This window comes from Stenotrophomonas sp. TD3 (genome assembly GCF_001939825.1).
Lineage (GTDB): Bacteria > Pseudomonadota > Gammaproteobacteria > Xanthomonadales > Xanthomonadaceae > Stenotrophomonas.
In genome coordinates, this window is record NZ_MOYM01000001.1 from 1 (window position 1) to 57,671 (window position 57,671).

A 57,671-nucleotide genomic window follows, 5' to 3' on the forward strand; every position below is an offset into this window, starting at 1 on the left:
AATGGTGCCACAGCTCCCTGGGGAGGGCCGACCCTGGAAGGGCGGCCGAGGGTAGAATTCACCAATCCATCAATCGGTTAGCGAAAATCTGGCCGTGTTCGTAACGATTCCCTGCCAACCCTCTGATCAGGCGATCACCGAGGAAAGAAAAACCGGCCCAAGGGCCGGTCAAGTCGATACGGTGGTGGGGGTCGAACTCAATCATGCCGCGATCTCATCCTTGGCCGGGGTGCCAGGTTGCAGGCAAGAGCCAAGCCAGAGGCCCAGCCATTGCCACGCGGAGCCAACAAAGCCAACCACCGACCGATACAGCATTTCGCATAATGTATATTATGTTCAATAGGATCCGGACTGGCTCGCACGGCTCTTGCCGCTGCCCCGGCACCTACTCTGGCATGGAGCCTGATCGTGCGTGATCGGAAACTGACCGGCCCTTGGGCCGGTTTTTCGTTTAAGTGTCCCACGGCAATCGGAAGCCTTGCGGCACAAGGGCTTCCAAATCGCAATTGGAATACGGCCGCGCTGAAGTTGTCACCATCAGCACCCTGATGGCCAACCGTAAAAGGCGGTCTCCAGTGGTGATCGCCGGCCGTGACGCCGAGCCACCTGCAGGTGTCCTGCCGGTACCGGGGCCGAAACGCCGCCAGCGCGTGTGAGGCGCATCCGTAGGGGCGCTGCCCCTACACCCCGGATCATTGCTCCCGGCAGCGCTGCCAGCCGCCGGCAGGCGAAGACACCTGCGCCCAGCCATTGGGAAGCTTACGGAAAGCTTGACCACCAATGCAGGCGAACCCAGAGCGTTTGGACGCTTCGGAGCCGAGCGACGGAAGTGCGACCACGCTGTCGGACGGACCGGGGCGACCGGCACGATGCGCCTCATCTGAGAGCGTGCGAGCCTCAAGGCGCTCGCAATACGCCTTCATTCCTGGGTGTGGGTGATTCGGCCACGCCAACTCTTGACAGTTAAACGGCGTCGTTGTCTTGGACATCGAGTTATGAGCAGCCTTGGGGGCAGCCGCCAGTGGCTTAGGTCTCGGTCCGGTAGCCGACTGAAGCTGCGCGGTGGCAGCTGGCGAAAGCGCGAGCAATACGACAAGAAAGACGACTCGGATATCCATACCCTACCCCAATAAGGCTGTACTACCTCCCGCGAAGGCTACCACACCAGCCAACACCGCCAGATGGGCGATGTAGTAGCCATAGAAGACCTTACCGGAACGCGGGACAGCAACGTTGAGGTGGCCCAGCCGCAGCACCGGAATGGCGAGCAACGCCCACGCGTTGCCGTTGTAAGCGCACAACAGGCCCATGCATCCCCACACCAGCCATGGTTGACCACCCTGCCCCTTGTACCAGCACCAGCCAGCCATTACGAGCCACACGCCCGGCCACGCGTAGTCCAGCCACGCTTGGGCGCTATCGAGTGATTCACCCCAACTACTTGAGCTTCGTAGATGAGCTCTTGGGCAAATTCAGCCATTCCAGCCCGCAACTGGTGAGCAACGCGGATTTGGAACTACGAGTGAGACTGGCGGTGCTCGCCCAGGGCTTTGCACACGAGCCATCCGCCTGAGTTGAGCGTGGCGTTCGGATAGCACAGCCCTAAGCAAAAGCATCGACCACCACCCCACCCTAAGCTTCTGAGGTGCCGCGGGCCGGCGCAATGCCGGCTCGATCTCAGGTGGCACCCTCCACCACTCCGAACCCGCCTCTTCCACGAAGCTGGGCCAACCTAAAGGAAGAGGTTCGCCTCCTCCTGATCGTCACCTCGACTCTTGCGAAATCTGCTTGATCACCGGCAATCCGTGCCGTACTCAGCCGGGCCGCGTGGGCGGCGATACCGACTCGACCTCTGCCAGGGCAGTAATGGCTCAAGGAAAGACATGCTACGCAACTACGCCCCCTCACCTGGATCATAGCGCCACGCGCCCGACGTCTGGCCGTCATACCGGCTTTCGATGCCCTTCAGCCAAATCTCCAGGTCGCCAATAAAACGAGCCTTATCAAAATCTTTGAACTTCACTTTGTTGAGCTGCTCCGAAAGCTGCTCAAGTAGCTCCCGGGAAACGTATCGCATCTTTTCCTTCATCGAAAGCGGAACTATTGTCGGCAAATCCAGCATGACATCCGTGTAAAACTCCGCCTTCTTCCTGCGGAACTGCACCCTGCGACTGAAGCCAAGCTCAGGGTCTCGACACATGAACAGCAAGGCCACACTTACCACTTCTTCGCCATACTTTTTGTCGGCAAATTCCGCAGCATGCTCAACGTAATGGCTTTTAATTCGACCCACCTTGGCTTCCCAATTGCAGTCTGCAGTAAAGCTCAACTTCATCGCAATCCCTACCTTCTGATCTTATTTCCTGGCGGAAGCTGACCTGTCTGATGACGGAAGTTATCAATCTTCATTTGCTCAAGCATGAGTGACTCCGCCTTTGTCCCTCCAAACTCAGGGTGATAGTCCACGCCGCCGGTCCCAATTCCGTCCAAATAATTCTGCGAATACCGTGTTCTAGGGTTCTGGGTGGTGCCAAACTTCCACACGTCGCCCTCTGACAGCCAAACCTGGGCAGTGGGAGCTTTGCTGCCTCTGGTCATCACAGGATACCAGCCGTCGGCCCTGGCCCGGAGGGCGTACTGATAGACCTTCTTTGATCCCGCGCCGTATCCACCACCAGGAGCGACGAGCCCGATACCGAATCCTACGGCGGCGATCACCTTGGCTTCGGTGGTCTCGCAGGGGTCGAGCAGAGTCCTTCCGGTGTCATAGGCGTCGTACACGGATAGGGCAATCTCTATCCCCGCCCATATCAGCGGCAGCACAACAAACCAAGCGATGTGTCCTGAAGGATCGTTGTAGCTGATCGGATTGCCTAGAGCGTACGCGTAGAAGTTCACATCGCCTGACGCGAAGCCATAGGAATCTTCACTGATGAACCGGCCCATGTCCGGGCTGTAGTAGCGCGCCCGATAGTAGTAGAGCCCGCTTTCGTCCTGTTCCCGCCCTGTGTAGCGGTAGGGGTTGGTGGCGCTCCCTGCAGAAGCCTGCAACTGCCCATAGGGCGTGTAGTCGTAGCGTTGCAGCAGCTCGCCGGCCCCATTGGTCAGGCCACGCGTACTGCCCAAGTGGTCGGTTAGATAGTAGGCCCGCCCGCCCGAGTCATTGCGTGCGAAGCGCTGATCAACGCCGAGGCCGGTCAGTATCGGGTTGACTGTGCTTCCGACTGTCTCCTGTACGGCATTCTGACCGTCATACAGGTATTGAGTGGTGGTACTTCCTTCGGTACGAACGACGCGTCGGCCCAGCGGGTCATAGCCGAATGTGGCCAGGATGCTGGCCCCTTCCCGTATCTCCACCAGTTGGTTGCGCACGTTCCACACGTAGCTGCGGACGCCATCGCTTGTGAGATTGCCGTTGTCGTCGTAGCTCAGCGTGCGGCCATTGTGCGTCAGCTGGCGGTTGGCATCATCGAAGCTGCTCGCGCCCGTAGTCGCGGCAGGCAGGTTCTGACTGGCAAAACTACCGCTTTGGTTGATGATCTGGCCGTTGCTGTCATATCCGAAGCCCAAGGTGCCGATCGCCTGTTGACCAGGTTTCTGCCACGCCAGGCCTGTGAGCTGGTTCCCGGCGTCATAGCTATGCGCGACTTCGATGCCGTTGGGCAGCGTCAGGCTGCTCAGGCGGTCAGCACCGTCATAGGTGAACTGGACCGATTCCATGCCCTGATCAAGCTGACGAAGGCGGTCAGCCGCGTCATAGGCGTAGCTGACTTTGGCCTGTGCCGCCGCACGCATTTCCGTGCGGCGCCCCACGGCGTCATGGGCATATCCCACTGATCCCTGCGCGCTGGACTCGGCGATCAGCGCGTCAGATTCATCGTAGTCCCAGCTCAGTGCACCGACTGCACCAGTATCGGTGAGCGTGCGGATTCGATTTCCGGCATCGTAGGAATAAGTAGCTGTGGACCCGTCAGGGAAGGTGGTTGTCTTCGGTCGTCCCAGCACGTCATACGTGTTGGTGACGCTGCGCTGCATCCGATCGGTGTAGCTGGTGACGCGATCGGACAGGTCATAGGTCCACTGCTCCACCTTGCCCGAGGCATCCGTTCGCGTCAGCGGGCGATCGCGACCGTCATAGGTGTAGGTGATGCCGTTGCCGTTGGGCAGCAGCACAGCATCAACATTTCCGTTGGCGTCGTAGCCGTACTCAACCCCCGCTCCGTGCGCATCCAGCAGCTTCCTGACACGCCCCATGATGTCGTACTCGCGGCGCACGACACTGCCCTGCGGATCTTCGGTCGCTATCAAACGGCCCAGGGAATCAAAGCGATAGCTGGTACGTCGGCCTAGAGGATCGGTGACGCCGACAAGATCGTACCCGTCGTAATGGAGCTGCAGAGTCCTTTGCAGCGGATCGGTGGCGCTTACCATCTGACCTGCTGCATTGCAGCGGTAAGTCGCAGTACGGTTGAGTGGATCGGTTACCGAACTGAGGCAACGGTTCTGGTAGCCCAGCTTAGTCACGCGGTTCAATGGATCAGTGATGGTCGTCAAATCACCATCGGCGTTGTACGCCATGCTGACCGTGCGCGCTTTGCTGGTGCCGGCCAGTGCGGTGATCTGCGTGGTTTGGCCATCGTTGTTGTAGGTGTACTCCGTCTTCCGCCCCAACGGATCTGTGCTACGAATCAGCTGACCATTGCTGTTGCGCTCGTAGGTGAAGGTCTGCGCATCGGCGGTCCCATAGGCAAACGTTTCCGATGCCGGGTACGGCGTCCCCTGGGCGAATACGATCCTGCGCTTGCTGCCGTCAACCTCGGTAACCAGGGTGCCGGTCACACCATTGTCGACATGAGCGTAGTTCACGCTGATCTCGCCGCCATCGGCCTGAATCTGCTTGATCACCCGACTAGTCGAAACACCGTTGACCACCTCGAACTGATTCAGTAGCAGGCGATGCCCGCGCTGGTTGGTGATCGATTCAATACGGTGCTGTACGACACTCCCGTTCTGTATGCGGGTCTGGAAGGTGTATTGACGGGAGGTGGCATCTGGATAGGTTGCCCTTGAGAGCAGCCCATTGCTGTCGTAGGTATAGGACCATTCCCTACCGGTGTGGTCCCGCAGTGATTTGATGCGATTGCTGCCGTCGTAGGCAATGGTCACGGAACGCCCGCTGGGCGAGATGATTTCCGACACCAGGCCTGCGTTGTAGAGAAGAGACGTCCGATTACCGTGGCGGTCCTCAATCCAGCGCACACGGATGTCGTTCCAGCTTGAGAACTGCATGCGTGAGCCATCACGAAGCGTAAGCAGGAACGCGCGTCCCCAGGGCTGTGTAGGGTCTGAATCGTAGACCGTCTTTATCAGTGCGCCGGCGAAGCGTGTATTGGAACCGGCTTGGCGCCACTCCCCCTGATTGCCAGTGCCGGAGATTCTGTCGAACCGAAGTGCCGAGCCATTGGGCTGCACCAACTCCAGCACGTCGTAATTGGCAGTATTGGGACGATTGAGGGTGTAGCCCCAGTTCCACGACATGCCGATGCCAAAGACGCCCCGCTTGAGGTCGTTTGGTCGGTAATTGCGCCCCACAGTGATGGGCACGACATCATCGATGGCTATATCGGTTTCCGCGTGCGTGAACTCACCGGTCTTCAGATCAATCGGGTCGCCCGCCACCGCCGCGTCACCGCTGCACCCACATTGACCGGAGTTGTCAGGGGCCAATCCAAGCTCACTGGCTCCGTTGTCACCCGGGACGCTGTACATTCCCCCCATCGTCTCGTGCAGGGCCACGCCCTGCTCGGGCACAAAGTGGCGCCCATCATTGGAGACCGTACCGCGCCCATACACCCGCCAACCATCTGTCGGATCGTAGATCCAGAAGTCGGCTTCGGTGCCCTTCTTGTAGCTGTCGTAGTTCGGGTAGTAGACGCGGATACCATTGCGGGCATTGGGATCCAGGCCTCGCACCTGGGCAGCGCCGGGCTCCACCGTAAACGCCATGGGGTGGTTTTCCATCACCGGGAACGGCGCCCTGTTGACCGGCGTCGGAACGATGGCAATCTCATTTACCAGCCGCCCCTTGCGATCATGGATGACCGTGCCTTTGGGGATGTGCAGTTCCAGCCCAGGGATGTCTGGATGGCTGACAATCAGGTCCTGCTTCAGCGGTGAGGCAATTCGCACCTTGTCGCGTGCACTGATCTTGGGCAGATGCATCAGGTACGGCAGCTCGTTCAGCTGCCCAGCCTTGACCTCTACGCCAACTACGAACTGCCCATACTGATCATCACCGACATTTGCGCTGCTTCCGTCGACGTACAATTCCTGATGGCCCTTGGGCAGGTCAAACAACGCGAACCAGCCGTCAGCATTGGTCCGGGTCGAGATACTGCCGACGCTGACCTCCACGTTTGCAACCGGCATCTGGTCCACTCGAACCACCCGGCCGCGCAGGGCAGTCACCTTATAGCGTGCTGCCATCGCGGCTGAGTACGCGGCAGGCTCAACACGCTTGTCCCCACCATAGATCCGCCAGCGGTTATCGGTGTTGTCGCGCCCCGGATACCAGACACCGCTCTCGACCAAGCCACGTGCGCGGCAAGGAAGGTAGCCGTTGGCGGCCTGCTCGCAGTTGGCTTGGTCCCCCGCCTGACCGGTAGTGACCCGCTCACCTGCTGGCTCCACATCGGCACCGCCCCGATCAATCGTACCGCCCGAGGCATCGAGGGCAGCGGTTCCAAAATCGAGCGCCACCAACGGCTGCGCCTTGCCCTCCGTGGTACGCACACCATCGATCATCAAGGTGTAGTGTGAAGCGGGGAACAGCGACCGCTTCGGTGACACAAACAGGAGCCGACCACCTTCGACCGGCATCACCTCGATGGGGGTAGATCCGCCAGGGCCAATCAGAGTGACCGACGTCGCGGAGAAGTCAGCCATGTTGATGGGCTGGGTGAAGCGCACTGACAATCGCTGTGAGGGCAATACGTCCCTACTGCCTTGAGCGGGAATCGATCCCCCCAACCCCGCCTGCTGATGGTCCTGATGTGCAAGCGCATTGGAGAATCGCCCATCCTGCTGGCTGTAGATCAATTCAGCATTCTGCTGAGTGCCACGTCGATCAACGCCACCGGCGAGGCGCACCCGACCATCACTTAGCAGCAGCGCGGCATGCCCGCGGCGCGCGATGTTGGTTTCATCGCTGAGAGCGAGCGTACGGTTGCTGCGCTCGTTCCACAATTCGGCAGGCATCCCCTCAACACCGGTATCTCCGCCGGCGAACAGCACGCTGCCGTCTGTAAGCACCGTCGCCGTGTGACCTGCGCGTGGCGACAGCGTCAGCTCATCAGCTGGCGCGAGCTCATCCTTTGCGGGGTCATACCAGAGCCCATCACGGTACAGGGTTCCATTTTTGTCGGCCCCTCCCCAGACAAGAACCCGACCGCTGGGAAGCAGCGTCAGGCTCGGATTGAGCCGCACTGCCGGCAGGACAGTGACTTTGGCCGCTCCCGTCGGACCGCCCTCCCCTTTCTGAAGCCGGGTTCCAGCAGCGTTCAACGTCAACCAACGTCCATCATTGAGCTGTGTTCGCTGCTCCCGTCCCGGCAACGGCTGCCATACATCACTGGCACTTGTGTCCGCCGCACGGGCCTGCGCGGGGGGAAGGAGACCTGCATCAAGATGCCAGAGCGAACTAGCCATTGACAGTGCACCCAGCAGCAACCCAGTGACGAACACCTTGGGTCGACCAGTCTTGACTGCCCAGAACGTGGAGATTCCATTCTTCATAGTCGTTGATCTCTTCGCTGCTACGCTCAGGGCAAGTTCGAGACGGAAACGGTCGCGTTGGCCGACCTTCCAAGATCGGGATCCACCAGGATCCAGTACGTTCCCGTCTCCGGCAACGTAAGGTTCAGGCTTGAGGCCGTCGTCGGCCCCGTCGTTCCTATCGCATATCCGCGGCGCCGATCACTGGGCTTGAAGACCTGATAGACAACGCGACCTCCGGCGGGTTGCGTGACCTGCCCTGCCACCTGCAACGTGACCTTTTCGCCCTGCGCACCCGCAAAGGTCAGCAGGCCATCTTGACCTCGACGCGACAACGCAAGTGGAGCACCAACGCCGCGTTGCAGGGCGATCCCAACGTTGGACGACAACGTTGCACTGAACTGCATCGTCTGTCCTGGCGCCACTGTCTGGACCAGGATGCTGTAGTCCCCGGCCACGGTGTTGTAGAAGTCGATATCGCAGCCCCCGTCGCTGACATAGCAGTACGACGTGTCAGCAATGCTGGCGCCACTGGGTGAGTACGCGTACACCCGGACGTGATTCCCTTCGTTGAGGGTCAGGCCACTGATGGCGAACCCGAGGTGCCCCCCCGCCGTTGCCTGGAATCTGAAATGCGCCGACTGGCCCTGTTGGCTCGAGGCAAACTGGGTGTCCGGGCCATCCACAACCAGCGGGTTCGATCCACCAGTGGACAAGGTAACCTGCCCATTGGTAGTGACACCGTTGTCTGGATCTGCCCAGACCCAGTACGTTCCAGACTCTGGCAGAACCAGATTGATCGACCCTCCCGATGTCGGCGTGATTACGCCGACATCGTAGGTGCGACGCCGATCACTGGGCTTGTAGATCCGGTATCGAACCGTCTTCGCCGATGGCGTGGTGGATTGCCCGGCAACAAGCAGGGCTACCGACTCCCCTGCACTGCCGGTGAAGGTCATTACTGAATCCTTTCCACGACGATCCAATTGCAGATTCAGTGGCACGTCCCGAGCGAGTGCAGGGCTGATGCTGCTGCTCAACCCTGCCTTGAACTGCATGGTCTGTCCTGGCTCCGTCGCCGAGACGATGACGCTATATGCTCCGGCGGTGGGGTTGTAGATATCAATGTCGCAGCCGCCATCAGCGACGTAGCAGTAAGAGATATCGCCCGCACTGTCGCCATTGGGGGCGTATGCGTAGATGCGCACATGGTTGTTGCTACTGACCGCCAAGTCGCTGATCCCGAAGCCCAGGTGCTGACCAGCCGCCACATTGAAGCGGAAATGGGCTGACTGTCCGGGATAAGCCGAAATGAACTGAGCCACTGCTCCATCGCGCTCCATACCACTGACCGTTCCTGTGGAGAGCGTCACGTGCGAACGGGATGTTGCACCCTTGACTGGATCAGCCCAGATCCAATACGTACCCGTCTCTGGCAGTACCATGTTGATCGAACCGCCGGTCTGCGGACTGACCGAATGGATGTAGTAGCCGCTTCGTCGATCGCTCGGCTTGTAGACCCGATAGATCACCTGACGATCTCCGGGTAACGTCGTCTGACCGGCCACCTGGAAGGCCAGGCTCTCCCCCTGTGTACCGCTGAATGTGATCAGCCCATCCTGACCGCGACGCGCCAGATCGAGTACGGCAGGAACATCGCGCTCCAATGCAACACCCCTGCTGGACGAAAGCGTTGCGTTGAACTGCATTGCTTGGTCGCCGTGCTCCGGAACGATCATGACACTGTAAGTACCTGTGGTCGGGTTGTAGATGTCGATGTCACACCCTCCATCGGCAACATAGCAGTACGAGTCATCCTGGATGCTGTTGCCATTGGGTGCGTAGGCGTAGATCCGAACTTGCGTCCCACTGCTTACAACGAGATCGCTCAGGCCGAAGCCAAGATGTTGGCCAGCAACGGCATTGAATCTGAAGTAGACCGTCTGGCCGGGAAGGATGGTTTCCACAGGTACTGATCCGCCGCTCTGGGACAGACCACTAGTGGTCCCCGAGGAAAGCGTGACCTGTGCGCTGGCGGTTGCGCCATTGTCAGGATCGGCCCATACCCAGTACGTGCCGGTCTCTGGCAGCGACATGTTCAACGAACCGCCGGCAAGTGGCGTGATCGAGCCGAAGAAGTATCCGGACCTTCGATCACTCGGCTTGTAGATGCGGTAACGCACGCTGTTGCCAACGGGTGCGGTTGCTTGGCCTGCCACCTGCAGTGCCACGGTCTCACCCTGAGTGCCATTGAAGGTGAGCACCCCGTCCTGGCCGCGACGTGAAAGCGTCATCTGGCTTGGGCTGTCACGAATCAGTTCACCCGGTGCACTACTGGACAGCGTCGCCGTAAATTGCATGCGCTGCCCTGGCACGGATGGCACCAGCACCACGCTATAGGTCCCCGGAACCGGATTGAAGATGTCGATGTCACAACCGCCCCGCTCGACATAGCAATACGAATCGTCCTGGAAGCTGTCCCCGTTGGGTGCATAGGCGTATATCCGGACATGCGTGCCATCAGAAACCGCCAGGTCACTGACGGCAAAGCCAAGGTGCTGGCCTGCCGCCGCAGTGAAGCTGTAATGTGCGGATTGCGCGGGCTGATCTGCGGCAAAGGCCGCCGCCGCACCATCCAGTACCATGCCACTGGTGGTGCCGGTGGACAGTGTGACCCTGGCACTCGCGGCTGCTCCAAATTGAGGATCAGCGTATACCCAGTACTCGCCACTCTCAGGCAGGCGAATATTCACTGCCCCGCCGGTTTCCGGAAGAATGCTGGCGATGTGATAGCCCGCCCTACGGTCGCTGGGCTTATAGACCCGATAAGCAACCGTCCTGGCTGCAGGTACGGTGGATTGACCCGAGATCTGGAAGGCCACGGTCTCACCAGCCATGCCGCTGAACGCCAGCAAGGCATCCTGGCCACGCCGATCCAGGCTCAGATTGAATGGTACATCCCGCGAAAGAGTGGAGCGCAGCGCTGACGAAAGCGTAGCCCGGAACTTCATCGTCTGAGTCGTACCCACCGGGCGCATGACGATGCTGTAGGCTCCACTCACAGGGTTGTAAAGTTGTACGTCGCAACCGCCATTGTTCACATAGCAATATGTTTCGTTGTCCACACTGGCGCCGCTTGGCGTGTAGGCATATATCCGGACGTGCGTGCCATTGTTGACGCTCAGATGACTGACGCCAAAGCCAAGGTGCTTTCCTGCCACCGCATTGATGGTGAAGGACACGTCCTTGCCTGCAGCGCTTTGATATTCCCCTATGCTGCCGTCCTGCTCCATTTCACCCAGAATGCCCGCTTCCAGGGTCAGCGTAGACGTCGTAGTTGCACCGTGTTCCGGGTCAACAAAGACCTGGTACGTGCCGGCGACATTGGTGTCTATCAACAGGGTTTTCTCGCCCGCAGCGTAGCCGGAAGCGATGGTCGTGCCATCCGGACGAAGCGCCCGGAAGTACACGCCTGCCCCCATTGGTTCTGTGGTTTGCGCTGTGATCTTGAGAGCGATCACTTCGCTGGCAGATGCTGGAAAGACCAGGCGTGCATTCTGGCCGTGGCGTGGCAAGACCAGAGCAGTTGGTGCGCCACGTGTCATGTTCACCACAAGATCGCGGGACACGGTTGCGTTGAAGGTCATGGTCTGGGTTGAATCCAGGGGCACGACTTCCACGCCATGAACGCCCGCTTCCAGCGACGACAGGTTGAGATCGCAACCGGAGTTCGTCAGGTGACAGGTTGTGTTGGCCAACAGGACGCCATTGGGACGATACACATTCACAACCACGCCGCTTCCGTTCGCGATGATCAGGTTGCTGATACCAAGGCCCAGAGAATCCCCTTGGGATGCGTTGATCTGGAAATATGCAGCCTCCCCTGCCCGCGAAAGTGCGTGAGTTGAAGTGGCGCCATCAATGACGGGACTTCCCTCGCCGGCGCTCAACAGTACCTCCGTTGCAACTGTTTCCCCGTATCCAGCATCGATCACGACGTCATAGGTGCCGGTGGCTGGAAGGGCCAGGTTCATTACCATTCCACTTGCTACGGCGAGGGACTTCCAGAGGGTTCCATCTGGATGGTGAACCCGGTAGTAGACATTGCGACCTGCGGGCAGGGTCGTCTGACCGGCAACCAAGAGTCCAAGCACCTCACCTGCCGTTCCGGTGAAGCTAAGCCTTGCATCCTGCCCAGGGCGCAAAAGGGAAATGGGCAACGGCGTGGCGCGCGCCAAAGTGTGCTGCGAGTCAGTGGACAACGCCGCCTGGAATGCCAACAGGCGAGTGCCTGACGCTGCAGGTGCTATCAGAATTGCGTGCCTGCCCGTACTCAGGGCCGAGAGATTGAGGCTGCATCCGTTGTTGGCCTGCGTGCACTGCTGGAATCCAGCCTGCCCTCCATCAGGCCCCTGCACAGTCACTGTTGCCGAACCCCACGCTGGAGGACCGGTCTTCTCCGCCAAACCCAGCCCCAACGGCACTCCCTTGCGAGCGTCGAACACCAGTCGACGACTCTGTGCTGCAACGCTCGTACTTACCTCCTGCAGCGCGCCATCAACATCCAGGACGACGGACCGCTCCAGCTGCAGCTTCCATGCCAGTGGCCCCGCCTTGGGAGTCAGCACCAACAGGTGAGTGCCAGCAGACTTCAATGCAGGCATGTGGAAACTTGGCGAGTTGGCCGAGACTGTGCCTGAGGCCAGGCGTTTGTTGCCGACTCCATAGAGAGCAAAGTTGAGCTCGCTGGCCAGTGCGGAAAATTGGGCGCTGATGTAGTCTCCGCCCTGCGCATCGAACAGGATGGCAACGCCTTGACCGGCTGCAGTCGTCGAAAGATCGTTGAGTTGGCCATCGACAGCCAGTCGTTTCACAGCGCCAATCGTCGACTCGTCGATTCCCGGCGGTACAACGAGTACGTCGTCCGTACTCACTGCGCTTCCATACGGAGTGGTGACCCGGATTCTGCCGCTGCTCGCGCCACTTGGAACCTGGGCCTGAAGTGCGGTGTTGCTAGCCTGTTCCAGGGACAGTGGGGCCATGCCGAGGCGCGCACTGGTCTGCCCGGCGAGCGGGAGCAATGACTGCCCGCTGATGGTCAGCGCGGCCCCGGCTGTGGTGATGTGAGGGCTGACTGCGGTGATGAGCGGGGCGCGAGGTTGTGCATCAACGACGAATGGCACGTCACTGCTTGCCGTCTGCGCACCCACGGTGACGGTCAGCACGCCAGTGGTGGCCGCCGAGGGAACGGTGACTGTCAGGCTGCCTCCACTGGCGGCGATGACGCTGGCAGGCACTCCATTGAAGTGAACGGTGTTCTGCGCCGGTGCAGCGCTGAATCCCCGTCCTTTCAGCGTGACCCGGTCTCCTGCGCCGCCGTGACGTGGCGCGAAATCAAATATGGCGAGCGCGCCAGATGCCAGGCGTTCAACCCGCTTTATGTTACCCAGCGTGTCGTAATGATAACGCGCCGTGTCGCCGGCGCTATTGGTCACTGCGATAAGGCGACCGTTGGCGTCGTACACGTATTCGGCAGCCAAAGTCGATTCGCTTCCCAGCAGCAGGGCAACGAAGCCAACAATGCGCAGCCCGATACGGCGCACAGCACTGTGTCCAACGCTGCGCGCTCCGAGAAGCGCATAGAGCCAGCTAGCACGTCGTGAAACGCGGTATTGCGGAACGTCCATATCCCTTGGTCCCGTCTGCTAGTGCACATGTTGTTCAACAACAGCACGTGAGCCCGCTTGCGTGGCCCGGCATGCCTTCCATTGGCAGTTCCACAGCTTCAATAGTAGTTGCATAATTTCCAAGGGCGTGTCAAGTAACGACATTAAGGGCGATGGAGCGCACGGCGTTGAGTGGAATACTTCAAAACATTCTTGTGACATCCGTCATATTTTTAACCATGAGCGGACTTACGGGATGCGGGCTCTCCCCGCCCAGCTCCGACACCAACGGGGACGCGACCTCAATCGCCTTGGGGCGGGAGCTGTTCTTCGATCAAAGCTTGAGTGCCGATGGAACCATCAGCTGTGCGAACTGCCACGTTCCCTCGAAGTCATTCACAGATGGCCAGGGTGTTTCAATCGGCGTCCGTGGCGTGCCCGGCACACGAAACGCCCCAGACCTCTCTGATGCAACTGCCTACTCCACGTTGTTCTGGGACGGCCGGGAAAGCGAACTCAAGGTGGTGGCACTGCAGGCATTCACCAATCCCAGGGAGATGGGATTGCCTGACGAAGCCGCGTTGCTCAAACAGATCAACACCCAGGAGCGCTACGCGCGCTTTGCGAAGGGTCGCCCTCTGGATCAATCAGACATCGCCGGGGGCCTTACGCAGTACTTGCGATCTTTGCCACGGCAACCGACACGCTACGACCGCAGCATCGGTGAACCTTCACTTCTAAGCATGGATGAGCGCGCTGGTCTTGCACTGTTTGCTGGCAAGGCAGCCTGTACGGAATGCCACCTGCTTGCTGGAGATCCGGTCGCGTTGACCGATCAAAGGTTCCATCACGCCGGCGTTGGGTTTGAGCAGATCGCCGGGGACGTAACTGCATTGCTGGGGCGGCTGGAACAGTCCACGCGCACGGGGCAGCCCTTGGGCGAACTTGTGCTGTCCGAGCGGGAGATTGCGGAGCTTGGTCGCTTTGCAGTGACTCGGAGACCGCCTGATCTCGGTGCGTTCCGCACTCCCAGTCTGCGTAACGTCGCACGCACAGCGCCGTACATGCATGACGGGAGCGTGACAACCCTCGACAAGGCGGTAGAGCGTGAAATCTACTACCGCAGCCTGGGGCGAGGCCGCGCCGTGAATCTGACGGTTACTGAGCAGGCGCAACTGACCGCCTTCCTGCGCGCCCTGTCCACCGAGAATTAGTGGGCAGGCGCGGGCTCGTTGATATCAATGTCACGCGTGGTCAGCAAAGTGTCGCCGACACTGACTTCGAGAAGATACCGACCCGGCTCCCACTCCCGCGCGCTCGTTGGAGCAAGTGTCAATCTAGCTTCCTTGGTGGTGACAACCTCGGATGCAGAGGACGCTACCTGGCCTGTGGCCAGGTTGATGAAACGCGCCTGGAGTTGGCCGGTGCTCTCCGGCGGCACTGCATTCAGCACGACATCGACGGTCAGATTGTCCTGCACGGTGAAGGGTCGTGTGCGTACCGAGCCGTGCGCATCCCCGCTATCAATCGCCAGGGACTGCAGCGAAATGGGGCTGATCGCCGCCAGTTCCTGTGATGGCCCCCCCTTTCCGCAGGCGGCTGCCGCTGACAGCACGAAGAGCATCACGGGGAGAGTCCTTGCCTTCATAAGCACCACGCCTTTCCATGACTGAGCTGGCTGCAGTATGGCACCGCAAGCAGGTCATGCGCGAGTTAAGTTCCGCACACCGCCTCTCGGCTCACGTCGGTTCTAACCGAAACGGCCGGCCGCTAGTCCGCGCCTCCCTGGCCGCAGCGCCAGCCATTATCGATGGTAAGCCGACGAATCTTCTACCGCACCATCAGCAGCTGCTCTGGAGGGGCCCTCATATGGCACTGCTTGCACGGGGATACGCGGAAGGGATGCTCTGTGCTGACCTTGAACGTGAATGGCACAGGACCCCCGAGCGCTACCGGTCACCCACACCAATTGCGATCTTGAACTGGGGAGACAACCCAGAACTGGATGTGTCACTTGCATAGCGCGCAACAAGGCTAGAGCCATTCCGACTGAGGAGTTACCTGACCCTTCATTGGCATTGCCCCAACTTGAGAGCCCTGCATTGGCAATTCACCAAAGTCACAACCCAGGGTTGTTCAATGTCCAACTTGCCCACAGTGATCCGTGCGCCATCTTGGCGCATTTCGAGGACCCCGTCCTTACAAATCAACAAGTTGAAATTCTTCAAACTCCGAGCGTGCAACAGATCAATTTGGCCACACTGCTGGCCGCTGCAACCGGCGTTCAGCCCTCGTGACCGTGCGCACAATCAACACCGCCAGCAACGGGATCGCGATTCCATACACATACTGGGTCAGCGTCACGCCAATGCCGAACGGGAACCAGATCGTTGGAACCCCCAGCGAACCGAGCTCGCTCGTGTACTGCGATACGGTAATCACCAACAGCACGGTCAGCGCCATGCCGCGCATTGGCCCATTGCGGGCTATCCGCGCGGCGACAAGCACAAGCAGCGCGAGTGTGCCGAGGCGAAAGACCTGAGTACCCCAGGCAGCCCCCATAACGCCTCCCGCAACCCCCAGCGCTGCCAGAACAAGGGCGCCAGCATCGATCGCCCGCGAAGGTGGCAGCACCCAGCGATTCCACGCCAGCACCCATGCCGCCAGGCTGAGCGGCATCCAGAGCACATTGTTCAACCATGTGTAAGCAGGAAGACTGAGCAGATCCGTCCAGGAGACGATCGCGTTATCGAGCCGCTTCACGGCAGAGAGCAGAAGCGCGACGCAAACAAAGGCGATGAACGACTGATGGCTGCTGAGCGGCCTTAGCGACAGCGCCAACACGATCACCATGGCCATCGCAAGCGGCTCGACGACTTCAACAATGTAGCCCGCGACGGTACGCCACCATAGCACGCGATACAGCTCACGGCTTTCTGGCTGCGGGGCAAGTGTCGGGGCTACGTGGATGCCGCCGCTCGCAGGGCCGGCAACGCTGCCGGGCTGCATGAATACTCTTATGGCGATCACGCCCTGCGTGCCTGCGGCGTCGGCGGGCAGCGAAAAGATCATCGGTCGCGTACCCACGACACGAGGCGGCTCCCCTAGCCTGCCTGAGCCGCCCAGGCGCTTGCCGTTCCAGTACAGCTCGTAGCCATCCTCCACGGCGGTAGGCCCGAGGATGTCCCACGCGCGGTCGCCCTCTGGAATCACAAGCGAGCGCCGGTACCAGGCATATCCCTGGTACCCGGAATGACCGTATGCCATCCATCCGCCGACATAGTTGGGCAACCCCACGTCGCCGTCGATGCTGCTGGCCGGCGCGCTCAGATCGAGTATTTCCCAGGACGAATCATCCAACGCGATACCCGCCCAGCGCGGATCGTCACCGACCTGAAATTTCCATGGTCCGTCAATCAGGGGTGCCACAGCGCGGAGCCTGGATGGATCAGGCCGACCGCCGATGGCAAGGACGGCGGCAGTACACACCCAGGCCACCAAGCTGAGCGCCAGGATGCCTGTCACGAGCGTGCGTTGCGCCGATGGTGCGAGGAACTGGAATCTGGCCGCCGCAGTCATTACGGGTCCTCTGTGAGGTCGAACGCCTGCCGCCAAGTGAGAGCAGGTTTGCGCTCGAGAGGATGGACCGACAGCGTCACCAGCACAATCGGGGGGCGGACCGCTCACCGCCCCTGCCCCACCTCCCCCTGATCACCGCAGCGCCGATAGTCGAATGGAATCCGCAGGATCTTCCCATCCTCCCCCGGACCGGAAATGCTGGCTTTCAGCTCGGCGCCATCGCGCCGGTACTCGATGCGGTTCGGGAAGTCATGCTGGGGGTTCTCGAACACCACCCAGTTCTCGCCGTGGTCGGCAATGACGAATGTGGTCGGCGCCACGCCGTTGGGCTGCACATGCAAGCCGGCCGCCTTGCCTGCCGGCACCAGGCGCATGTACTCGAATGACGCCATGCCGCCCTGGCTCAACGTACGTGACATGCCAAGCAACGCGCCGCCGGCCTCGGGCAGCCACACCTCTTCAAGCCCGCGCTCCTCGGTACCGCCACACCAGTGCCCGGCCAGCCAGTCGAACCTGGCCGGTGCAGCCGTGACGGCACTGCTTCCCAACGCCAGCCCTGCACCCAGCACCACCAACGTCGACTTCAACATGCCCTGACCTCCTGGATGGCTTGGACGCAGGCTAGCGCGGCAGCCCCGGGGGCGCTTGTAAAAATGCGCAGGATGGCATCCGATGCCGCATGGACTACCGCGAGCACCCTGCCCCCGACGACCTGCGCCGTCATGTCCAGTGCCTCTGGTGGCTGCGGGACGAAGCCCCCGGCCATGACGTGCAGGTCATCTATCCCGATGGCCGCTGCGAATTGCTGGCGGAACTGGGGGTGCCGATGCATCTGCATGGGGCAGACGGCCGGATCCGTTCCGATCTGCCGTTCTGTTTCGCCGCACAGCAATGCGGCCCGATTCGTCTGCGGGCCGTCGGCCCGGTGTTCTGCATCGGCGTGCGGCTGCAGCCGGCGGCGAGTGCCTTGATTGCCGGCGTCCACCTACCCGGGCTTCGCGACCAGGCGCCGGATCTGTACACGCTGGATACCTCTTTTGCCGAGGCCTTCAGCGCGGCCGCACGGGCAAGCGCCGCCAGCGGTACGCCCGAGCCCCTCTGGCAGGTGCTGCGGGAATGTTGTGCCTGCTTCACTCTGGACGAGCGCATCGAACAGGCCGTTGCCGAACTGGATGCAGCAGAAGGCGACCTGCGCATCGCCGAACTGGCGCGGCGGCTGGGCATATCACTGCGTGGCTTGCAGTCGCGTTTTCTGGCGACCGTGGGCATGACCCCGAAAGAATATGCCCGTGTATGCAGGCTGCAGGCTCTGTTGCACACGCTGGATGGAGAAGCCACCAGCATCGCCTCCGCTGCGGCACGCCACGGTTACAGCGACCAGGCCCATGCCACGCATGACCTGGTGCGATGGACCGGCGTCACGCCAGGCAAGCTGGTGAATGCCCTGCGCGGTGATCGCGGCAGCGACGATGCACTGCGGCTGGCAGCGGCCTTCGTGCGCGGAAGCAGTGTCGCCCACTCACCGTGAGCCCCGGCCCTGCGTCGTCCTACAGGAACCGGTGCATCACATACACATCAACCAACCCCAGCGCCCGATGCCGGAACGCCGCCGGCAACGTCCCGACCACCGCGAAGCCCAGCGTCCGGTACAGCGCAACCGCAGGTGCATTGGTACTGACCACGTAGTTGAACTGCATGGCCAGGAATCCCTCCGACCTGGCCCGATCCAGGCTGTGCTGCACCAGCGCCCGCCCGATGCCACGCCCTTGCGCCAGAGGATCGACCACGTAGGTGGCACTGGCCACGTGCGCGCCCAGGTCCGGGAAGTTGGCGCCCATCTTGTACATCCCGACTACGCGGCTCTCCTGAACAGCGACGTGGGCTGCCTGGCCCCCGAACCAATGGCTCCGGAAGGTATCGGCCTGGAATGCACCCGCGAAAGGCAGCGCATCCTCGGAAGCAATGGCGGCTTTGAAGATGCCCCACATGGCGTCGAAGTCGCTTTCGGTGGCGGGTCGAATCTCCATGGGATTCCCTGCAGCAATGCGGTGGTGGCCTCCGTGAACACTATCAGAACCTGTCGGATCATCCGGCCTCGACGAACCAGCGCAGAACGGCCTCGTCCCCGCAGACCTTCTCCTGGTTGATCTTCTTGTCCATGCCTGCGCGCGCCTGCACGAGCTGCTGCAAATAGCCTTGAACAGCATCCCGCTGGCCAAGCGTCTGGTAGATGCCCCAATCCCTCGCGGCCTGGTGAAGAGACTCACGCTTACCGCCAGCGACAGTTCCCTGCGAAAGCTCCTTCAGGATGCTCTCTGCCCCGGCCACACCCGTGTACGCCAGAAGCGCGAACACCGAGGCCGACACCTGGCGCGCCTGCTCCTGTCCCATGCGCCTGCGCGTAGCGATCATCGCCTCTGCGTGAAGCAGCGTGCACATCCGGATCGGCAATCGCGGATGAGTCCCCTTGTCCATTGTTTTCACGTCCAGGCCCGAGGGCGAGAACGAGAGGAGCATCAACCAGGCCGAGGCAACCAGCAAGAATCGCCTTCCAGCTTCAACCTCGACAAAATTCCTGCATACAGCAGCAATCTGCGGGTCGCACTCGTGTTGCCCACTTGATATCTTTTCAGCGAATTCCTCCAGATAGATGCGTGTCCAATCAAGTGCATGCATGTCTGCGTCAAGTTCGACCGCCTGATTCTGCAAACTGTCAGGCCCTTGCGAGCCTGCTAGAACCACCTGGTGCTGGAACGCGATATGTGCCAGCTCATGGTTCATCAGAACCGCCAGCGCAGCGGTCGCAAGCAGCTCTCCGAATGCTTCAAAATGCGCTTCATCCGTTGGCAGATCGCCCCATAGCACGCGGAAGTCCTCCGCCTCCGCCTCAGCCGCATGCGCGCAGATCATCTCCGCGACCTTGGGCGCCTGGCCCGACAGTGTTCTGATCTGATCGAGAAGCTCCCCGGTCACCTGCACAAGGTATCTATCGCGCTGCCCGTTGGGGCGTGCGTACGCAAATGCATTCCTTCTCCCGGACCCGCGGGTGAGTTGCACCTGCATCAAGCTCAGATTATCCCGCTTGAAGCTCTTCCTGGCCCGCTCTGCAAGGCCTCTCATAAGAATGAGGAAGCTGTCCTCGCCTTCCCTCTGCAACGCCTCTTCAGAAACAACCGTCCCCATGCTCTGTCCGTCCGCAACAACATTCGACATGGCGTCTCCTTCTGCAATGTGAACCTCATTCCGTCGCGACTGCGGCCCCATGGTGACCTCACTCAACGAGCCGGTGCCTTTTCGAATCCCTCTCCACAACAGGCCACGCGTCACCATTCGCGCAATGACCCTGCCTCGCGGTGAACCAGTCGTACACCCAAGTGGCATACCGACGATGGTCAGCCCGGTTCTCCGCGCCATACAGGTACTGCAGGAACACGCCATCCATCTGCATTTCAGCCAGGTAGTTTCCACGCCGGATCGAATCGCCCGACATCTGCCTGGCCAGCACCCGGTGGCCACAGGGACCCTCGAAACTCAGGATGCCGCCGCCGGAAGGACGGCCAGCCGCAATGATGCGCACAAAGCCGCCGCCCTCGCGCCTGATGTCGGCGTTGCCGCCAATGCCAGCCGCGGCGGGAAGCGTCGAGCCGACCCGCACCAGCAGGCGAATGTGCGTCCACGGCGTCCCGGCGCCTCGACCCGGCCCCTCTATCACCCTGCCATCGCGCAACGACAGATGCACGACAACGGCATTGTCTCCCACAGGATCAACACCTGGGCGTGCCAGATAGGGCCCGACCAGAGCATTCATCGGCCGCTCGACCACTGGCTCGCTACAGGCCGACAGGAACAGTGCAGCCAACATCAGCAGGCCGTGCCGACTGCCCCACCCTGCATCGTTCCGTCCGGGCCACAGGTTTGCCTGAAACGCTCCGCGTCGATTTTCCATGCCGTCCCCTGGCCCGTCCGTTCCCGCAAGAATAGCCCAGCTGCAGGGCGATCATCCCTGCACCGCCCTACCCCTAGAGCTTCACGAACCGCTGGATCTTCCGCGCCAGCCAGCCACTGAACACCAGTGGTGCATCCAGCGCCGACACGCAGATGCACGGCACGCCCGGCGCCGTCACCGGCTGATGCTCCACTTCTTCATCCAGGTCCGCCACGTCGCCCGGCGCAAACAGCCCCAGCGCATCGTTGTAGGAACCTCGCAGGATCTGGGTCAGTTCGCTGCGGCCATGGCTGTGCATGGGCAGGCATTTGCCCGGGGCGATCTTCAGCATGATCAGCGAAGGCATCTGCTCGGCACGGATGCAGTGCACGCCCGGCGCCATCCAGCGCCAGCGCAGCCCACTGAGTGAAGCACCAAAGTAAGGGTGCAGCGAGGCAGGCAGATGGTCCGGGTCGGCCTCGGGCCGCTCCTTCGGCACGGGACGCGCGGTTTCGGCCATGGCAATCGGCATTTCCGCAGCCAGCTGCATCAACATGGCCTCGCGCAACTGCTCGCGGCGCAGATCGGCCGTGGCTGGCTGCGTCTGCTCCAGCAGTGCGGAGCCGATCGCCTCGGCCTCGCGCAGGCGCTGCCGGCAATGCGGGCACTGCTCCAGGTGGGCGCCGGCCACGATGCTCAACGGCGCCGGCAGCGCGCCGGCGGCATAGCTCATCAAGGTGGATTCATGCAGGTGGTGATGCGGATTCACAGCGCACCTCCCACTTTCGACTGCAACTGCAGGAACGCACGCCGCAGGTGTGATTTGACCGTCCCCAGCGGCATGCCGAGTGCCTCGGCGATCTCGCTGTGGCTCTTGGCTTCGAAATAGGACATGCGCACCAACCGCGCCTGCACCGCGGGCAGCTCGTTGATGCGCTGGCGCAGCCGTGCCTGGTCAGCGAACTGCTCGGCGCTGCTGCGCTCAACCACATCCACCGTCGCAGCGTCCTCCACCGCCGCCTGCACCTGCATCCAGCTGCGTTCGCGCCGTATGCGATCGATATGCAGGTTGCGCGCGATGCGGTACAGCCAGGTACTCAGTGCGCCCTGCGCAGGATCGAAGTCGGCAGCGCGCAGCCATAGCCGCAGCAGGCTCTCCTGCGCCAGTTCCTCGGCTACCGCGTCAGGCACGCCCAGGCCGCGCAGGTACACGCACAGCCGCGGCATGAAGTAGTCGTAGATCCGCATGAAACAGTCGCGGTCACGAAGCCGCGCCACGCCATCCATGTCACCGGCCCAGTTCCTCGGCTCACTGCTCGGCTGCTGGGCGCTGGACACGATGCGTACGCTATCGAAGTTGAGGAGATGGCTGGCGGCGTCAGGGTACATCGGCGTTCGCGGCGGGCGGGTGAAGGTCTGTCCTCTGTACGCGCAGGGGCAGCAATTGGATGCAGGCAACCCAACGCATCCAACCACCCCCTCCCGCCGTATCACCAGAGCCCTTCCCCTCCGGATGAACGCCATGCGCATTGCCTGGCTGCTGCTGTGCCTGCCCCATGCCGCGCTGGCGGCGCCCTGGCTGCGAAGCGAGGGCGTGGCGACCTCCAGCCAGGGCGCCGTCCTTTACCGTGAGGTGCACTGGCGGCGCGAGGCAGCGGAGGGCGCCGAGCGCTGGGTGCTGTACCAATGCCCGGACGGCCAGCCATTCGCCCGCAAGCATCTGCCGGCAAGCACCCGGCCGCAGGCCCGAGGCTACTCGCTCGAGGACCGTCGCAGCGGCCAGAAGGCCGAGGTGGAGGCCGCCGGCGATTCGGTGTCGATCTCCTGGCAGGAAGATGGCACAAGCCCGCTGCGGCAGGGCCAGCTTGCGTTGCCGACGGATGCGGTGATCGATGCGGGATTCGACGCAGCGGTGCGCCTGCACTGGCCGGCGCTGCTGCGGGGCGAGCGCATCACGCTGCCGTTCCTCGTGCCGGCACGCCAGCGCTATTTCCCGGTGCAGGTGCGGCGCACCGGCCCCGTTCGTTGGCAGGGCATCGACGCCCAGGCAATCGAGGTCAGCCTTGACACCTGGTACGGCGGCATCGCGCCGCGCCTGGCCCTGGTCTACGCCACCGCCGACCGCCGCCTGCTGGAGTTCCGCGGCACCAGCAACCTTCGCGATGCACGCGGCAGCTACCCGCAGGTGACGGTGCGCTTCCGCTCGCCACCGGCCGAGCAACCGGCAAGCGACTGGCAACAGGCGTGGACGCAACCCCTGCTTGAGCGCTGCGTCGTGACGCCCAGGTGAAGTGGAAATTTACTGCGCCGTGGCGCATCCATTGCGCATCCTGCTGCGTACAGGACATCACGACACCCGCCGAGATCCGCCATGGCCTCTGTAGCGCCCCTCCCCCGTCGACGCTGGCGCCTGCTGCGCACGCTGCAGCGCTGGTTCGATACCGGCAACGCCGCCGAAGCCACCGGCGAGCGGCCGGGGCGGATCGATTGGGTGCGCGCCGTGCCATTCGCGCTGATGCACCTGGCCTGCATCGCGGTGCTGTGGGTGGGTATCTCGTGGACCGCGGTGATCGTCGCCGCAGCGCTCTATGCGGTGCGCATGTTCGCCATCACCGCGTTCTACCACCGCTACTTCTCGCACCGCACCTTCCAGGCATCGCGGCCGGTACAGTTCGTGTTCGCGGTGATCGGCGCCTCAAGCGTGCAGCGCGGGCCGCTGTGGTGGGCGGCCCACCATCGCCACCATCACCGTCACGCCGACCAGCCGCTGGACCCGCACTCCCCCCGTGAAGGCGGCTTCTGGCGCAGCCACATGGGCTGGTTCCTGACCCGCGAGGCCTTTGCCACCGATCTGTCGCGGGTGCCGGACCTGGCGCGCTTCCCCGAACTGCGCTGGCTGGACCGTTTCGATACGGCCGTGCCGGTACTGCTGGCCGCAGCGCTGTATGCAGTGGGCGCCGGGCTGGAGCGCTGGGCACCGGGCCTGCACACCTCCGGCCCACAGCTGCTGGTGTGGGGCTTCTTCATCTCCACCATCGTGCTGTTCCATGCCACGGTCACCATCAATTCGCTGGCCCATCGCTTCGGCCGCCGCCGCTTCGAGACCCGCGATGACAGCCGCAACAACCTCTGGCTGGCGCTGCTCACCTTCGGCGAAGGCTGGCACAACAACCACCACTTCTTCCCGGGCACCGTCCGCCAGGGCTTCCGCTGGTGGGAAGTGGACCTGACCTGGTATGGACTGCGCGCGATGGCGGCGCTCGGGCTGGTCAAAGGGCTCAAGCCGATTCCCGAGTGGGTGCTGGCCAAGGCGAGGTACTGACATGCGCATCGCGATCATCGGTTCGGGCATTGCAGGACTGGCCAGCGCCTGGTGGCTGGACGGCGAACACGACGTCACGCTGTTCGAGGCCAACGATTACCTGGGCGGCCACACCCACACCCACGACGTGCAGGTGGATGGCATGCGCATGGCGGTGGACACCGGCTTCATTGTGTTCAATCCCCAGCACTATCCGCTGCTGACCGCATTGTTCGACGAGCTGGGTGTAGCTTCGCAGCCGACCACGATGAGCTTCTCGATGCACAGCGAGCGCAGCGGCGTGGAGTACAACGCCACCTCACTGGATGGCCTGTTCTGCCAGCGCCGCAACCTGGTGTCGCCGCGGTTCTGGGGCATGCTGGCCGACCTGCGCCGGTTCTACCGCGATGCCCCCCTGTTGCTGGCAGAAGACGAGGGCCCAACGCTGGGGCAGTACCTGCGCACCCAGCGCTACGGCGATGCCTTCATCGACGAGCACCTGCTGCCGATGGCCTCCGCGCTGTGGTCGTCCCCGACGGCCACGGTGATGGACTTCCCGGCGCGCTATCTGGCCCAGTTCATGGCCAACCACCAGATGCTGCAGATGACCGGGCGTGCGCCGTGGCGGGTGGTGAGCGGCGGATCGGCGCGCTATGTCGACGCCCTGCGCGCCCGCTGGCGGGTGCATGAGCGGCTGGAGTGCCCGGTGCAGTCGGTCGAGCGCATGCCCTGGGGGGCGCGCGTGCACAGCACGGCCGGCGTGGAAGGCTTCGATGAGGTCATCCTGGCCTGCCACAGCGACCAGGCCCTGGCGCTGCTGCGTGACGCCGACCCCATCGAGCGCGACGTGCTCGGCGCCATCCGCTATCAAACCAATGAGGCGGTCCTGCACACCGATGCGTCATTGCTGCCGCGCAACCGCAAGGCGTGGGCGGCATGGAACGCCCACGTGCCCCGCGACCCTGCCGCGCCGTGCACGGTCAGCTACTGCATGAACCTGCTGCAGGGCCTGCCCGGCAACACGCCCCTGGTGGTAACGCTCAACCGCAGCGCGGCGATCGACCCCGGCAAGGTACTGCGCACCCTGCGCTACGCCCACCCGGTGCACGACCATGCGGCGGTCCGCGCCCAGCAACGCTGGGCCGAACTGCAGGGCCGCCGCCACACCTGGTTCGCCGGCGCCTACTGGGGCTGGGGCTTCCATGAGGACGGCATCCGCAGCGCCCGCCGCGTGGTCGATGCCCTGCGCACCTGCGAGCCGCACCCGGTCATGGCGGCTCCCGGCGAGGTGGCCGCATGAGCGCCAGTGCGCTCTACTTCGGGCGGGTGATGCACCGCAGGCACCTTCCACACCCGCATGCGTTCCGCTACCCCATCGCGCAGCTGCTGCTCGATCTGGACGAGCTGGACACGGTGTTCGCCGACCGCTGGCTGTGGTCGGTCAATCGCCGCAACCTGGCCGAGTTCCGTCGCAGCGACTACTTCGGCGATCCCGCGCAGCCTTTGGCCGATGCAGTGCGCGACCACGCTGCAGCCACCCTCGGCTACCGGCCCACCGGCCCGGTCCGCCTGCTCACCCATCTCCGCTTCGCCGGGCACGTGTTCAACCCGGTCAGCTTCTACTACTGCTACCGGGCCGATGGCAGCACCCTGGACTGCATCGTCGCCGAGATCACCAACACGCCCTGGAAGGAACGGCACGCCTATGTGCTGCCAGTCGCGACGGCCACGCATGAAGGCACCTCACTTCGCTGGCGGTTCGACAAGTGCTTCCATGTCTCGCCCTTCATGCCGATGGATTGCCATTACGACTGGCGGTTCAACTGCCCTGATGAGGATCTGCGCGTGCACATGCAGGTCTGGCGCGGCGGCGCGCGCCAGTTTGATGCCACCCAGGTCATGCAACGGCACGCCCTGGATGGCCGCGGGCTGGCCCGCGTCCTGGCCTGCTATCCACTGATGACCACCCAGGTGGTGGCCGCCATCCACTGGCAGGCGCTGCGCCTGTGGCTGAAGCGCAACCCCGTGCACGACCACCCCACCCTTGCCGAGAAACCGCGATGAACTCGATGACTCCTTCGGTCGCGCTGCCGCGCCCCGGCGCCTTGGATGCCTTCCTGCGCCGCCGCCTGCTGGCCCAGCTGGCCCCGCTGCGCGACGGTCGCCTGTGCGTGCGCGACGCACTGGGCGAGGTCTGGCTGGGCGACGCCCGCGGCGAACTGCATGTCACGGTCACCATCGAAGACCCGGCGTTCTATCGCAAGGTGGCGGCACAGGGCAGCGTCGGTGCAGGTGAAAGCTATATCCAGGGCGAGTGGTACTGCGATGACCTGGTCGCACTGATACGCCTGCTGGTGCGCAATCGCGATCTGCTCGACAGCATGGAGCATGGCCCGGCGCGCGTGGGCGGCTGGCTGCTACGTGGCTGGAACCGCCTGCGCCGCAACAGCCGTGAGGGCAGCCGCCGCAACATCGCCGCGCACTACGACCTCGGCAACGACTTCTTCGCCCTGTTCCTGTCGCCGGACCTGATGTATTCCTCGGCGCTGTTCGCCAGCGAAAGCGAGTCGCTGGAGTCCGCCTCGCACCGCAAGCTGGACCGCATCTGCCTGCAGCTGCAGCTCAAGCCGGGGGACCGTGTGGTCGAGATCGGTACCGGTTGGGGTGGTTTTGCGCTGCACGCGGCGCAGCACTATGGCTGCCACGTCACCACCACCACCATCTCCGCCGAGCAGCATGCGCTGGCCACCGAGCGCGTCTGCAACGCCGGCCTGCAGGACAAGGTGACGCTGCTGATGCAGGACTACCGCGACCTGCAGGGCCAGTTCGACAAGCTGGTATCGATCGAGATGATCGAAGCCATCGGCGCCGAATACCTGGACACCTACATGGCCACGCTGCAGCGCCTGCTCAAGCCCGATGGTGTCGCCCTGCTGCAGGCCATCACCATCGAGGACCACCGCTACGAACAGGCCCGGCGCAGCGTCGACTACATCAAGCGCTATGTATTCCCGGGCAGCTTCATTCCGTCGATCAACGCGATCATGGCCGCCAAGACCCGATCCAGCGACCTGCAGCTGGTCGCCCAGCAGGATTTCGGCCACTCCTACGCACTGACCCTGCGCGCCTGGCGCCAACGTTTCCTTGCCCAGCTGCCCGCCGTGCAGGCGCAGGGCTTTGACGCGCGCTTCTGCCGGATGTGGGAGTTCTACCTGGCCTATTGCGAGGGCGGCTTCCTGGAGCGTTCGATCGGCGTTTCGCATCTGCTGCTGGCGCGCCCGGGGCATCGTCCCGCTGGCGCATCGGGTCAAGGCGGTTGAGATGCGCCGGTTCTGGGCCAATCTGCTTGGCAACCAGCTGGTCTGGCTGTGCGCCGTGGCCGGCGCCGGTCGCGGCTGGCAGTGGCCGGCACTGCTGGCAGCGTCGCTCTACATTGGCAGCCAGCTGCTGACCTCGCCGCAACCGCGGCTGGATCTTCGGCTGATGCTGTTGGCGCTGGCCTGCGCGTGGCTGGTCGACGCCAGCGCCACCGCCAGCGGCGCCGTGCGCTACGCCGCGGCTCCGCTGAGCTGGGCGCCGCCGCCCTGGATCATGGCGTTGTGGGCCGCGTTTGCGATGACGCTGACCACCTCGATGCGCTTCCTGCTGCGCCACGCTGCCCTGCCAGCCCTGTTCGGCCTGCTGCTGGCCCCGCTGGCATATCTCTCCGCAGCGCGCGGTTTCGATGCGGTTCGATTCACTGCGCCGCTATGGCAGGGCCTGCTGGTGCTGGGTGTGGGCTGGAGCATCGCGCTTTCGCTGCTGTGCATGGCCGCTCGTCGCGGTTCCCGCACCCTCCCGCCGCCCTTGGCCGGAGCACCGTCATGATCAAACTGTTGTGGGTCCTGCTGTATGCGGTTCTGGTGATGAGCTGGGGCTGGGCCTGGCAGCGCCGCCACCGCAACATCGGCGTGGTCGATGTGCTCTGGGCCAAAGGCGCGGGCGCATCGGCCTTGTTGCTGGCGCTGCTAGGCGATGGTGCGGCGGCGCCACGGATGGCGCTGGGCGTGCTCGGCGGCCTGTGGGGCAGCCGACTCGCCCTGCACCTGTGGCATCGGGTCCGCCACGAACAGGAAGACGGCCGCTACCGTTATCTGCGCGAGCACTGGCAGGGGCATCAAGGCAAGATCTTCGGCTTCTTCATGGCCCAGGCGCTGCTGGTCGTGCTGTTCGCCCTGCCCTTCGTCGCGGTGGCTGCCAATCCGCAGACAAGCATGACGGTGTGGATCGTGGCCGCCGCACTCGTCTGGTTGCTGAGCGTCGGTGGCGAGAGCCTGGCTGACCACCAACTGGCCCGGTTCCGCGCGAATCCAGCGAACAAGGGCCGCACCTGCCGCGATGGGCTCTGGCGCTACTCCCGCCACCCCAACTACTTCTTCGAATGGCTGCACTGGTTCAGCTATGTCCTGCTCGCGGTCGGCTCGCCACTGTGGTGGCTGGCGTGGGCCGGGCCGCTGCTGATGTACGTATTCCTGCGCTACCTGAGCGGCATCCCGTTCACCGAAAAGCAGGCGCTGCGCAGCCGCGGCGACGACTACCGCGCCTACCAGCGCAGCACGCCGATGTTCTTCCCCTGGTTCCCCCGTTCTTCCAAGGAGCATTCCGCATGAGCGCGATCCCGTCACTGAACCCGGCCGACGAGGCGGAAACCGGGCTGATCGCCTGGGCCGAGCGCGGACTGGTTCCCGATGCGGCCCTACGCGCCGGCATCCGTCGCCTGTGCGCGCAACGCCTGCACGAGGAAATGCTGGGCGGTGTCGAAGCCCAGTCCGCGCGGTTCAGCCGTCGCATCGCAGAGCTGGCCGACAGCCCGCTCGCGCTGCATACCGACGCGGCCAACCGCCAGCACTATGAAGTGCCGGCGGCCTTCTTCCATGCCTGCCTGGGCAAGCATCTGAAGTACAGCAGCTGCTACTACCCCACCGGGCGCGAAACGCTGGACCAGGCAGAGGAAGCCATGCTGGAGCTGTATGGCCAGCGCGCGGGACTGGCCGATGGCCAGCACATCCTGGAGCTGGGCTGCGGCTGGGGTTCGCTGACCCTGTGGATGGCCGAACGCTACCCCGCCGCTGCGATCACGGCAGTGTCCAATTCGCACAGCCAGCGCCAGCACATCCTGGCGCAATGCCAGGCCCGGGGGCTGCACAACGTCGAGGTGCTGACCCGCGACGTCAACCAGCTCGAGCAGCCCACCGCGCGCTTTGATCGCTGTGTCTCGGTGGAAATGTTCGAGCATGTGCGCAACTACGAACGCCTGCTGGCGCGCATCAGCCAGTGGCTGAAGCCCGACGGCGCGCTGTTCGTGCACATCTTCGCCCACCGCACGCTGATGTACCCGTTTGAAACCGAGGGTGGCGACAACTGGATGGGGCGTCACTTCTTCACCGGCGGGCTGATGCCGGCGGCCGATACGCTGCTGCACTTCCAGCGCGACCTGCGGCTCGATCAGCGCTGGCTGCTTGATGGCACCCACTACCAGCGCACCGCCGACCACTGGCTGGCCAACCAGGATGCAGCCCGCGAGCAGGTGATGCCGGTTCTGGTCGCAACCTACGGCCAGGCCACGGCGAAGATCTGGTGGCAGCGCTGGCGCATGTTCTGGATGGCATGCGCCGAGCTGTTCGGCTACGACGACGGCCAGCAATGGCTGGTCGCCCACTATCTGTTCCGCCCCCGTTGAGGTGTGACATGCGCATGCGCTCGCTGCTTCCCCTGCTGGCATTGAGCCTGTTTGGCTCCGGCTGCAGTTCCAGCGATACCCGTCCCCTGCCCCGCCCGCCATCAGTGGACGTGCCACGCTTCATGGGCGACTGGTATGTGATCGCCCACATCCCCTCATGGCCGGAGCGCGAAGCCTTCGACGCGGTGGAGAGCTATGCGTTGAAGCCGGACGGGCGCATCCAGACGACCTTCACCTATCGCAAGGGCAGTTTCGACGCCCCGCAGAAGTCGATGCACCCTGTTGGACGGGTCGAGAAGAACGGCAACGGCGCCATCTGGGGCATGCAGTTCGTCTGGCCGATCCAGGCCGAGTATGTGATTGCCTGGCTGCGCGATGACTACGGCCAGACGATCATCGCGCGCAGCAAGCGCGACTATGTGTGGTACATGGCACGCACGCCGCAGGTATCCGAGAGCGACTACCAGCAGGCCGTGCAACGCATCGCGGCCATGGGCTACGACACCGGCAAGCTGAGGCGCGTACCGCAGTCGGTGCGATAGATTGCGGAGCCGCCCACGACCCGGCTCACTCGGGATCAGGCACTTCGCCGTGATGCGTCACATTAATACCCTCTCGAACGGTGTCGGCAGCCCTGCAACCCAGGCCGCCAGCGCCCAAGAAGAGCCCTCCAGGACAATGCGTCCCGGCGGCTTTCAATCTGACGATACGCCCAGCCCATGGATCACCGCCTATCGATGGAGAGCATCCATCGATCTTTAGGAATAGTCGTAAAAACGCAACGAATTCGATGTTCGACGCGACAGCGGCGCCAGAATGACGGCCACGCCCATGGGCGCCGACCACCTCCCGCGCATGAATGGATTTCCTGCACCGCGTCGGCTACGCCTGGCGCTCCTGGACGACCACGAAGTGGTCCGTCGCGGCACCGCCCTCCACCTGTCAGGCGACCTCCGTTTCGACATCATCGCCAGCCATGGCTGCAGCGACGATCTGCTATGCAGCCTGCAAGCCACGCACGTTGATGTGGCCATCATCGACCTCACGCTCGCCCGTGGCGACCTGGGCGGCATTGAGCTGGTTGCCCGGCTGTGCCGGGACTTCCCGCGCACGCCCTTGCTGGCCTTCGCTACGCTCTCGCCCACCACCAACCTCAACAGCCTGATCGATGCCGGACTCAGCGGGTTCGTCAGCAAGGCCGAGCCGCTTCCTGCGTTGTCCGACGCCATCGTGCGGGTTTCCCAGGGCCTGACCCGGGTTCCACCGGACGTCAGGCTGGCCGGCGACCGCGGCGAGCTCAGCCGCAACGAGCGCGAGGTGCTGGGCCTGCTGCTGGAAGGCTTGACCGTCTCCGAGATCGCACTGCGCCGGCATCGCAGCATCAAGACCGTCAGCACGCAGAAGGTTGCTGTGCTGCGCAAGCTGGGATTGCGCAGCGATGTGGAAATCTACGCGCTGCGCGAACGACTGGAGACACCGTGAGGCGCCAGCCGCCATTGCGCCGCCGCTTCCTGTCCACGGGGCTGCTGGCGCTCCTTCTTCTGCCGGCTGCCTCGGCCGAAGATATCCGGTCGCCACGCTGGCTGCCGGGCAGTACGGTACGGGTCGCCACGACTCCCTCCCTGCGCCCCCTGCCCGCAGCCTTGGCCGATACGTCATCACCGCCAACGCTTGCCCATGGCTACGCCAACCTGGTCGCCCGGCACGCCCAGCTCAGTTTCCTGGAACGGCCCTATCCAACCACCGCCGCATCGATCCTCGCGGTGTGCCATCACGAGGCCGACCTGGTCATGGTCTTTGGCGGGGCGAGGCACCAGGCCCTCCCCTGCCCGGACCTTGCCGCGTCCAGCCGCTTTCGTGGCGGCGCCACCCTGTTGGCCGGACGCGCCGGCGAGTGGTTGCCACGGGAGATGCACGAACTCGACATGCGGGTCGTCGCCGTCGTTGAAGGCGGGCCCTACGCCGGCTGGCTGCACGCACATCACCCACAGGTCCGGCTGCGGCACCTGCCTGATCGGTACGCGGCATTGGCCGCCGTCGAATCGGGCCTGGCGGACGTGGCGATCGGCCTGGAGCCCACACTACGCCCCCTGGTTCGACGCCACTTCAATGGCAGCCTGCGCCTGCAGTCGTTCGACAGCGGCTTCTCCACCGACCTCTACCTGCTCGTCCGCCACGAAGACCAGCAGCTGCTGGGGCGCATCCAACAGGCATTGCGCGAGATCACACTGGAGGAGCATGCGGGCCTCCTTCGACTCTGGGCGGGACAGACGCTGCCTGCCGCGGCCGGGAATGCACTGGAGTGGATGCAGGCGTCGCCCCCGCGCGGGTGGCTGCTGCTGGCCCCACTGCTGATCGCCCTGCCGCTGCTGTGGCTCGCAATGCGCCACCTGCGGGCGCGCGGTGATCGCAGCGGCGCACATGCCATCGGAGTGATCAGCCACGAGATGCGCAACTCGGCGCAGGCCGTACTGACCTCGATCGAGCTGCTGGGGCAATCGACACTGCCGAAGGGTGAACGCGATCTGCTGGACGCTGCCAGTACGGCCAGCCAATCCCTGCGCAGCCTCTTGAACCGCGCACTGGACTTTTCGCGCCTTGCGAGCGGCGCTTTCAAGCCGCATGCGCAAGCCTGCGATGCAGTTCAGCTATGCCGGCAGGCACTGGAGGCGATCCGGCCTCAGGCCCAGCGGAAAGGCCTGCAGCTGCATCTCGATGTCCAGGACGCATCCCCGTCGAACATCCTGGTGGACGCCGATGCGCTACGCCAGATTGCCAGCAATCTATTGGCGAACGCGGTGAAGTTCAGCGATATCGGCGGCATCGAGCTGCGCCTGCAGCTGATGCCAGCGACGCGTCCACGGGAGCTGCTGCTGGAAGTGATCGACAGCGGCATCGGCATCGCACCCGCGCAGGTGACCGCCCTGTTCCAGCCTTTCCAGCAAGGCAGCAGTGGGCAGCAGCGTGGCGGCAGCGGCCTGGGGCTTTCCATCGCGCGCGAGCTGGCCCGCGCGATGGGCGGCGACCTCACCGTGCATAGCGTGCTGGGCCGCGGCAGTCGCTTCATCCTGCGCCTGCCGGTGTATCCGGCAAGCGCCAGCGAGGATGCCGAGGGCCTGTGCACAAGCGGTACGCCACTGGCCGGACTGCACCTGCTGCTGGTCGAGGACCACGAGCTCAATCGCCACGTCATCGCCGAACAGCTGCGACGCTGGGGCGCTGAGGTGTGCGCCGTGGAGGACGTGGCTGGCGCCCTGGCCGAACAGGCACGACAGCCCCGCCCCATCGCATTGATCGACATCGGGCTGCGTGGCATCGATGGTCACGTGCTGGCGCGCGAACTGCGTGGGCATGCCGGGCAGGCAATTCGCCTGATCGCATTGTCTGCCCGCACCGGACGGCGTCATCGCACACGCTGCCGTCGCTCGGGCTTCGACGCGGTACTGGCCAAGCCGCTGCGCGTCACCCAGCTGCTGCCTGCGCTCGGCATTGCGCGACCAGAGGGCCTGGGCGCAGCCGCGCAGACGATTGAAATGGACGCAGCCTACATCGCCGACATCCGCGATGAGCTCGACAGCATGGAGCGGGTTGTCGATCGCGCGGACGCATCGGCACTAGGCCATCACGCGCACCGATTGCAGGGCACGCTGCAGGTGCTGGGCCAATGCGAGCATGCGGCCATCGCGGCGGAGCTGGCCGATCTGGCACATGACGCCGCGCCGGACTGGGCCGATGCGCGGCGCCTGCTGGACGTGCTGAAGGCTGGACAGGGCTCCCACGCAGCGGGAACCCTGCCAGTGCCTTGATCAGGCGGCCAGGCGCTCGACCTGGCGACGGGTCAGGTCATTGAAGCGACCCAGCGACATCAGGTGCTGGTGGATCAGTGCCAGCCAGCCGCTGCGGTGCCACTCGACCACGGTCGCTTCCGGCAGTGCAACGAACTTCTCGACGTCCACCACCAGGAAGCCATTGAGGTTGAACTCGCGGCCATCCGGGGTACGCACGGTGGCGTTGCGCTCGACCAGCAGGCCGTTGTCGGTCAGGGCCTTGGAGAAGGCCAGGGTCTGTTCGTGCTCGCGGGTGTACTGGCCGCAGAACTCCAGCGCCTGCTGCACCATTTCGGTGGCCTTGCCGTCAACGAACAACGGCTGGCCTTCTTCGCCACCCTTGACCACGCGCGGGCTTTCCTCGTCGATGCCCAGCAGGAAGTCATTCTCCGCGCCGGTGTCGATGAAGATGAAGGGGTGGCGGCGCAGGTAGGCCGGGATGTAGGCCTCGTCTTCCCACAGGCCGTCCTTGATGAACAGGTTCTGGTCGGACACGCCAACGGCGGCCATCGGAACCGCACCGGGGCCGGCGAACAGGATCGGGAAGTGGTGCAGGGCCAGCGAGAACTCGCCCAGCACCAGCGGAATGGCGTTGTTGCCGGCAGCGAACTCGAGCTTGCCCGGCAGGATGCGCAGATCGGCATGCACATCGGCCTGCAGCGGCACCGGACGGGTATAGAACAGGGGAGCGCCGCTCTGCGCCGCTTCGGTGGTGGTGTCGCTGGTGGTGGTCATCTTGGGAACCGTTCGATCATGCGCGCCTGCCATCCCGGGCACGCCAGCGGGAACAACCTGAATCCCGCATTATCAACAAGCTCGATGACAACGGCCACCCCGCCGGAGAACTATTTCAACTGCAGGGGGTAGCGCTGCCAGAGAACGTGGACCAGGAAACCGGCCAGCTCGGTGTCGCGAGCGCTCACCGCGGCACGGATCTTGTCCAGCAGCACCATGTCGCTGCAGGAGCGCACGTCGGCGTGGTTGGCCTGCCCCGCCCTGCGCGCACGGTAGCGCGCGGCCCGCTGCGCATCGCTCATCGCGTACCCGAACTTGGGCGGACGACCGCGCTTGCGCGGCAGGGTCAGCTCCAGGGTTCCGGGATCTTTGTCATCACGCATGGGCAGGGTGCGGGCGGCGGCGAGCAACGGGGGGTGCGCAATTTATCGTGAGGCATCACTTTAATCCAGCTTTTTCTGCGGCTTTGTTGCGATGCAGTGCAAAAAAAGCGGATTCCCTGACAACGGCATCCACGCATGGCGTGGATCCATTGCAGAGCCCGCAACCCGATCGCCCGGCGGAATCGCACCATGCGTGGATGGGCAAACCCCAACGACACCTGGTAGATCCACGCCATGCGTGGATACGGGAACCGGCCAGCACGAAAAAGGGAGCCCGCGAACGGGCTCCCTCACCTTCTTCATGCAGCGCGCACCGGCTCGTAGCCATGCAGGTGCGCCTCGCTGCTGGCCCTGCCCTGGCTCAGCGAGCGCAGCGAGGTGGTGTAGCCCACCAGCTGCGCCAGCGGCGCGAAACCGCTGACCTCGGCACGACCGTCCTGGTCGTCGATGCGGGCAATGCGACCGTGGCGTCGGTTGAGGTCGCCGACCACATCCCCCACCGATGCCGACGGCGAATGCACCGTCACTGCCATCACCGGCTCCAGCAGCTGCGTGCCGCCCTCTGCCAGCGCTGCCTTGATCGCCTCGGCGCCGGCGCGATGGAATGCCATCTCCGAAGAGTCCTTGGCATGGGTCTGGCCATCGACAAGACTGACCTCGATGCCGACCACCGGATGGCCCTGCGGACCTTCCGACAGCGCGGCACGCACGCCCTTCTCCACCGCCGCGATGAAGCTGCGCGGCACCACGCCACCGACGATGCGGTCGTTGAACACCACCTGGTCGTCCTCGCGCGGGGCCACATCCAGCACCACATGCGCGAACTGGCCCTGGCCGCCGGTCTGCTTGACCAGCCGGCCCACTACGCCGGTCATCGCACGCATCGGCGTCTCCTGGTAGGCCACGCGCGGCGCACCTACGCCCACGTCGACCTTCCATTCACTGCGCAGGCGCTCGACCATCACCTCCAGATGCAGCTCGCCCATGCCCCAGACCAGAGTCTCCGCCGTGTCGCGATCGGTTTCGACACGGAACGAGGGATCTTCCTGGGCCAGGCTGGCCAGGCCCTGCGCCATCCGGATCAGGTCGGCCGCACGCGCCGGCTCCAACCGCCACGCCAGCACCGGCGCCTGTGCCTGGATGTTCTCCAGGCGCAGCGGCTGCGCACGCCCGCTCAGCGTTTCACCGCTGACCGCATCCTTCCAGCCGAGCACCGCGACGATGTCACCGGCCACGGCCTGTTCGATATCGTGGGTCTGGTCGGCCTGCACCCGCACCAGGCGACTGACGCGCCGCCCTTGTGGATGCTGCGAACTCGCCACTGCGTCGCCCACCTTCAAGGTGCCCGAGTACAGCCGCACGAAGCTCAGGGCACCGTGCTGCTGGTGGGTGATCTTGAACAGCAGGCCGGCCAGCGGACCGTCAGGATCCGGCGGCAGCACTACCTCACCGCTCTCGCTTTCAGCGGTGACGGCCGGCCGATCCAGCGGCGACGGCAGGTAGTCGACCACCGCATCCAGCAGCGTCTCGATGCCCTTGTCCTTGAACGCGGCACCGGCCAATACCGGCACACCGGCACCGGCCAGCGTCGCCCGGCGGATCGCCGCACGCAGCAGCTCGGCGTCGATCGCGCGACCTTCCAGCCAGGCATCAGCCAGAAGTTCGTCGTGGTCGGCCACAGCCTCGACAAGTGCGTCGCGCTGCGACTGCCACAGGGTGCGCGCCGCGTCGTCCCACGGTGTCACCGTGGTTACGGCACCATCTTGCCAGTGCAGCACGCGCTCATCGACCAGATCGACCCAGCCGTTGAAGCCGCTTTCGCTACCCAACGGCACGCCCAGCGCCCATGGCCGCGCCTGCAGCTTGTCCTGCAACTGCTCCAGCACGCGCTCGAACGAAGCGCCGACGCGATCCATCTTGTTGACGAATGCAATCAGCGGCACACGATGGCGACGCGCCTGGCGCCACACCGTCTCGGACTGCGGCTGCACACCATCCACGGCCGAGAACACCGCCACGGCACCATCAAGCACGCGCAGCGAGCGCTCGACTTCAATGGCGAAGTCGATGTGGCCGGGGGTGTCGATCAGCGTCAGTCGATGCGGCGGCAGATCGCGCGGCGCCCACTGCGCCTGCACGGCGGCGGCGCCGATGGTGATGCCACGTTCGCGCTCGATCGCCGAGAAGTCGGTGGTCGCGTTGCCATCGTGCACTTCGCCGACGCGATGGATCTCACCGCTTTTCCACAGCAGGCGTTCGGTCAGCGTGGTCTTGCCGGCGTCGATGTGGGCAATGATGCCGAGGTTGCGACGGCGGGAAAGGGTCTGGGTGTTCATGAGAAAGGTTCCTGCAAAGCCAACTCCAGGGGCCGCACACCCCGGTTGGCGACAGGGTGCGCGGCTAGCGTTCGGTCTCGGCGATCTGGTGCATGGCACGTTCTCCTTGCGGTACATCGGGTTATGGGGAATGGAACTGCGAAAACGAAAAGAGCGCCCCGGAGGGCGCTCTGTCGAAGGTCCAGCGATGGCCGTCTCAACGGCCTCGTGGGGCTCCAGGCAGACACGCCCGTTCCGCGCTTGCGCGGGTCAGGGTGAAAAACTTCAGGAGCGGCATCCGGTTCATGGAGCGCATTCTAGACCTGCCAATCTGGCGCGCAAGTGAATATTGCACACATAAATGGAACGATGAGACCGACGGGCATCGGGGTCGGATCCCTTTGCCACGGGCAAAGGGCTCTGACCCCTGCCCTGCCTTACTTGCACTCGTGCAGCGTGCGAGCCTCAGCCACGGTCGCCGCCTGGTCGTCCGCCATCGACACCCATCCCTTCAGCGACATCGCAGGGTCCACCTGCGCCTGGCGGGGGCCGCCGTGGATCAACGCCTCGGTCCAGCTCCCCACCGGCGCCAGCTCGGACAGGCGAGCCGCCTGATCATCCTCCGTGCTGAACGTATCATCCGGCGAAGCGGGCTTGGCGTTGTTCACGGTTTCGGTCTTGCGCGCCCGCACCCGCAGCGCGCCGTCAGCCATGCGCTGGGTGGTGACGTCATACCGCTCCACACCGTAGGCCCAGTTGCTTTCGCCCGTGCGGCGCAGCTCGCTGCCATCGTCGGCCACCATCACTGCGTCGCCGGCCGCTTCAGCCACGGCTGCGATCGCCCCCAGCCCCGACATCACCGCCTGGTAGGTAATCATCTGCCGCTGCTCGGTGGTCAGCGCACCGGCCTTCAGCTTGGCGGCGGGAATCTTCAGATACGCCGCTTCCTTGCACAGCACCAGCACCTGCTGGTCGTCCCAGCTGACCGACAGTTCATCATTGGCAAAGTAGCGGGTGGTCATCGCGGCGACCGGTGCGCCATCACCGGCCGAGTACCGGGTTTCGATCAGCGAAGCCTGCTCGGCCGCGCTCATCAGCGACACCGGCGAGGTCGATGCCGCATTGGCGGCGCCTGCGGAGGCGACCATCACGGCCAGCAGCACGCCACGCGAAACATTACAGATCATTGCATCAGTCCATTGAAGGAAATCCCGTCGAGCATGATACGCGGTGGAGCACGCCAGGCCTGCGCTCAGGTCACCACCACCAGCGGCACCCCACGCCTTGGGTGCTCCAGCACCACCACATCCTGCTGATAGACCCGCCGCAGGTTGCCTTCGGTCAACACCTGCAGCGGCGTGCCATCGGCCGCCACCCTGCCCTGCTCCAGCAGCACGATGCGATCGGCATAGCCGGCGGCCAGATTGAGGTCGTGCAGCACCACGATCACGCATGCGCCGGCCTCGGCACAGGCGCGCACACTGCGCAGCGTGCGTTCCTGGTGGCGCAGATCCAGCGCGGCCGTCGGCTCATCCAGCAACAGCAGCGGCGTGTCCTGCGCCAGCACGCGCGCGAACGTGGTCCGGGCGGACTCGCCGCCGGACAGCTGCTGCACCTCGCGCAGGCGCAGCGCCTGCAGTTCGGCGGCATCGATGGCGGCTTCCACCTGGGCGTCATCCACTACCGGATCCGGCGGATGCGGCAGCCGCCCCATCGCCACCACTTCCTCCACGCTGAAGGCGAAACGCACGCCGTGCTCCTGCGGCATCACCGCGCGCTCACGTGCCAGCGGCCCGGCCTTGTAGGTGGCCAACGGCTTGCCGAGCAGGCTTACCTCGCCTGCGTCAGCACGCAGGTCACCGGCGGCGACGGCCAGCAACGTGGACTTGCCCGCACCATTCGGGCCCACCAGTGCGGTCACCGTACCCGGCTCGAACGCCAGCGAAATGCCATGCAGGATCTCGCGCTGCTGGCGACGCACCACCACCTCGTGCAGCTTCAACAGCACGCTCATGGCGCGGCCTTGCGGCGCTGCTGCAGCACCAGCCAGAGGAAGAACGGCGCACCCAGCGCTGCCGAGAACAGGCCCAGCGGAATCTCGGCCGGCGGATCCAATGTGCGCGCGGCGGTATCGGCCACCACGATCAACAGCGCACCGAGCAGCCCGGACAACGGCAGCAGCCAGCGGTGTCCCGGGCCGACCAGCAGGCGTGCCACGTGCGGCACCACCAGGCCGACGAAACTGATGGAGCCGGCAAACGCCACCGCTGCCCCGACCAGCAGCGCGCTGAAGGCCACGAGGCGGCGACGCGTACGCGTGACATCCAGCCCGAGGTGCTGTGCCTGGCGTTCACCCAGCGCCAGCATGTCCAGCGGCGTAGCCATCCGCTGCAGCGCGAACACACCAATGGCGAACAACGGCACCACCGCCGCCACGTCGGCCCAGTTGGCGCGCGCCAGCGAGCCCATCTGCCAGAACACCAGCGACTGCAGTTCGCTTTCACTGGCGATATAGGTCAGGAAGCCGATCAACGCCGAGCAGAATGCGGCCATCGCGATACCGACCAGCAGCAGCGTAGCGTTACCCGTCCCCTTGCCCGGCCGGGCCAATGCGTAGGTCAGGCCGATTGCGAGCGCGCCGCCAGCGAACGCGGCCACCGGCACCAGCCAGCCGGCCGCACCGGCCGCGCCGAGCACGATGGCGGCAACTGCGCCCAGTGCCGCGCCCTGGCTGACGCCGACGATGCCGGGGTCGGCCAGCGGATTGCCGAACAGGCCCTGCAGGCTGGCGCCGGCCATCGCCAGCGAGGCACCGACCATCGCCCCCAGCAGCGCACGCGGAATGCGCAGCTGCCAGACCACGGCCAGGTCACGACTGCTGACCGCCTGCGGATCAAGCAGGCCCAGCTTCACTGCCAGCGCCTGCATCACCTCCAGCGGCGGCAACCGCAATGGACCCACGGCGAACGACGCCAGCACTGCCCCCAGCAGTGCCAGCAACGCCACCAGCAGCATCGTCCGTCCGCGACGGCGGCGCCGATCCGCCGGACTCATGCCTTCGGCAACGCCGCCAGGGCCTTGGCCAGTGCCAGCGCACCGGCACCGGAGCCCACGCTGGTGTACTTCAGCTGCACATCCGGCATCACCCAGACCCGGTTTGCCTGACCGGCCGGCGTCTGCTTCAGCGTCGGGTACGCCTTCCACAGGCCTTCGGCACCGCCGAACAACTGCAGGTCATGCTCGGTCACCAGGATCACTTCCGGTGCCGCCGCGACCACGCCCTCATTGCTCAGCTGCGAGTAGTTCTTCACTCCCGCTTCGGTACCGATGTTGATGCCGCCCGCCAGTGCGATCAGCTGCGCCGACGCACTGTCGGCACCGGCAACGGTCGGTGAGCCACCGGCACCGGTGGCTGAGACGTGGATCACTCGTGGCGCATGGCCCAGGCCCTTGCCAATCGCTGCAGCCTCGTCGAGCTGACGCTGCACCTGCGTGGCAAGCGCCTGCCCTGCCTCGGCCAGCCCTAGTGCGGCGGCGACCTTGCGCACCTTGTCCGGCGCTGGCTGCAGATCGTCGATGACCACCGCCGGTTCGCCCACCTCACGCAGCTTCTTCGCCAGTTCGGTGTGGCGGCGCAGGCTATTGCCGAGGAACAGCGAGCCCTGCAGGCTCAGCACGCCCTCCACGCCAGTGGTGCGGTTGAACAGGAACTGGTGCGGCGCGGCCAGGCCGGCCTGGGTGGTGGTGTTGGTCGGCGCGGCGAACACCTGCGTGCCCAGGCCGAGCGCCTCGATCACCGCGATCACGTCGTCACCACCGGCGATGATGCGACTGGTATCGGCCACCTCGACGTCGGCGCCGTCGTCGGAGTGCACCTTGGCCGGCAGCACGGCCTTCTGGTCGCGCACGACCGGCATATCGGTGCCAGCCACGCGCTGCCAGCCAGCCGGCAACGCAACTTCGCCAGGCGCGGTTGCGGCGGCGGGCTCAACCGACTTGCCGCTGTCCGAGGGCGTCGATGAACCGCCACAGGCAGCCAGTGCCAGCGAGACAGCCAACGGAAGCGCACACAGGCGCAGACGGGACGCGATGTTCATGCTTGTTCTCCTTGCTGGCAGGGCGACGCGCACGCCGCCCTGCCGTGTGACTTACTGCTTCGGGGTGATACGGGTGATGCGGTCACCCTTCGGGTCTTCAGCGCCGCGCGACTTGTTCACCGCGAACACGTTGCCCTTGCCATCGGCACGGACGTGGTTCGGCAGCGTGCCGCCATCGAGGTTGGCGACCACCTTGCCGTCGCCGTTGACCACGGTGACGGTGCCGGCGCCGCGATTGCTCACGTAGGCCAGGCCGGAGGCATCATCGAAGGCGACGTTCAGCGCACCGGCGCCGACCGGCACGTCATGCAGCACCTTGCCGGCCGCCACATCGACGATCAGCAGGTTGTCGGTGCCCTGCGAGGCCACGTACAGGCGGTTGCGCGCCGCGTCGAAGGCCACGCCTGACGCACTGATCGAATTGCCCAGGTCGATGACCTTCTCGACCTTGCTGCTGGCCACGTCGATCACCGCCGCTTCCGGGGTGCCAATGCTGACGGTGAACAGCTTGCCGCCCTTCTCGTCCAGCACCAGGCTCATCGGGGTGAACTTGCCGTCATCCACGCCGGACTCCAGCGTCACCGCTGGCAGCTCCTTGAAGGTCCTGGCGTCGAACACCGACAGGTGGTCCTCGCCCGTGGCCGAGGCGAACACCTTGCCGTGGGTGCCATCGACCACGACGTCGCGCGCATGCGGCACGGCATCGACCGGGAACTGGTGGACCAGCGACAGATCCTTCTGGCGGTAGACCGCGATCGAGTTCTGGCGGGTGTTGGTGACCCAGACGTTGCCATTGGTGTCATCCACGCCCACGCCGTAGACCGCGTACACCGCACCATTGGTGCTGCCCGGCACCTGCGCCGGGGTGATCGCCTTGGTTACTTTCAGCGACTTCGGGTCCAGCTTCAGCAGCTGCGACTGGGTCACTGGCGGACGGCCCACGGCCGAGGTCACGAACACCGCATTGCTGGCGGCGCTGTAGGCGGACTGGTACAGGCCCGGCACCAGCTTGTTGGACTGGGTGGCGAACTGCGCCTGGCCGGACAGCGGCAGCTGCGGCGACACGCGCAGCTTCAGCACCGTGGCTGCGGCCGGCTGGCTGGCGCGCACCACCACCGGGTGGGTACCCGGCACGGCGTCGGCCGGAATGCTCAGCTGGGTCTTGAAGTTGCCATCGGCATCGACCACCAGCGGCTGCGTGTTGAGCACGCTGTCGCCACGCAGCAGGCTGACCTTCTGGCCCGGCACGAACCCGCGACCGACCACGTCGGCCGTACTGCCGGGAACCACGTTCTCACCGCGTGAGACGACCTCGCCCTTGAAGGTGGCGTTGGCCGGCTGGTCGAACACCGGCTGCGCGGTGGCGGTCACCGCCAGCAGCAGGCCGGCAGCGAGAGAGGTAAGACGGAGAGACGGACGGAACGACATGGCAGGCTCCTTGCACACATAGGCCGCGCCACGTGGCGCGGGAGTCATCGGTTGCCTGGGCCGCTGCACGTCGGCAGCCTCGCCTGGGTAGTGGGGTCGCACGGCATCGCGTGCGAAGGGATTCATTCGGCGGCGTTGTCACCACCGTTGGGTGCGCCATCGCCGGCGCTGCGGTCGGTCACGCCGTACAGCTCATGCAGCGCAGCATGGAACGACGCCGGCAGCATCGGCCCGTGGCCGAGACCGTCGAACTCGCGGTACTGCACGCTCAGGCCCGGCACCTTGCCCAGCCGCTCGGACAACTGCATCGCCGCATCCGGGGTGGCGCCGCCGATGCGGCGCAGGTGCGCGACCACGCGCGGGTTGTTCATGTCGCGCTTGCCGCGATCACCGACACGCTCGGCACCACCCAGCATCAGCCAGAGCCTTGCTGGCTGGCCATGCACGTTCTGCACGAACTGCTGTTCCGGATCACCCAGTGCCGCACCCTGGCTCCACCACAGCGACGGGCTGGCGGCCAGATAGGACTGGAAGGCGGCGGGACGGGTGTACAGCGCATTGAGCACGAACAACCCGCCCAGCGAGTGGCCCCACAGCGCTTGCTGCTGCCTATCGATGCGTGCGCGACGCTCGACTTCCGGCTTGATGCGGCGCTCGATCACATCCAGGAACGCGGCAGCACCACCGCCAACCGCCTGGGTCGTACCGCTCTCGTCGTCGGCGCGGTCGATCCATGCGGTGTAGTCGCGGGTGCGCGCCTTCGAATCGATGCGCAGGTCGTTGTCGTAGCCGATCAGCACCAGCACCGGCGGCGCCTTGCCTGCGGCCAACTCGGCCAGAAGCGGCTGGTCCAGCACCATGGCCACGGCATTGCCATCCAGCGCATACAGCGCCGGCGATGGCGTCTTGCCGGCCTTGGCCGGGATCGCCAGGTTCACCCGCCAGCGGCGTTGCTGGTCGGGGCTGTCCACCACGAAATGCTCGAAGCGATAGCTCGCCGCCGGCTCATCGAGCACGGTGTGGCCGATCTTCTGCAGCGGATTGCGCTGCTGCGCATGGGCGTACGGAGTGGCCAGGAGCAGACCCATCATCAAGGCGACCAGGCCGCGGGCCAACGGGCCCCGGCGCGAAGGCAGGACGAAATGCTTCATCAGCGGCGGCAGAAGCGGCCCACGGCCGCCGGTTCACAAGGGACCGCAGTCTACCTCAAACGCGAATGATTATCACATCGATCAAACGTCACGCTGTGTATCACGCGCGCGATGAACTGGTTGCGCTGGACGCGGCACTCCCCTATTTTGCCGGCCACCGGGGCATTGGATCGCCCCGCTTACAGCGCAGCCACGGAGGGCGGGCAGCCTGCCGCCGACCAGGCCGCGTTCATCCGCGCCATGACCGCCATGGGATTGGATCCCATGATTGTGAGACTCCCTTGAAGCACACCACCCTGATCGCCCTCTCCCTCTCCCTCGGCCTGCTTGCGCCGCTGGCCGCGCATGCCGCGCAGGATCTGCCGTCGCTCTACCAGGCCTACGAAGAGGCCGGCAATTCGACGCTGAGCATGGAACAACTCAACCAGACGGTAACGTTCACCGCGGTGGCGCTGGGCGTGTCCAGCAACCTGCAGGGCGAGCCACTGATCGAAGCAGGCGATGACCAGGGCAATGTCCTGGCCCGGCTGACCACCGACGATGCGCAGCAGGCCGCCAAGCTGGGTGCCCTGGAAGAAGGCGCAACGTTCACCGCCAGCTGCACGCTGCAGTTCAGTTCCGGCACGGACTACCTGTCCTTCGGTGACTGCAGCATCAAGTAAAGACGAAGCCGGCGAAATGCCGGCTTCAGTTCATTGCCTCTGTAGCGTCGAGCCATGCTCGACTCCCGCAGCCTTACGGCCCCGTCGGCACCGGGCCGTACACATTCTCCTGCGGCGTACCCGGCATCAGCGCGAACACGAAGATCACCAGGCCACCGAACGGAACGAAGGCCAGCAGGTACAACCAGCCCGACTGGTTGCAGTCATGCAGGCGGCGCACGGTGACAGCGATGACCGGCAGGAAGGTAGCCAGCCAGAACACAACGAACAGAATGATCGACGCGATGCCCAGGCCATCGGACTGCATCACCAACCCGGCGATGAGCGGCACCATCAGCACGGCGGAGACGATCAACATGAACAGCTGGAACATCCAGTATTCGCGACGGTTGGCACGACCATCGAACTGGGCGTAACGCTTCAACGGCAGAATCATTTCCTGCACGGCATCCATCCTTGAAAAAGTAGCCGCGCAGTGTGCCAAAGACCGGCGCGCAGGACAATGCAGAGTCGAGCCATGCATGGCTGCGTTGTAGAGTCGAGCCATGCTCGACTGCTGTTCGAGAAGGCACCTGCAGCCCGTGCAAGAGCGGAGTCGAGCATGGCTCGACTCTACCTAAGCCGGCTCAACGGCCCTTCGCGGCCCGCGCCGCTTCGCGTTCGGCACGCAGCCGGTCCAGCTTTTCCTTCAGCTTGATTTCCAGCCCGCGCGGCACCGGGTTGTAGTACACGCGTTCGCCCATCGCATCCGGGAAACCGGTCTGGTCCAGCGCGATGCCACCTTCAGCATCATGGTCATATTGGTACTCAGCGCCGTAGCCCAGCTCCTTCATCAGCTTGGTCGGCGCATTGCGCAGGTGCAACGGCACCTCTTCGGTGCCACGCTCGCGCACATCGGCCTTGGCCTGATTGAAGGCCGCGTAGCCGGCATTCGACTTGGCGGTGCTGGCCAGGTACAGCACCAACTGGGCGAACGCGAGCTCGCCTTCCGGACTGCCCAGCCGCTCGTAGATGTCCCAGGCCTCCAGCGCCATGCTCTGCGCGCGCGGATCGGCCAGGCCGATGTCCTCGATGGCCATGCGGGTCAGTCGGCGGGCCAGGTAGGACGGATCGCAGCCACCGTCGAGCATGCGGGTCAGCCAGTACAGCGCGGCATCCGGGTTGGAGCTGCGTACCGACTTGTGCAGTGCCGAGATCTGGTCGTAGAACTGCTCGCCGCCCTTGTCGAAGCGACGGGTGCGGTCGGCCAGCACCTGGGTCAGGGTCTGCGGCGTGATGCGACCGCCCTCCCCGCCCGCCAGCTCGGCGGCGATCTCCAACAGGGTCAGCGCACGGCGCACGTCGCCATCGGCGGCGGTGGCGATTTCCAGCAGCAGTTCGGGAGCAACCTCGATGCCCTCCTCGCCCAGGCCGCGCTCGCGATCACCCAGCGCACGTTCCAGCGCCTCGACGATGTCGGTGGGCGAAACGCCTTCCAGCACGTGCACGCGGCAGCGCGACAGCAGCGCCGAGTTCAGCTCGAACGACGGGTTCTCGGTGGTGGCGCCGACGAACAGGATGGTGCCGCGCTCGATGTGCGGCAGGAACGCATCCTGCTGCGCCTTGTTGAAGCGGTGCACCTCATCGACGAACAGCACGGTTCGGCGGCCTTCGGCAAAGCGCTGCGCGGCCTCGGCCAGCACCTGGCGCACTTCCGGCAGACCGGACAGCACGGCGGAGATGGCGCGGAACTCGGCATCGGAATACTCGGCCAGCAGCAGCGCCAGCGTGGTCTTGCCGCAGCCCGGCGGCCCCCACAGGATCATCGAATGCACGCGCCCGGATTCGACCGCGCGACGCAGCGCGCTGTCCGGCGCCAGCAGGCGCTTCTGCCCGACCATTTCGTCGAGGGTGCGCGGGCGCATGCGCTCGGCCAGCGGGCGCAGATGTTCCCGATCGACGCTCAGCAGATCGGGGCCGGGGAAGGAAGTTGAACGATGTCTTGCCACCGGCTCATTGTACCGCGAGAGCGTGCCAACCAAGGTTGGCAGCCACCACGGCGGCCGGGCCATGATCGGTAGTGCCGGCCGCTGGCCGGCAGATCAAAAGCGTGTCAACCAAGGTTGACACCTACCGAAGCAGATCAAAAGCATGCCAACCAACGGTTGGCATCCACCAAAACGTTTCCGCCCAGAGATCAGTTACCGATGACGTCGGTGCCCTTCGGCGGGGTGAAGCTGAAGGTGCCGGCGGCGAAGCCCGGGTTGCGCTTCCAGCCGCTGAAGCTGATCACGGTGCGCTGGCCGACCGCGTCGGTGATTTCCATCTTGGCCAGACCCTGCGCGTTGAAGCCCAGCGCGGCGTACTGGAAGCTGGCCTCGGTATCGCGCTTCGGCGACAGCGACAGCCACTGCAGGCCGTCGCGCTGCGCGGCCTCTTCACTGACGTCGTACTGCTGCTCCAGCAGCGCCGGGTTGATCAGCGCGGTCAGCGGGCTGTTCTGCTCTTCCTTGCCCTGCTCGCGCACGGTGGCCTGCTCCAGGTCCGGCTCGTACATCCAGACCTTCTTGCCGTCGGCCACGATCAGCTGTTCGTGCGGGCGCACGTATTCCCAGCGGAACAGGCGCGGCGCTGACAGGGCCACGCGGCCGCTGGTCGATTCCTTCACCTTGCCGCGGCTGTCGAACACCTGCTGGCTGAACTGGCCATCCAGGCCCTTCAGGCCACTGGTGAAGGTCTTCAGGTCATCGCGGGCGCCAGCCCAGGCGCTGCCGGCGGCGGCGCAGGCCACGGCCAGGGTGGTGGTGGCAAGGAAACGGCGGAAGCGGAAGTTCATGCGGGAATCCTGTGGGCGCGGGCGCCAGGAAAGGTGGTTGCCAGTGTGCCCAAATAAAGATGAATGGGCGATCAGGGCGACATTATGCCGCCCTGAACGTCCATCGGCGATTCAGCCGCCGGAGCCGGGCAGCTTGCCGTACAGCACCTGGCCACGGAAGCCACGACGCACTTCGCGGTACAGCGCGCGGAACGCCGGATAGTCCTGCGGCTGGCACAACGCCTCCGGGCCGCGCACCGCGTTCTGCTGCAGGCGGTGATGCACGATCACGTCCTGGCCCTCGCGGCTCCAGTCCACGCGATACTCGCCGGCGGCGTTGGTGAAACGCTGGCTGGCCGGGATGGCGATGATCGGCGCATTGACCGGGAACTGCAGGCGATAGGTTTCCTCGCGCAGGCTGGCATTGCAGTAGAACGGCGTCTCGTTGGCCGGCGCCGAGGCGGTGGCGTACAGGCCGCGCACCGATTCACCACCCGGCGGATCCGGTACGGCCATGCCGCCAGCCACACTGAAGTCGGCGTAATCCTCGGCCTGGAAGGCCATGCGGTAGCCGAACGGCCGGGTCAGGTCGACCGGCACGCCCTGGATCTGCAGCTGCCCTCGCCCGTCGAAACCGGACGCGGCCATGATCTGCTCTTCAGCGCGCGCACGGTTCTGCGCGTTGAGCTGGGAGAACTGCGCACGCATGCCGATCTCGGCGTTCTCGCCCAGCTTCGGGATCGTCTCGCCACGCAGGTTGCCGTTGGCGTCGAAGGTGAAACGCACCTCCATCGAGGTGGCGTTGCGCTGCGGCGTGTTGGCCGGGGTGCGTGCCAGCGTAGCGTCGCGGGTGCGCATCACCGGTGCGCGGAGGTCGCCTTCCGGCAGCTGGCCGAAGCGCGCCCACGCGGTGGTCGAATCCAGGTACAGATCGAACTCGGGGATGTAGGTGATGGCGTGGTTGAAGCGGCCCAGCACCGGAATCTTCGGCAGCGTCGGGCCACCGCCGGCACCGATCAGCACCGGCGAGCTGGCGATGCCCTTGGCCGCCAGCAGCGCTTCCAGGATCGTCACATGGTCCTTGCAGTCACCATAGTGGTTGTCGAGGATGCTCTGCGCACTGTTCGGCTCCAGGCCACCATTGCCCAGGTACACGGCCACGTAGCGGATGTTCTGCGCGACCCAGCGGTACAGCGCATCGGCCTGCTCGCGGCGGTCGCTGATGCCGGCGGTGACCTGGTCGGCCAGCGCCTGCAGTTCCGGCGTGACCTGCGCAGCCGGGCCGGCCTTGAGCTGGTAGGCGCGCCCCATCTGCGACCAGTCACGATAGGTGCTGGCCATGATGTTCGGGCCGAACTCCCAGCCCGCCGCCGACCAGTTCTGTGCCGGCATGGCTTCGCGACGCTGGTAGCGCCAGCGCCACTGTGCCTGGCCGTTCTTCACCGTCGGGCGATCACTGCCCTGCACGCCGCGGCTGTCGACGAACATCGGCAGGTTGGCCGGCGCACTCAGGGTGACCTCGGCGTCCTCGTACTCGGTGAACACATTGAAGGTCTCCCACAGGCCGAAATAGCCCGGGAAGTACGGCGTGGCCTGGGTGCGGCGCACCTGGTAGAACAGGCGCGTGCCCGGGGCCAGGTTCGGGAACACGATCACCCGCACCTTGCGGTCGGCATACATCGCCGCCGAGGCGCTGGAATAGCTTTCCTGGGTGTAGATGCGGTCGGCCGGCACGTCGCGGCGCTGGCCGTCGGCGGTGATGGTGTAGGCGCCAAGCACTTCCAGCGTTTCCATCTTCTCGCTGTAGCTCAGCCGCACCTGGCTGAACTGCTCGACGGAGGCCTTGGTCTTGAGCAGGACTTCGTAGGTTTCGGTCTGCACATTGCCCGCATCCGGCCGCACCTGGTAGTCGGCGCGGTAACGGACAATGCTGAAATTATTGCTGGCTTCGGTATCGCCGCTGGTGGAAGGCGGCGCCGTGGCGGGCGCGGAGGTGGCGGTGTCTGCCAGTGCCGGGCCGGCAGCCATCAGGGCTGCCAGCGCCAGTGCCAGCGCGCTTGGTACGGGGTGAAGCATGCGTCGGTTCCTTGGACGTCGTGGGGGATACGTCGGGTCTTACTTCGGCGGCGGCGGTGCCAGCACCGTGCGGTCGCCGTTGTGCTCGGGCGGACTGACCACGCCGGCCGCTTCCATGGCCTCGATCAGTCGCGCTGCACGGTTGTAGCCGATCTTCAGCCGGCGCTGCACGCCGGAAATCGAAGCGCGGCGGGTCTCGGTGACCACCCGCAGCGCTTCGTCATACAACGGGTCGGACTCATCGCCGGCAGAGCTGTTCTCGGGCAGGCCGGTGGCACCGACGACCACGCCGTCGCCCATCGTCTGCACTTCGTCCAGCACGCCGTCGACATAGTCGGCCGGGCCCATCGCCTTGAGGTGTTCGACCACGCGGTGCACTTCCTCGTCGGAGACGAAGGCGCCGTGCACGCGCTCGGGCATGGCGGTACCCGGCGGCAGGTACAGCATGTCGCCGTGGCCCAGCAGGGTTTCCGCACCCGACTGGTCGAGGATGGTGCGCGAGTCGATCTTGGAGCTGACCTGGAAGGCGATGCGGGTCGGGATGTTGGCCTTGATCAGGCCGGTGATCACGTCCACCGACGGGCGCTGCGTGGCCAGGATCAGGTGGATGCCGGCCGCGCGCGCCTTCTGTGCCAGGCGCGCGATCAGCTCTTCCACCTTCTTGCCGACGATCATCATCATGTCGGCGAATTCGTCGATGAAGATGACGATGAACGGCAGCGTCTCCAGCGGCCGCGGCGCCTCGCCCAGTTCCGGGTTCGGCTTGAACAGCGGGTCCATCAGCGGCTGGCCGGCGTCCTGCGCTTCCTTCACCTTCTTGTTGAAGCCGGCCAGGTTGCGCACGCCCACCGCGCTCATCAGCTTGTAGCGGCGCTCCATCTCGGCCACGCACCAGCGCAGGCCGTTGGCGGCCTCCTTCATGTCGGTGACCACCGGCGCCAGCAGGTGCGGGATGCCCTGGTAGACGCTCAGTTCGAGCATCTTCGGGTCGATCATCAGCATCCGCAGGTCCTTCGGCGAGGCCTTGAACAGCAGGCTCAGCACCATCGCGTTGACCGCCACCGACTTGCCCGAACCGGTGGTACCGGCCACCAGCAGGTGCGGCATGCGCGCCAGGTCGGCCACGGTGGAGCGGCCGGCGATGTCCTTGCCCAGCGCCAGGGTCAGCACGCTGGCCGACTTGTCGTATTCCTTCGAGCGCAGCAGCTCGGACAGGTAGATCATCTCGCGGGTGACGTTGGGAATTTCCAGGCCGATCACCGACTTGCCCGGAATCACGTCCACCACGCGCACCGACTTCACCGACAGGCCGCGCGCGATGTCCTTGTCCAGCGAACTGATCTGGCTGACCTTGATGCCCGGCGCAGGCTCGATCTCGAAGCGGGTGATGACCGGGCCCGGGTTGGCGCCGACCACCTGGGCGTCGATGCGGAAGTCCTTCAGCTTGAACTCGATCTGCCGCGACAGCGCGTCCAGGGTTTCCTTGTCGTAGCCCACCGGCTGCGGCTTGGGGTCGTCCAGCAGGGCCAGCGGCGGCAGGTCCGAGCCGTCGCCGTTGACGCCACGGAACATCGGGATCTGCGTGTCGCGCTTGGCCCGGTCACTCTTCTCGATCACCGGTTCCGGACGCGGCTCGATCTTCACCGGCTCGCGCTTGGCGCGCACCTCGGCATCGGCCTTGCGCACTTCCTGGCGCTCCTCACGCATCACCCGGGTCTGCTGCCACTCGGTGACTTCTTCCTTCTTGCGCGCCAGCAACGGCGCCAGCGACATCACGCCGCGACCGATCTTCTCCATCACCGTGAACCAGGACAGCCCGGTGGCCAGGGTGATCGAGGCCAGCAGCAGCACCAGCACGAACAGGTTCGCGCCCAGCGCGCCGAAGCCCACCGTGAGCGAATTGCCGACCAGCTTGCCGAGGATGCCGCCGGCGCTGGAGACGTCGCCACTGAACAGGCGCACATGCAGGAAGCCGGTGCCGGCGATCAGGAAACCGACCAGGCCGACCAGGCGCAGCGCCGGGTCCAGGTCGTTCTCGCCCTTGCTCTCGCGCTTGAGGCCGAACATAGCGATCCACGCCAGCGCGCCCAGCACCACCGGCAACAGGAAGGCGATGTAGCCGAACAGCTGCAGCAGCACATCGGCGATCCAGGCCCCGGCGCGGCCACCGAGGTTGTGCACCGGCGCGACCACGCTGCCGGTGTGCGACCAGCCCGGATCCGTGGCTGAATACGTGAAAAGACTGGCCGCCAGGTACAGCAGGGCCGGCGCGATCGCGATCAGGCCCAGATCGCGCCAGAGGCGCTGGCGGCGTGGATTGTCGGTCGTCGCCGCCGCGGCCGTGCGACGTGACGCCTTGCTGTCGTCGGACTTGGAGCGTTCGGGGACCTGCTTCGCCACCTTAGACCATACCTTTGGAATGCGCTGTTAGTGATTGATAATAAATGAGACGGCGTCAGTTTTCAGTTATGCGACATCTGACAGGGCAATCGGAGGGCCGGAACCACCGCTGGATGACGGCGTTCTGTTCGTCGGCTTGAATCGCCCTGCCCCAGCCGCCACTCTATGACCAGCCACGGATGCTGCGCAAACCTCGCCAGCGCCTTGTCCCATCTACCTTTTCGCGAGTCTACATGAGCACCAGCCTGCCCTCCCGCCACCAGCGCCTCGTCATCCTCGGTTCCGGCCCGGCCGGTTGGACCGCCGCCGTCTACGCCGCCCGCGCCAACCTGAAGCCGGTCGTCATCACCGGCCTGCAGCAGGGCGGCCAGCTGATGACCACCACCGAGGTGGACAACTGGCCGGGCGACGCCCACGGCCTGATGGGCCCGGACCTGATGGCGCGCATGCAGGCCCACGCCGAGCGCTTCGAGACCGAGGTCATCTTCGACCACATCCACACCGCCGATGTGTCGCAGCGCCCGTTCAAGCTGATCGGCGACAGCCACGAGTACACCTGCGATGCCCTGATCATCGCCACCGGCGCCACCGCCAAGTACCTGGGCATCCCGACCGAGGACGAGTTCAAGGGCCGCGGCGTGTCCGCCTGCGCCACCTGTGACGGCTTCTTCTACCGCGACCAGGACGTGGTCGTGGTCGGCGGCGGCAATACCGCCGTGGAAGAGGCGCTGTACCTGTCCAACATCGCCCGCAAGGTCTACCTGGTCCACCGCCGCGACACCCTGAAGGCGGAAAAGATCATGCAGGACAAGCTGTTCAAGAAGGTGGCCGAAGGCAAGATCGAGACCGTCTGGCACCACCAGGTGGAGGAAGTGCTGGGCAACGACGCCGGCGTGACCGGCGTGCGCGTGAAGTCCACCCTGGACGGCAGCACCCGCGACATCGACGCCCACGGCTTCTTCGTGGCCATCGGCCACCACCCGAACACCACCCTGTTCGACGGCCAGCTGGCGATGAACAACGGCTACCTGGAAATCCGTTCGGGCCTGGGCGGCAATGCCACCCAGACCTCGGTGGAAGGCGTGTTCGCCGCCGGCGACGTGGCCGACCAGCACTACCGCCAGGCGATCACTTCGGCCGGCTTCGGCTGCATGGCCGCACTGGACGCCGAGCGCTACCTGGACGCGCAGGGCAAGGCCAGCTGAGTCGAGCCATGCTCGACCCCGACCAAAGGCCGGCGCGAGAGCGCCGGCCTTTGTGCTTTCAGTAGTGCCAGGCCATGCCTGGCAGACCGAAGCCTGCCCTCACGCTCGCACGCACGCCTGCGTGAACTCGACAGGTGTCGTGGCAACCCCATCCGCATCGCGCAGCACAACACTCCAGCGCGCGACGCCTGGACTTGGGCCATTGCAGGCGAGATTGATGGTCAGCGGCTTGGCAGGGTCATCGAATGTCGTCGCCCAGGGCGTGCATGCGCCCGCCTCCGAACAGGTTGCCAGCGAGAGCTCCACAGACAACGGATACTGGGGATTCCCGGCATAGCCAAGTTCAATGTCCCGGGCCGCTTGGATCGGCACGTCGGTATCCGGCACCGGATGCAATGCCAGGGGCTCGCAGGTCTTTCCTGATGCCCACAGACGGTAGCCCTTCTCCACGCCTTTCATGGACGCCGAGCGGAAGACAGGGTCCTGCAATGCCGCCACATCGTCAGGATTGGAGTGATAGGCGGTTTCGACGATCACCGAGGGCATCTTTCCGATGCGGTTCTCGCCGTGCCCATCAGCAGCCGATTCAGCTCGAACAGGATAGTTCTTGTACCCCGGCTGGGCATGGATCAGTTCTCTCATCCCGCACAGGATGCTGTCACCCAGCGCCTTGTCTTCAGGCTTGGCACGATGGTGATAGACCTCGGCACCACGAACGCTGGGGGCTGGGTTTCCGTTTGTGTGCAGACTGAGCATCACATCCACACCGAGATGATTGGCGTAATTGGGGCGAGCACGGATGTCCTCCTTGACTTCACGATCGCTATCGGCGCTGTTTGGCAGCTCATTCCAGATGTCGGCACGTTCAGGGAGGAGCGCTTTCAGGTGATACCTGGCAGACATATGTTCCCAAGGCTGGCCCGACTCCGGATGCGGGTCCGTAGATCGACTGCGCGCTCGATGCACGACCAATCCGCTTCGTTGCTCCAGCAGGCCCTGCAGTTCGTCTCCGTATGCTGGGCTCAATACATCCTCCTGCAGTCCGAGCGGGGCCGGTCGTTGAAATTCCCACGCCCTGCTGGGATGCAAGGCAATGTACCCATGGCTTGATGAAACCAGGGCCTGCGTGTGCGCGGATCGGGATTTCGCTGCTTTTGGCGCAGGGTGATCTTCCGGGAAATGCACCTCCATTGGTTTACCCTGAAAAAGGAACTCCACGTCCAGGATTCCCAAGCCCGCCTGGTCCGAGTAGTGCCGAAGATCAGCGGCCAGCGGTACGAGGAAGAGCTCTCCAAAGTTCTGGTCATTGCCCGGAAGGTATCCGGGGCCGAAGTCGACGACCATCCGGCGCTTTTGCGGATCCATCGCTACGCTCACAGTCACTTGGCGCAACCTGCCCTTCTCTTGCAGATGGCGTGTCAACTGGGCGGAAATTTCGCGCTCAAGCAGCGCCACCAACTCTGCATAGGCGCCCGGATCTTCCGCAGCCCTCGAGGCCTCGGCCGCGGAAGCCAAAACAGGAGGCGCAAAGAACAAGCCGCACGCGACCACGGCAGTTGCAAGCTTCAATCCCTTCATTGTTGATTTCTCCATGTGGTGGGATGCGCGCCGCTCATGCAGCGCCCCGCCACCCTGCCGACCCGTGCGCCGGCGATTCCGCACCAAGCGCACACGGATGGACAATTCAAACTTTCCTCACCCCCAACCAGAACAAACCAACCCAGCCCCGCCAACACCGTTCGCGATCCACCTGGCCTATCCTTGCCAACCATGCTCTCCACCCGCTTCCTCGACTCCCTGCAGTCCATTCCCGCCACCGACTGGGACGCCCTGCACGACGGCCAGAATCCGTTCGTCAGCCACGCGTTCCTGTCTGGCCTGGAACAACACGGTTGCCTGCGCGAGGACTGGGGCTGGCAGCCCCGGCACTTCACGCTGTGGGAGGGTGACACCTTGGTCGGCGCCATTCCGGGCTACCTGAAGACCAATTCGCACGGCGAGTTCGTGTTCGACCACGCCTGGGCCAACGCCTATGCCCGGCATGGCCGTGACTACTACCCGAAATGGCTGGGCGCGGTGCCGTACTCGCCGGTCACTGGCCCGCGGCTGCTGGCCCGTCACGATTCAGAGCGCGCCGCGCTGCTGTCGGCGTTGCGTGCTGCGCTGCCGGCACTGGACGTGTCGTCGGCCCATATCAATTTCCACTCCGCTGGCGACGAGGCGCTGTTCGGCGATGACTGGCTGCTGCGCGAGGATGTGCAGTTCCAGTGGCAGAACCCGGGTGAGTGGGCGACCTTCGATCAGTTCCTCGGTGCGATGGACCACAAGCACCGCAAGAACATCCGCCAGGAACGGGCCAAGGTCACCCGCCAGGGCATCACGTTCCGCGTGGTGCATGGCGACGAGGCCAGCCGCGCCGACCTGCAGGCCATGTACCGCTTCTACCTGCAGACGTTCCTCGAATACGGCAATGCCCCGGCGCTGACCGAGGCCTTTCTGCGCCATCTGGCCATTTCATTGGGGCGCGGGCTGGTGCTGTTCCTGGCCGAGCAGGAGGGCCAGCCGATTGCCGGTGCACTTTGCCTGCGCGGCGGTGACACGCTCTATGGCCGCTACTGGGGTGGCGCGACCCTGCCCGGCCTGCACTTCGAGGCCTGCTATTACCAGGGCATCGAGTACTGCCTGCGCGAAGGGCTGACCCGTTTCGAGCCCGGCGCGCAGGGCGAGCACAAGCTGGCACGCGGATTCCTGCCTGCACTGGTGCGCAGCCGGCATTGGGTGGCCGATCCGGAGTTTGCCGAAGCACTGCAGCAGTGGTGCCGGCAGGAGCGGCGTGATGTGCGGCGTTACCAGCAGGAACTACAGGGGCATGGGCCGTTCCGCGCAGAGCCGTAGCGGAAAAGCGTGCCAACTGAGGCCGGCACCCACCAGGGCATTGGGCGGGGGCGAGGTTGGCACCGCCCAGGGCGCTGGGCCAACCAAAGTTGGCGTCTACCAGCGCGATGGCGCGCGTACTGCGCTCAGGTGCACTGCCAGAAATGCCCACTCACCCGGCACGTCGCGCACCAGAACGTATAGAGCATGCCGCCGCTGCCCCACAGCAGCGTGCCCTCGCCCGTGGTCGGCAGCGTCGAATCCAGCTGCATCACGAAGGGCATCTCCTCGCCGCAATCGATGCACGCCGGGTACCAGGCGCTCTGCACCCAGCTCGGCGCTCCGCCCACGCGCGACAGGTTCTGCCGATGGTTGGACTGGCCCCAGTCCTGTTGCTGCCAGCGCACGCTTTCCAGGGCCACAAGACCCACCTCGGCCTGCATCAGGTCGCCGCTGTCGGTGGGCGTGTTCGGCACCTCGCGGTACTGGCTGGGATGGCAGCTCGGCAGGCCGGCGTCGTCGTGGCGATAGAAACGCACGGGCGGATCTTCCCAGCCGCAGCAGTCCAGGCAGAGCCCCAGCGTGATCTCGCCCGCTGCACCCGGCTGCAGCGAGGCAGCGTCGGTCTGCAGCAGGCGCTGCAGCGGTGCGTGACAACCACCGCACTGGGCGTCCAACAGCCCACCCATGCGCCCCGTGTGATGCACCTGTCCGCCATTCCAGGTCGGATGCAGGCGCCAGATGCGCTTGCGCCAGCTTGGCTCGTCGGCCACCTGCGCGCGGTGCTGCTCACGGCCGAAGCGGATGTGCAGCGGCCTCTCGCCGTGCAGGCGACGCGGCTGCGGACTGTTGGCCACGCCTGCCCAGTGCGCCCAGACCTCGGCATCCAGCCGGCCCCAGTCGACGAGGTAGCCCCGGGCAACGGCGTAGGTTTCGGGCCGAGCAGCAAGCAGCAGTGCCCTCGCGCGCGCCATCTCCCGATCATCCCCGGCCTCGGCCAGCCTCTGCGCCCAGTGCACAGCGGTCGCGGCGGGCAGGCCCTGCCAGACCTGCGAGGCCAACTGCACCTCATCCTCGTGGGCCACCACCAGCAACGCCTCCCAATCGTCCTGCAGCACCTGCGGCGCCTGGTAGCTGGCGAACTCCATCACGCTGGTCAACAGTTCGCCTCGCTCGCCCTCGCGATAGCGGCGCCATGCATCGGCCGCGACCGCGGGCACCGCCTCGTCCGGCAACAGGTCCAGCGCCATGTCGAGGAAGGCCGAGCCGGGCGAGCGTCGCGCCACGGCCTGCAGCATCAACTCACCCAGCTGGCGCGGATGCTCGGCGGCCAGCGACAGCAGCATGCCCTGGCTGTCGTTGCGCGTGCGCGGGGTGTCATGCAGGTCGAGGATGGCTGAGATCGGGTCGCTCATTCGCAGGCTCCTTGCCGGTGAAGCGTGATGGTGCCAGACATCACCCATCACCACGGCGAATACAATGGCAGCATGACCCGCCAGCTGCCCTGGCGCCTGGCCGACGCGCCGGACGCCCCCTTCCCGCCGGCCGAGACCGCACTGCGCCAGCCCGACGGCCTGCTGGCGGTGGGCGGCGATCTGCATCCGGCACGCCTGCTCAATGCCTACGCCGGCGGCATCTTTCCATGGTTCAGCGAGGGCGAGCCGATCCTGTGGTGGTCGCCCGACCCGCGCATGGTGTTCCGTACCGATGGCGTGCATCTGTCCAGCCGCTTCCGGCGCCAGTTGCGCGGCAGCACATGGG

46 protein-coding genes (1 of these 46 running past the window's edge) are annotated in these 57,671 nt (G+C 64.8%); 17 read left to right on the top strand and 29 right to left on the bottom strand.

The window, feature by feature from the left end:
- Positions 1-58 precede the first annotated feature (58 nt).
- From BKE09_RS23470 to BKE09_RS00030, 5 genes are all read right to left on the bottom strand, one after another.
- Entirely contained in the window at positions 59-205 is a 147-nt protein-coding gene (locus tag BKE09_RS23470) for a hypothetical protein (protein WP_170871716.1), read from the bottom strand.
- A gap of 916 nt (positions 206-1,121) precedes the next feature.
- Positions 1,122-1,472, bottom strand: a complete 351-nt coding sequence (locus BKE09_RS00010) for a TraX family protein (protein ID WP_343124476.1) — start codon at positions 1,470-1,472, stop codon at positions 1,122-1,124.
- 422 nt (positions 1,473-1,894) lie between these two features.
- Positions 1,895-2,335 carry a hypothetical protein gene (locus BKE09_RS00015; protein WP_075674476.1) on the bottom strand — a complete coding sequence of 147 codons (441 nt, stop codon included), beginning with the start codon at positions 2,333-2,335 and terminating at the stop codon, positions 1,895-1,897.
- Positions 2,336-2,343: 8 nt separating this feature from the next.
- On the bottom strand, positions 2,344-7,794 hold the full coding sequence (locus tag BKE09_RS00020) for an RHS repeat-associated core domain-containing protein (RefSeq protein WP_083663041.1): 5,451 nt from the start codon (positions 7,792-7,794) through the stop codon (positions 2,344-2,346).
- 26 nt (positions 7,795-7,820) lie between these two features.
- A complete protein-coding gene (locus BKE09_RS00030; protein ID WP_083663042.1) occupies positions 7,821-13,460 on the bottom strand; it encodes an IPT/TIG domain-containing protein in 5,640 nt (1,879 codons plus the stop codon).
- 218 nt (positions 13,461-13,678) lie between these two features.
- On the opposite strand from BKE09_RS00030, the gene BKE09_RS00035 reads away from it, so the two are divergent.
- Positions 13,679-14,653: a cytochrome c peroxidase gene (locus tag BKE09_RS00035; RefSeq protein ID WP_170871717.1), complete on the top strand. Its 975-nt coding sequence runs from the start codon at positions 13,679-13,681 to the stop codon at positions 14,651-14,653.
- On the opposite strand, the gene BKE09_RS00040 is transcribed toward BKE09_RS00035, so the two are convergent.
- The 3 genes from BKE09_RS00040 to BKE09_RS00050 all read right to left on the bottom strand — a co-directional run bounded on the left by BKE09_RS00040 (position 14,650) and on the right by BKE09_RS00050 (position 17,608).
- On the bottom strand, positions 14,650-15,063 hold the full coding sequence (locus BKE09_RS00040) for a hypothetical protein (protein ID WP_139319598.1): 414 nt from the start codon (positions 15,061-15,063) through the stop codon (positions 14,650-14,652). The two genes, BKE09_RS00035 and BKE09_RS00040, sit on opposite strands and share 4 nt — an antisense overlap.
- A gap of 623 nt (positions 15,064-15,686) precedes the next feature.
- Positions 15,687-17,018, bottom strand: a complete 1,332-nt coding sequence (locus BKE09_RS00045) for a glycoside hydrolase family 2 (protein ID WP_075674482.1) — start codon at positions 17,016-17,018, stop codon at positions 15,687-15,689.
- Between the two features lie 104 nt (positions 17,019-17,122).
- Positions 17,123-17,608 (bottom strand): DUF6265 family protein, encoded by a 486-nt coding sequence (locus tag BKE09_RS00050; protein WP_075674483.1) that lies wholly within the window; start codon positions 17,606-17,608, stop codon positions 17,123-17,125.
- Positions 17,609-17,697: 89 nt separating this feature from the next.
- Between BKE09_RS00050 and BKE09_RS00055 the strand changes: the two genes are divergently transcribed.
- Entirely contained in the window at positions 17,698-18,546 is an 849-nt protein-coding gene (locus BKE09_RS00055; protein WP_075674484.1) for an AraC family transcriptional regulator, read from the top strand.
- A gap of 19 nt (positions 18,547-18,565) precedes the next feature.
- Here the strand turns inward: BKE09_RS00055 and BKE09_RS00060 are convergent, their stop codons facing one another.
- From BKE09_RS00060 to BKE09_RS00080, 5 genes are all read right to left on the bottom strand, one after another.
- On the bottom strand, positions 18,566-19,045 hold the full coding sequence (locus BKE09_RS00060; protein ID WP_075674485.1) for a GNAT family N-acetyltransferase: 480 nt from the start codon (positions 19,043-19,045) through the stop codon (positions 18,566-18,568).
- Between the two features lie 58 nt (positions 19,046-19,103).
- Positions 19,104-20,231: a hypothetical protein gene (locus BKE09_RS00065; protein WP_075674486.1), complete on the bottom strand. Its 1,128-nt coding sequence runs from the start codon at positions 20,229-20,231 to the stop codon at positions 19,104-19,106.
- Between the two features lie 58 nt (positions 20,232-20,289).
- Complete coding sequence (locus BKE09_RS00070) at positions 20,290-20,964, bottom strand: hypothetical protein (RefSeq protein ID WP_139319599.1); 675 nt, start codon at positions 20,962-20,964, stop codon at positions 20,290-20,292.
- A gap of 73 nt (positions 20,965-21,037) precedes the next feature.
- Positions 21,038-21,712 carry a ChrR family anti-sigma-E factor gene (locus BKE09_RS00075; protein ID WP_075674488.1) on the bottom strand — a complete coding sequence of 225 codons (675 nt, stop codon included), beginning with the start codon at positions 21,710-21,712 and terminating at the stop codon, positions 21,038-21,040.
- Positions 21,709-22,332, bottom strand: coding sequence for a sigma-70 family RNA polymerase sigma factor (locus BKE09_RS00080; protein WP_075674489.1), 624 nt, complete (start codon positions 22,330-22,332; stop codon positions 21,709-21,711). Before BKE09_RS00080 ends, BKE09_RS00075 begins: the two co-directional genes overlap by 4 nt.
- Before the next feature lie 133 nt (positions 22,333-22,465).
- Here BKE09_RS00080 and BKE09_RS00085 point away from each other — a divergent pair, with 133 nt between their 5' ends.
- From BKE09_RS00085 to BKE09_RS00135, 11 genes are all read left to right on the top strand, one after another.
- On the top strand, positions 22,466-23,233 hold the full coding sequence (locus BKE09_RS00085) for a hypothetical protein (protein WP_075674490.1): 768 nt from the start codon (positions 22,466-22,468) through the stop codon (positions 23,231-23,233).
- Positions 23,234-23,314: 81 nt separating this feature from the next.
- Positions 23,315-24,265 (top strand): acyl-CoA desaturase, encoded by a 951-nt coding sequence (locus BKE09_RS00090; protein ID WP_075674491.1) that lies wholly within the window; start codon positions 23,315-23,317, stop codon positions 24,263-24,265.
- A gap of 1 nt (position 24,266) precedes the next feature.
- The gene (locus tag BKE09_RS00095; RefSeq protein WP_075674492.1) at positions 24,267-25,544 is read left to right on the top strand and encodes an FAD-dependent oxidoreductase; all 1,278 of its coding nucleotides are present in this window, start codon (positions 24,267-24,269) and stop codon (positions 25,542-25,544) included.
- Positions 25,541-26,308, top strand: coding sequence for a DUF1365 domain-containing protein (locus tag BKE09_RS00100; RefSeq protein WP_075674493.1), 768 nt, complete (start codon positions 25,541-25,543; stop codon positions 26,306-26,308). Before BKE09_RS00095 ends, BKE09_RS00100 begins: the two co-directional genes overlap by 4 nt.
- The gene (locus BKE09_RS00105; RefSeq protein ID WP_075674494.1) at positions 26,305-27,564 is read left to right on the top strand and encodes a cyclopropane-fatty-acyl-phospholipid synthase family protein; all 1,260 of its coding nucleotides are present in this window, start codon (positions 26,305-26,307) and stop codon (positions 27,562-27,564) included. The genes BKE09_RS00100 and BKE09_RS00105 overlap by 4 nt, the downstream gene beginning before the upstream one ends.
- Position 27,565: 1 nt before the next feature.
- Positions 27,566-28,111, top strand: a complete 546-nt coding sequence (locus BKE09_RS00110; RefSeq protein WP_075674495.1) for a DUF2878 domain-containing protein — start codon at positions 27,566-27,568, stop codon at positions 28,109-28,111.
- Entirely contained in the window at positions 28,108-28,893 is a 786-nt protein-coding gene (locus tag BKE09_RS00115) for a DUF1295 domain-containing protein (RefSeq protein WP_075674496.1), read from the top strand. Before BKE09_RS00110 ends, BKE09_RS00115 begins: the two co-directional genes overlap by 4 nt.
- Positions 28,890-29,963, top strand: a complete 1,074-nt coding sequence (locus BKE09_RS00120; protein WP_075674497.1) for a cyclopropane-fatty-acyl-phospholipid synthase family protein — start codon at positions 28,890-28,892, stop codon at positions 29,961-29,963. The genes BKE09_RS00115 and BKE09_RS00120 overlap by 4 nt, the downstream gene beginning before the upstream one ends.
- 8 nt (positions 29,964-29,971) lie before the next feature.
- Positions 29,972-30,505 carry a lipocalin family protein gene (locus tag BKE09_RS00125; protein ID WP_075674498.1) on the top strand — a complete coding sequence of 178 codons (534 nt, stop codon included), beginning with the start codon at positions 29,972-29,974 and terminating at the stop codon, positions 30,503-30,505.
- 313 nt (positions 30,506-30,818) lie between these two features.
- Positions 30,819-31,445, top strand: a complete 627-nt coding sequence (locus BKE09_RS00130; protein WP_075676515.1) for a response regulator transcription factor — start codon at positions 30,819-30,821, stop codon at positions 31,443-31,445.
- Positions 31,442-33,769, top strand: a complete 2,328-nt coding sequence (locus tag BKE09_RS00135) for an ATP-binding protein (protein WP_083663043.1) — start codon at positions 31,442-31,444, stop codon at positions 33,767-33,769. The genes BKE09_RS00130 and BKE09_RS00135 overlap by 4 nt, the downstream gene beginning before the upstream one ends.
- Here BKE09_RS00135 and BKE09_RS00140 read toward each other — a convergent pair whose 3' ends face one another.
- From BKE09_RS00140 to BKE09_RS00180, 9 genes are all read right to left on the bottom strand, one after another.
- Positions 33,770-34,525, bottom strand: a complete 756-nt coding sequence (locus BKE09_RS00140) for a SapC family protein (protein WP_014037169.1) — start codon at positions 34,523-34,525, stop codon at positions 33,770-33,772. It abuts the gene before it with no gap.
- A 110-nt stretch (positions 34,526-34,635) separates the two neighbouring features.
- Entirely contained in the window at positions 34,636-34,908 is a 273-nt protein-coding gene (locus BKE09_RS00145) for a hypothetical protein (protein ID WP_005409616.1), read from the bottom strand.
- A gap of 299 nt (positions 34,909-35,207) precedes the next feature.
- Entirely contained in the window at positions 35,208-37,244 is a 2,037-nt protein-coding gene (fusA, locus tag BKE09_RS00150; protein ID WP_075674500.1) for an elongation factor G, read from the bottom strand.
- Positions 37,245-37,660: 416 nt separating this feature from the next.
- The gene (locus tag BKE09_RS00155) at positions 37,661-38,410 is read right to left on the bottom strand and encodes a hypothetical protein (protein ID WP_075674501.1); all 750 of its coding nucleotides are present in this window, start codon (positions 38,408-38,410) and stop codon (positions 37,661-37,663) included.
- A gap of 65 nt (positions 38,411-38,475) precedes the next feature.
- Positions 38,476-39,237, bottom strand: a complete 762-nt coding sequence (locus BKE09_RS00160) for a heme ABC transporter ATP-binding protein (protein ID WP_075674502.1) — start codon at positions 39,235-39,237, stop codon at positions 38,476-38,478.
- Entirely contained in the window at positions 39,234-40,277 is a 1,044-nt protein-coding gene (locus BKE09_RS00165; RefSeq protein ID WP_075674503.1) for an iron ABC transporter permease, read from the bottom strand. Before BKE09_RS00165 ends, BKE09_RS00160 begins: the two co-directional genes overlap by 4 nt.
- A complete protein-coding gene (locus BKE09_RS00170; protein WP_075674504.1) occupies positions 40,274-41,320 on the bottom strand; it encodes an ABC transporter substrate-binding protein in 1,047 nt (348 codons plus the stop codon). The genes BKE09_RS00165 and BKE09_RS00170 overlap by 4 nt, the downstream gene beginning before the upstream one ends.
- A 51-nt stretch (positions 41,321-41,371) precedes the next feature.
- Positions 41,372-42,748 carry an ATP-binding protein gene (locus BKE09_RS00175; RefSeq protein WP_075674505.1) on the bottom strand — a complete coding sequence of 459 codons (1,377 nt, stop codon included), beginning with the start codon at positions 42,746-42,748 and terminating at the stop codon, positions 41,372-41,374.
- 122 nt (positions 42,749-42,870) lie between these two features.
- Positions 42,871-43,899, bottom strand: a complete 1,029-nt coding sequence (locus BKE09_RS00180; RefSeq protein ID WP_075674506.1) for an alpha/beta hydrolase-fold protein — start codon at positions 43,897-43,899, stop codon at positions 42,871-42,873.
- 281 nt (positions 43,900-44,180) lie between these two features.
- On the opposite strand from BKE09_RS00180, the gene BKE09_RS00185 reads away from it, so the two are divergent.
- The gene (locus BKE09_RS00185) at positions 44,181-44,561 is read left to right on the top strand and encodes a hypothetical protein (protein WP_075674507.1); all 381 of its coding nucleotides are present in this window, start codon (positions 44,181-44,183) and stop codon (positions 44,559-44,561) included.
- Between the two features lie 73 nt (positions 44,562-44,634).
- Here the strand turns inward: BKE09_RS00185 and BKE09_RS00190 are convergent, their stop codons facing one another.
- The 5 genes from BKE09_RS00190 to BKE09_RS00210 form a co-directional block, all read right to left on the bottom strand.
- Positions 44,635-45,006, bottom strand: a complete 372-nt coding sequence (locus BKE09_RS00190) for a DUF805 domain-containing protein (RefSeq protein ID WP_042359180.1) — start codon at positions 45,004-45,006, stop codon at positions 44,635-44,637.
- A gap of 181 nt (positions 45,007-45,187) precedes the next feature.
- Positions 45,188-46,465, bottom strand: coding sequence for a replication-associated recombination protein A (locus BKE09_RS00195; protein ID WP_240502857.1), 1,278 nt, complete (start codon positions 46,463-46,465; stop codon positions 45,188-45,190).
- Between the two features lie 272 nt (positions 46,466-46,737).
- Entirely contained in the window at positions 46,738-47,376 is a 639-nt protein-coding gene (lolA, locus tag BKE09_RS00200; RefSeq protein WP_049445350.1) for an outer membrane lipoprotein chaperone LolA, read from the bottom strand.
- Positions 47,377-47,487: 111 nt separating this feature from the next.
- Positions 47,488-49,431, bottom strand: a complete 1,944-nt coding sequence (locus BKE09_RS00205) for a DUF3857 domain-containing protein (RefSeq protein WP_075674508.1) — start codon at positions 49,429-49,431, stop codon at positions 47,488-47,490.
- 39 nt (positions 49,432-49,470) lie between these two features.
- On the bottom strand, positions 49,471-51,831 hold the full coding sequence (locus tag BKE09_RS00210) for a DNA translocase FtsK (RefSeq protein ID WP_032127351.1): 2,361 nt from the start codon (positions 51,829-51,831) through the stop codon (positions 49,471-49,473).
- Between the two features lie 233 nt (positions 51,832-52,064).
- Here BKE09_RS00210 and trxB point away from each other — a divergent pair, with 233 nt between their 5' ends.
- Positions 52,065-53,036 (top strand): thioredoxin-disulfide reductase, encoded by a 972-nt coding sequence (trxB, locus tag BKE09_RS00215; RefSeq protein ID WP_014037154.1) that lies wholly within the window; start codon positions 52,065-52,067, stop codon positions 53,034-53,036.
- 99 nt (positions 53,037-53,135) lie between these two features.
- On the opposite strand, the gene BKE09_RS00220 is transcribed toward trxB, so the two are convergent.
- Complete coding sequence (locus tag BKE09_RS00220; RefSeq protein ID WP_075674509.1) at positions 53,136-54,614, bottom strand: N-acetylmuramoyl-L-alanine amidase; 1,479 nt, start codon at positions 54,612-54,614, stop codon at positions 53,136-53,138.
- Between the two features lie 192 nt (positions 54,615-54,806).
- Here BKE09_RS00220 and BKE09_RS00225 point away from each other — a divergent pair, with 192 nt between their 5' ends.
- Positions 54,807-55,931 carry a GNAT family N-acetyltransferase gene (locus BKE09_RS00225; RefSeq protein ID WP_075674510.1) on the top strand — a complete coding sequence of 375 codons (1,125 nt, stop codon included), beginning with the start codon at positions 54,807-54,809 and terminating at the stop codon, positions 55,929-55,931.
- Positions 55,932-56,056: 125 nt separating this feature from the next.
- Here BKE09_RS00225 and BKE09_RS00230 read toward each other — a convergent pair whose 3' ends face one another.
- Positions 56,057-57,325, bottom strand: a complete 1,269-nt coding sequence (locus BKE09_RS00230) for a hypothetical protein (RefSeq protein WP_075674511.1) — start codon at positions 57,323-57,325, stop codon at positions 56,057-56,059.
- A gap of 72 nt (positions 57,326-57,397) precedes the next feature.
- On the opposite strand from BKE09_RS00230, the gene aat reads away from it, so the two are divergent.
- Positions 57,398-57,671 carry the 5' end (the start) of a leucyl/phenylalanyl-tRNA--protein transferase gene (gene aat, locus BKE09_RS00235; protein WP_075676519.1) on the top strand. The gene runs 467 nt beyond the window's last position, so the window shows 274 of its 741 coding nt (coding positions 1-274); it begins with the start codon at positions 57,398-57,400; its stop codon lies off the right edge, out of view.

Bases quoted from the DNA above. Each gene is read 5' to 3' on its own strand.
- BKE09_RS23470 (WP_170871716.1), bottom strand. From the start codon at position 205: ATGATTGAGTTCGACCCCCACCACCGTATCGACTTGACCGGCCCTTGG.
- BKE09_RS00015 (WP_075674476.1), bottom strand. From the start codon at position 2,335: ATGAAGTTGAGCTTTACTGCAGACTGCAATTGGGAAGCCAAGGTGGGT.
- BKE09_RS00020 (WP_083663041.1), bottom strand. From the start codon at position 7,794: ATGAAGAATGGAATCTCCACGTTCTGGGCAGTCAAGACTGGTCGACCC.
- BKE09_RS00030 (WP_083663042.1), bottom strand. From the start codon at position 13,460: ATGGACGTTCCGCAATACCGCGTTTCACGACGTGCTAGCTGGCTCTAT.
- BKE09_RS00035 (WP_170871717.1), top strand. From the start codon at position 13,679: ATGAGCGGACTTACGGGATGCGGGCTCTCCCCGCCCAGCTCCGACACC.
- BKE09_RS00040 (WP_139319598.1), bottom strand. From the start codon at position 15,063: ATGCTCTTCGTGCTGTCAGCGGCAGCCGCCTGCGGAAAGGGGGGGCCA.
- BKE09_RS00045 (WP_075674482.1), bottom strand. From the start codon at position 17,018: ATGACTGCGGCGGCCAGATTCCAGTTCCTCGCACCATCGGCGCAACGC.
- BKE09_RS00050 (WP_075674483.1), bottom strand. From the start codon at position 17,608: ATGTTGAAGTCGACGTTGGTGGTGCTGGGTGCAGGGCTGGCGTTGGGA.
- BKE09_RS00055 (WP_075674484.1), top strand. From the start codon at position 17,698: ATGGACTACCGCGAGCACCCTGCCCCCGACGACCTGCGCCGTCATGTC.
- BKE09_RS00060 (WP_075674485.1), bottom strand. From the start codon at position 19,045: ATGGAGATTCGACCCGCCACCGAAAGCGACTTCGACGCCATGTGGGGC.
- BKE09_RS00065 (WP_075674486.1), bottom strand. From the start codon at position 20,231: ATGTCGAATGTTGTTGCGGACGGACAGAGCATGGGGACGGTTGTTTCT.
- BKE09_RS00070 (WP_139319599.1), bottom strand. From the start codon at position 20,964: ATGGAAAATCGACGCGGAGCGTTTCAGGCAAACCTGTGGCCCGGACGG.
- BKE09_RS00080 (WP_075674489.1), bottom strand. From the start codon at position 22,332: ATGTACCCTGACGCCGCCAGCCATCTCCTCAACTTCGATAGCGTACGC.
- BKE09_RS00085 (WP_075674490.1), top strand. From the start codon at position 22,466: ATGCGCATTGCCTGGCTGCTGCTGTGCCTGCCCCATGCCGCGCTGGCG.
- BKE09_RS00090 (WP_075674491.1), top strand. From the start codon at position 23,315: ATGGCCTCTGTAGCGCCCCTCCCCCGTCGACGCTGGCGCCTGCTGCGC.
- BKE09_RS00095 (WP_075674492.1), top strand. From the start codon at position 24,267: ATGCGCATCGCGATCATCGGTTCGGGCATTGCAGGACTGGCCAGCGCC.
- BKE09_RS00100 (WP_075674493.1), top strand. From the start codon at position 25,541: ATGAGCGCCAGTGCGCTCTACTTCGGGCGGGTGATGCACCGCAGGCAC.
- BKE09_RS00105 (WP_075674494.1), top strand. From the start codon at position 26,305: ATGAACTCGATGACTCCTTCGGTCGCGCTGCCGCGCCCCGGCGCCTTG.
- BKE09_RS00110 (WP_075674495.1), top strand. From the start codon at position 27,566: ATGCGCCGGTTCTGGGCCAATCTGCTTGGCAACCAGCTGGTCTGGCTG.
- BKE09_RS00115 (WP_075674496.1), top strand. From the start codon at position 28,108: ATGATCAAACTGTTGTGGGTCCTGCTGTATGCGGTTCTGGTGATGAGC.
- BKE09_RS00120 (WP_075674497.1), top strand. From the start codon at position 28,890: ATGAGCGCGATCCCGTCACTGAACCCGGCCGACGAGGCGGAAACCGGG.
- BKE09_RS00125 (WP_075674498.1), top strand. From the start codon at position 29,972: ATGCGCATGCGCTCGCTGCTTCCCCTGCTGGCATTGAGCCTGTTTGGC.
- BKE09_RS00130 (WP_075676515.1), top strand. From the start codon at position 30,819: ATGAATGGATTTCCTGCACCGCGTCGGCTACGCCTGGCGCTCCTGGAC.
- BKE09_RS00140 (WP_014037169.1), bottom strand. From the start codon at position 34,525: ATGACCACCACCAGCGACACCACCACCGAAGCGGCGCAGAGCGGCGCT.
- BKE09_RS00145 (WP_005409616.1), bottom strand. From the start codon at position 34,908: ATGCGTGATGACAAAGATCCCGGAACCCTGGAGCTGACCCTGCCGCGC.
- fusA (WP_075674500.1), bottom strand. From the start codon at position 37,244: ATGAACACCCAGACCCTTTCCCGCCGTCGCAACCTCGGCATCATTGCC.
- BKE09_RS00155 (WP_075674501.1), bottom strand. From the start codon at position 38,410: ATGATCTGTAATGTTTCGCGTGGCGTGCTGCTGGCCGTGATGGTCGCC.
- BKE09_RS00160 (WP_075674502.1), bottom strand. From the start codon at position 39,237: ATGAGCGTGCTGTTGAAGCTGCACGAGGTGGTGGTGCGTCGCCAGCAG.
- BKE09_RS00165 (WP_075674503.1), bottom strand. From the start codon at position 40,277: ATGAGTCCGGCGGATCGGCGCCGCCGTCGCGGACGGACGATGCTGCTG.
- BKE09_RS00170 (WP_075674504.1), bottom strand. From the start codon at position 41,320: ATGAACATCGCGTCCCGTCTGCGCCTGTGTGCGCTTCCGTTGGCTGTC.
- BKE09_RS00175 (WP_075674505.1), bottom strand. From the start codon at position 42,748: ATGTCGTTCCGTCCGTCTCTCCGTCTTACCTCTCTCGCTGCCGGCCTG.
- BKE09_RS00180 (WP_075674506.1), bottom strand. From the start codon at position 43,899: ATGAAGCATTTCGTCCTGCCTTCGCGCCGGGGCCCGTTGGCCCGCGGC.
- BKE09_RS00195 (WP_240502857.1), bottom strand. From the start codon at position 46,465: ATGCGCCCGCGCACCCTCGACGAAATGGTCGGGCAGAAGCGCCTGCTG.
- lolA (WP_049445350.1), bottom strand. From the start codon at position 47,376: ATGAACTTCCGCTTCCGCCGTTTCCTTGCCACCACCACCCTGGCCGTG.
- BKE09_RS00205 (WP_075674508.1), bottom strand. From the start codon at position 49,431: ATGCTTCACCCCGTACCAAGCGCGCTGGCACTGGCGCTGGCAGCCCTG.
- trxB (WP_014037154.1), top strand. From the start codon at position 52,065: ATGAGCACCAGCCTGCCCTCCCGCCACCAGCGCCTCGTCATCCTCGGT.
- BKE09_RS00220 (WP_075674509.1), bottom strand. From the start codon at position 54,614: ATGAAGGGATTGAAGCTTGCAACTGCCGTGGTCGCGTGCGGCTTGTTC.
- BKE09_RS00225 (WP_075674510.1), top strand. From the start codon at position 54,807: ATGCTCTCCACCCGCTTCCTCGACTCCCTGCAGTCCATTCCCGCCACC.
- BKE09_RS00230 (WP_075674511.1), bottom strand. From the start codon at position 57,325: ATGAGCGACCCGATCTCAGCCATCCTCGACCTGCATGACACCCCGCGC.